The 56,027-nt window shown below is 63.1% G+C and carries 53 protein-coding genes and 2 pseudogenes (1 of these 55 running past the window's edge); 29 read left to right on the forward strand and 26 right to left on the reverse strand.

The window, feature by feature from the left end; all coding sequences use genetic code 11:
• Positions 1-192: 192 nt before the first annotated feature.
• The 3 genes and pseudogenes from glgA to rsmC all read right to left on the reverse strand — a co-directional run bounded on the left by glgA (position 193) and on the right by rsmC (position 4,039).
• Positions 193-1,653, reverse strand: coding sequence for a glycogen synthase GlgA (glgA, locus tag OKC41_RS04785; protein WP_201894610.1), 1,461 nt, complete (start codon positions 1,651-1,653; stop codon positions 193-195).
• Positions 1,643-2,863 (reverse strand): annotated as a pseudogene (gene glgC / locus OKC41_RS04790) (glucose-1-phosphate adenylyltransferase); the annotation flags it as partial. The pseudogene glgC and the gene glgA, both read right to left, overlap by 11 nt.
• 147 nt (positions 2,864-3,010) lie before the next feature.
• Entirely contained in the window at positions 3,011-4,039 is a 1,029-nt protein-coding gene (gene rsmC / locus OKC41_RS04795) for a 16S rRNA (guanine(1207)-N(2))-methyltransferase RsmC (RefSeq protein WP_201894611.1), read from the reverse strand.
• Between the two features lie 278 nt (positions 4,040-4,317).
• Here rsmC and dapA point away from each other — a divergent pair, with 278 nt between their 5' ends.
• From dapA to OKC41_RS04810, 3 genes are all read left to right on the forward strand, one after another.
• Positions 4,318-5,190, forward strand: a complete 873-nt coding sequence (dapA, locus tag OKC41_RS04800) for a 4-hydroxy-tetrahydrodipicolinate synthase (RefSeq protein ID WP_039040606.1) — start codon at positions 4,318-4,320, stop codon at positions 5,188-5,190.
• 95 nt (positions 5,191-5,285) lie between these two features.
• Positions 5,286-6,932 (forward strand): diguanylate cyclase, encoded by a 1,647-nt coding sequence (locus OKC41_RS04805; protein ID WP_041211732.1) that lies wholly within the window; start codon positions 5,286-5,288, stop codon positions 6,930-6,932.
• Between the two features lie 148 nt (positions 6,933-7,080).
• Positions 7,081-7,671 carry an HAD family phosphatase gene (locus OKC41_RS04810; RefSeq protein WP_201894612.1) on the forward strand — a complete coding sequence of 197 codons (591 nt, stop codon included), beginning with the start codon at positions 7,081-7,083 and terminating at the stop codon, positions 7,669-7,671.
• Between the two features lie 136 nt (positions 7,672-7,807).
• Here the strand turns inward: OKC41_RS04810 and hfq are convergent, their stop codons facing one another.
• On the reverse strand, positions 7,808-8,167 hold the full coding sequence (hfq, locus tag OKC41_RS04815) for an RNA chaperone Hfq (protein ID WP_039040603.1): 360 nt from the start codon (positions 8,165-8,167) through the stop codon (positions 7,808-7,810).
• 176 nt (positions 8,168-8,343) lie between these two features.
• On the opposite strand from hfq, the gene OKC41_RS04820 reads away from it, so the two are divergent.
• Genes OKC41_RS04820 through OKC41_RS04830 form a run of 3 tightly spaced genes read left to right on the forward strand, consistent with a single transcriptional unit; the run spans position 8,344 to position 11,823 of the window.
• A complete protein-coding gene (locus tag OKC41_RS04820) occupies positions 8,344-9,615 on the forward strand; it encodes a paraquat-inducible protein A (RefSeq protein ID WP_201894613.1) in 1,272 nt (423 codons plus the stop codon).
• Entirely contained in the window at positions 9,608-11,254 is a 1,647-nt protein-coding gene (gene pqiB / locus OKC41_RS04825) for an intermembrane transport protein PqiB (RefSeq protein WP_069651939.1), read from the forward strand. The genes OKC41_RS04820 and pqiB overlap by 8 nt, the downstream gene beginning before the upstream one ends.
• On the forward strand, positions 11,254-11,823 hold the full coding sequence (locus OKC41_RS04830) for a membrane integrity-associated transporter subunit PqiC (protein WP_010675747.1): 570 nt from the start codon (positions 11,254-11,256) through the stop codon (positions 11,821-11,823). Before pqiB ends, OKC41_RS04830 begins: the two co-directional genes overlap by 1 nt.
• A 55-nt stretch (positions 11,824-11,878) precedes the next feature.
• Here OKC41_RS04830 and ompA read toward each other — a convergent pair whose 3' ends face one another.
• Entirely contained in the window at positions 11,879-12,910 is a 1,032-nt protein-coding gene (ompA, locus tag OKC41_RS04835; RefSeq protein ID WP_010675746.1) for a porin OmpA, read from the reverse strand.
• 278 nt (positions 12,911-13,188) lie between these two features.
• Positions 13,189-14,196, reverse strand: a complete 1,008-nt coding sequence (locus OKC41_RS04840) for an SGNH/GDSL hydrolase family protein (protein WP_201894614.1) — start codon at positions 14,194-14,196, stop codon at positions 13,189-13,191.
• Between the two features lie 236 nt (positions 14,197-14,432).
• Between OKC41_RS04840 and OKC41_RS04845 the strand changes: the two genes are divergently transcribed.
• Positions 14,433-14,813: a YgiW/YdeI family stress tolerance OB fold protein gene (locus tag OKC41_RS04845; protein WP_039040598.1), complete on the forward strand. Its 381-nt coding sequence runs from the start codon at positions 14,433-14,435 to the stop codon at positions 14,811-14,813.
• A 57-nt stretch (positions 14,814-14,870) separates the two neighbouring features.
• Here OKC41_RS04845 and mltC read toward each other — a convergent pair whose 3' ends face one another.
• From mltC to OKC41_RS04870, 5 genes are all read right to left on the reverse strand, one after another.
• Positions 14,871-15,974, reverse strand: coding sequence for a membrane-bound lytic murein transglycosylase MltC (gene mltC / locus OKC41_RS04850; RefSeq protein WP_010675743.1), 1,104 nt, complete (start codon positions 15,972-15,974; stop codon positions 14,871-14,873).
• A gap of 119 nt (positions 15,975-16,093) precedes the next feature.
• On the reverse strand, positions 16,094-16,366 hold the full coding sequence (locus OKC41_RS04855) for an oxidative damage protection protein (protein ID WP_010675742.1): 273 nt from the start codon (positions 16,364-16,366) through the stop codon (positions 16,094-16,096).
• The gene (gene mutY / locus OKC41_RS04860) at positions 16,363-17,448 is read right to left on the reverse strand and encodes an A/G-specific adenine glycosylase (RefSeq protein ID WP_201894615.1); all 1,086 of its coding nucleotides are present in this window, start codon (positions 17,446-17,448) and stop codon (positions 16,363-16,365) included. Before mutY ends, OKC41_RS04855 begins: the two co-directional genes overlap by 4 nt.
• Positions 17,449-17,615: 167 nt before the next feature.
• The gene (exeB, locus tag OKC41_RS04865; protein ID WP_201894616.1) at positions 17,616-18,299 is read right to left on the reverse strand and encodes a GspB family T2SS assembly factor variant ExeB; all 684 of its coding nucleotides are present in this window, start codon (positions 18,297-18,299) and stop codon (positions 17,616-17,618) included.
• Positions 18,299-19,942 carry an ExeA family protein gene (locus OKC41_RS04870; protein WP_053288783.1) on the reverse strand — a complete coding sequence of 548 codons (1,644 nt, stop codon included), beginning with the start codon at positions 19,940-19,942 and terminating at the stop codon, positions 18,299-18,301. Before OKC41_RS04870 ends, exeB begins: the two co-directional genes overlap by 1 nt.
• A gap of 229 nt (positions 19,943-20,171) precedes the next feature.
• Here OKC41_RS04870 and OKC41_RS04875 point away from each other — a divergent pair, with 229 nt between their 5' ends.
• The gene (locus OKC41_RS04875) at positions 20,172-21,410 is read left to right on the forward strand and encodes a multifunctional CCA addition/repair protein (protein ID WP_010675738.1); all 1,239 of its coding nucleotides are present in this window, start codon (positions 20,172-20,174) and stop codon (positions 21,408-21,410) included.
• A gap of 101 nt (positions 21,411-21,511) precedes the next feature.
• On the opposite strand, the gene OKC41_RS04880 is transcribed toward OKC41_RS04875, so the two are convergent.
• Both OKC41_RS04880 and OKC41_RS04885 read right to left on the reverse strand, forming a co-directional pair.
• Positions 21,512-22,777, reverse strand: coding sequence for an inorganic phosphate transporter (locus tag OKC41_RS04880; protein ID WP_010675737.1), 1,266 nt, complete (start codon positions 22,775-22,777; stop codon positions 21,512-21,514).
• Positions 22,778-22,802: 25 nt separating this feature from the next.
• Positions 22,803-23,483 carry a TIGR00153 family protein gene (locus OKC41_RS04885; protein ID WP_010675736.1) on the reverse strand — a complete coding sequence of 227 codons (681 nt, stop codon included), beginning with the start codon at positions 23,481-23,483 and terminating at the stop codon, positions 22,803-22,805.
• 169 nt (positions 23,484-23,652) lie between these two features.
• Here OKC41_RS04885 and OKC41_RS04890 point away from each other — a divergent pair, with 169 nt between their 5' ends.
• On the forward strand, positions 23,653-24,606 hold the full coding sequence (locus OKC41_RS04890; RefSeq protein ID WP_201894617.1) for an inorganic triphosphatase: 954 nt from the start codon (positions 23,653-23,655) through the stop codon (positions 24,604-24,606).
• A gap of 79 nt (positions 24,607-24,685) precedes the next feature.
• Here OKC41_RS04890 and OKC41_RS04895 read toward each other — a convergent pair whose 3' ends face one another.
• The 7 genes from OKC41_RS04895 to hslR form a co-directional block, all read right to left on the reverse strand.
• On the reverse strand, positions 24,686-25,156 hold the full coding sequence (locus OKC41_RS04895; protein ID WP_010675734.1) for a glycine zipper 2TM domain-containing protein: 471 nt from the start codon (positions 25,154-25,156) through the stop codon (positions 24,686-24,688).
• Between the two features lie 131 nt (positions 25,157-25,287).
• Positions 25,288-25,740, reverse strand: a complete 453-nt coding sequence (locus OKC41_RS04900; RefSeq protein WP_010675733.1) for an N-acetyltransferase — start codon at positions 25,738-25,740, stop codon at positions 25,288-25,290.
• A gap of 137 nt (positions 25,741-25,877) precedes the next feature.
• Positions 25,878-27,680, reverse strand: a complete 1,803-nt coding sequence (locus OKC41_RS04905) for an aminopeptidase P family protein (RefSeq protein ID WP_201894618.1) — start codon at positions 27,678-27,680, stop codon at positions 25,878-25,880.
• Between the two features lie 33 nt (positions 27,681-27,713).
• Positions 27,714-28,379, reverse strand: coding sequence for a GntR family transcriptional regulator (locus tag OKC41_RS04910; RefSeq protein ID WP_201894619.1), 666 nt, complete (start codon positions 28,377-28,379; stop codon positions 27,714-27,716).
• Between the two features lie 173 nt (positions 28,380-28,552).
• Positions 28,553-30,178 carry a phosphoenolpyruvate carboxykinase (ATP) gene (gene pckA / locus OKC41_RS04915; protein ID WP_069651932.1) on the reverse strand — a complete coding sequence of 542 codons (1,626 nt, stop codon included), beginning with the start codon at positions 30,176-30,178 and terminating at the stop codon, positions 28,553-28,555.
• A 149-nt stretch (positions 30,179-30,327) separates the two neighbouring features.
• The gene (gene hslO, locus OKC41_RS04920; protein WP_010675729.1) at positions 30,328-31,212 is read right to left on the reverse strand and encodes an Hsp33 family molecular chaperone HslO; all 885 of its coding nucleotides are present in this window, start codon (positions 31,210-31,212) and stop codon (positions 30,328-30,330) included.
• Between the two features lie 104 nt (positions 31,213-31,316).
• Entirely contained in the window at positions 31,317-31,715 is a 399-nt protein-coding gene (gene hslR / locus OKC41_RS04925) for a ribosome-associated heat shock protein Hsp15 (protein WP_010675728.1), read from the reverse strand.
• A 213-nt stretch (positions 31,716-31,928) separates the two neighbouring features.
• Here hslR and exeC point away from each other — a divergent pair, with 213 nt between their 5' ends.
• The 13 genes and pseudogenes from exeC (at position 31,929) to exeN (ending at position 43,503) form a co-directional block, all read left to right on the forward strand.
• On the forward strand, positions 31,929-32,780 hold the full coding sequence (exeC, locus tag OKC41_RS04930) for a GspC family type II secretion system variant ExeC (RefSeq protein WP_279981940.1): 852 nt from the start codon (positions 31,929-31,931) through the stop codon (positions 32,778-32,780).
• Between the two features lie 21 nt (positions 32,781-32,801).
• Positions 32,802-34,856: a GspD family T2SS secretin variant ExeD gene (gene exeD / locus OKC41_RS04935; protein WP_010675726.1), complete on the forward strand. Its 2,055-nt coding sequence runs from the start codon at positions 32,802-32,804 to the stop codon at positions 34,854-34,856.
• On the forward strand, positions 34,856-36,361 hold the full coding sequence (gene exeE, locus OKC41_RS04940) for a GspE family T2SS ATPase variant ExeE (protein ID WP_201888138.1): 1,506 nt from the start codon (positions 34,856-34,858) through the stop codon (positions 36,359-36,361). The genes exeD and exeE overlap by 1 nt, the downstream gene beginning before the upstream one ends.
• A 1-nt stretch (position 36,362) precedes the next feature.
• Positions 36,363-37,583 (forward strand): GspF family T2SS innner membrane protein variant ExeF, encoded by a 1,221-nt coding sequence (exeF, locus tag OKC41_RS04945; RefSeq protein ID WP_039040588.1) that lies wholly within the window; start codon positions 36,363-36,365, stop codon positions 37,581-37,583.
• Between the two features lie 116 nt (positions 37,584-37,699).
• Positions 37,700-38,131 carry a GspG family T2SS major pseudopilin variant ExeG gene (gene exeG / locus OKC41_RS04950; RefSeq protein WP_010675723.1) on the forward strand — a complete coding sequence of 144 codons (432 nt, stop codon included), beginning with the start codon at positions 37,700-37,702 and terminating at the stop codon, positions 38,129-38,131.
• 47 nt (positions 38,132-38,178) lie between these two features.
• Positions 38,179-38,742 carry a GspH family T2SS minor pseudopilin variant ExeH gene (exeH, locus tag OKC41_RS04955; protein ID WP_270671768.1) on the forward strand — a complete coding sequence of 188 codons (564 nt, stop codon included), beginning with the start codon at positions 38,179-38,181 and terminating at the stop codon, positions 38,740-38,742.
• 74 nt (positions 38,743-38,816) lie between these two features.
• Positions 38,817-39,161 carry a GspI family T2SS minor pseudopilin variant ExeI gene (exeI, locus tag OKC41_RS04960; protein ID WP_201894677.1) on the forward strand — a complete coding sequence of 115 codons (345 nt, stop codon included), beginning with the start codon at positions 38,817-38,819 and terminating at the stop codon, positions 39,159-39,161.
• Between the two features lie 44 nt (positions 39,162-39,205).
• Positions 39,206-39,847, forward strand: a complete 642-nt coding sequence (gene exeJ, locus OKC41_RS04965; RefSeq protein WP_045522074.1) for a GspJ family T2SS minor pseudopilin variant ExeJ — start codon at positions 39,206-39,208, stop codon at positions 39,845-39,847.
• A 25-nt stretch (positions 39,848-39,872) separates the two neighbouring features.
• Positions 39,873-39,947: pseudogene (locus tag OKC41_RS04970) on the forward strand (type II secretion system protein GspJ); the annotation flags it as partial.
• Positions 39,937-40,962 (forward strand): GspK family T2SS minor pseudopilin variant ExeK, encoded by a 1,026-nt coding sequence (gene exeK, locus OKC41_RS04975; RefSeq protein ID WP_104452241.1) that lies wholly within the window; start codon positions 39,937-39,939, stop codon positions 40,960-40,962. The pseudogene OKC41_RS04970 and the gene exeK, both read left to right, overlap by 11 nt.
• Positions 40,963-41,075: 113 nt before the next feature.
• The gene (gene exeL / locus OKC41_RS04980) at positions 41,076-42,260 is read left to right on the forward strand and encodes a GspL family type II secretion system protein ExeL (RefSeq protein WP_201894621.1); all 1,185 of its coding nucleotides are present in this window, start codon (positions 41,076-41,078) and stop codon (positions 42,258-42,260) included.
• A complete protein-coding gene (exeM, locus tag OKC41_RS04985) occupies positions 42,257-42,748 on the forward strand; it encodes a GspM family type II secretion system protein ExeM (RefSeq protein WP_010675717.1) in 492 nt (163 codons plus the stop codon). Before exeL ends, exeM begins: the two co-directional genes overlap by 4 nt.
• Positions 42,745-43,503 (forward strand): GspN family type II secretion system protein ExeN, encoded by a 759-nt coding sequence (gene exeN / locus OKC41_RS04990; RefSeq protein ID WP_201894622.1) that lies wholly within the window; start codon positions 42,745-42,747, stop codon positions 43,501-43,503. The genes exeM and exeN overlap by 4 nt, the downstream gene beginning before the upstream one ends.
• A 59-nt stretch (positions 43,504-43,562) precedes the next feature.
• On the opposite strand, the gene OKC41_RS04995 is transcribed toward exeN, so the two are convergent.
• Positions 43,563-44,372, reverse strand: coding sequence for a helix-turn-helix transcriptional regulator (locus tag OKC41_RS04995; protein WP_201894623.1), 810 nt, complete (start codon positions 44,370-44,372; stop codon positions 43,563-43,565).
• 145 nt (positions 44,373-44,517) lie between these two features.
• Between OKC41_RS04995 and tyrS the strand changes: the two genes are divergently transcribed.
• Positions 44,518-45,783, forward strand: coding sequence for a tyrosine--tRNA ligase (gene tyrS / locus OKC41_RS05000; protein WP_201894624.1), 1,266 nt, complete (start codon positions 44,518-44,520; stop codon positions 45,781-45,783).
• On the opposite strand, the gene OKC41_RS05005 is transcribed toward tyrS, so the two are convergent.
• Complete coding sequence (locus OKC41_RS05005) at positions 45,778-46,683, reverse strand: LysR family transcriptional regulator (protein WP_201894625.1); 906 nt, start codon at positions 46,681-46,683, stop codon at positions 45,778-45,780. The genes tyrS and OKC41_RS05005 overlap by 6 nt on opposite strands.
• A 116-nt stretch (positions 46,684-46,799) precedes the next feature.
• On the opposite strand from OKC41_RS05005, the gene OKC41_RS05010 reads away from it, so the two are divergent.
• A complete protein-coding gene (locus tag OKC41_RS05010; protein ID WP_201894626.1) occupies positions 46,800-47,906 on the forward strand; it encodes an NADH:flavin oxidoreductase in 1,107 nt (368 codons plus the stop codon).
• A 79-nt stretch (positions 47,907-47,985) separates the two neighbouring features.
• On the opposite strand, the gene yrfG is transcribed toward OKC41_RS05010, so the two are convergent.
• A complete protein-coding gene (gene yrfG, locus OKC41_RS05015) occupies positions 47,986-48,654 on the reverse strand; it encodes a GMP/IMP nucleotidase (protein ID WP_041211711.1) in 669 nt (222 codons plus the stop codon).
• Between the two features lie 147 nt (positions 48,655-48,801).
• On the opposite strand from yrfG, the gene nudE reads away from it, so the two are divergent.
• The 3 genes from nudE (at position 48,802) to OKC41_RS05030 (ending at position 51,946) form a co-directional block, all read left to right on the forward strand.
• A complete protein-coding gene (gene nudE / locus OKC41_RS05020; RefSeq protein ID WP_201894627.1) occupies positions 48,802-49,410 on the forward strand; it encodes an ADP compounds hydrolase NudE in 609 nt (202 codons plus the stop codon).
• A gap of 44 nt (positions 49,411-49,454) precedes the next feature.
• Complete coding sequence (gene cysQ, locus OKC41_RS05025; protein WP_010675709.1) at positions 49,455-50,267, forward strand: 3'(2'),5'-bisphosphate nucleotidase CysQ; 813 nt, start codon at positions 49,455-49,457, stop codon at positions 50,265-50,267.
• 410 nt (positions 50,268-50,677) lie between these two features.
• Entirely contained in the window at positions 50,678-51,946 is a 1,269-nt protein-coding gene (locus tag OKC41_RS05030; protein WP_270671769.1) for an aromatic amino acid transport family protein, read from the forward strand.
• Between the two features lie 83 nt (positions 51,947-52,029).
• On the opposite strand, the gene OKC41_RS05035 is transcribed toward OKC41_RS05030, so the two are convergent.
• From OKC41_RS05035 to metJ, 3 genes are all read right to left on the reverse strand, one after another.
• Positions 52,030-52,368: a tRNA-binding protein gene (locus tag OKC41_RS05035; protein WP_201894628.1), complete on the reverse strand. Its 339-nt coding sequence runs from the start codon at positions 52,366-52,368 to the stop codon at positions 52,030-52,032.
• Positions 52,369-52,452: 84 nt separating this feature from the next.
• Positions 52,453-53,211 (reverse strand): AraC family transcriptional regulator, encoded by a 759-nt coding sequence (locus OKC41_RS05040; protein WP_201894629.1) that lies wholly within the window; start codon positions 53,209-53,211, stop codon positions 52,453-52,455.
• Positions 53,212-53,246: 35 nt separating this feature from the next.
• On the reverse strand, positions 53,247-53,570 hold the full coding sequence (metJ, locus tag OKC41_RS05045) for a met regulon transcriptional regulator MetJ (RefSeq protein WP_005327165.1): 324 nt from the start codon (positions 53,568-53,570) through the stop codon (positions 53,247-53,249).
• A gap of 223 nt (positions 53,571-53,793) precedes the next feature.
• On the opposite strand from metJ, the gene metB reads away from it, so the two are divergent.
• Positions 53,794-54,972, forward strand: a complete 1,179-nt coding sequence (gene metB / locus OKC41_RS05050) for a cystathionine gamma-synthase (protein WP_201894630.1) — start codon at positions 53,794-53,796, stop codon at positions 54,970-54,972.
• On the forward strand, positions 54,972-56,027 hold the beginning of the coding sequence (locus tag OKC41_RS05055; protein ID WP_113069003.1) for a bifunctional aspartate kinase/homoserine dehydrogenase II. It continues 1,398 nt past the right edge of the window; the window shows 1,056 of its 2,454 coding nt (coding positions 1-1,056); the start codon lies at positions 54,972-54,974; its stop codon lies off the right edge, out of view. The genes metB and OKC41_RS05055 overlap by 1 nt, the downstream gene beginning before the upstream one ends.

A 56,027-nucleotide genomic window follows, 5' to 3' on the forward strand; every position in this document is an offset into this window, starting at 1 on the left:
AGAGGGACTCGAACCCTCACATCCGTGGGACACTAACACCTGAAGCTAGCGCGTCTACCAATTCCGCCACCTTCGCATCACTGCGGTGGGGGATTCTATAGAGTTTTGGGGGGGCGTCAACAGCCAAAGGGGACTTTTTTCGCTGTTGACGGATAAAGGCGTGCCAAGGGCACAAAACTTCAGCAATCGGCGTCAGACGGTGGCCAGCGCATCCTGATACATCTGTTCGTACAGGATGACGGAGTCTGCCCAGTCGAAGCGGGTGTTCATGGCGTGGTGCTGCACACGGGCAAAACGTGCCGGCTCCTGCAGATAATGGAGCAGGCTGCGGCGCATGGCATCGAGCAAGGTGCTTGCAGTGGGATCGTTGAAGCAGAAACCGGTCGCGTGCGTCGGGTCGGCATCCCAGTCCACGACGGTATCTTTCAATCCGCCGACAGCCCTCACCAGGGGCAGGGTGCCATAGGCCAGACTGTACATCTGGTTGAGCCCGCATGGCTCGAACAGAGAAGGCATCAGGAAGAAGTCGGCGCCGGCCTCCACCAGGTGGGCCAGACGGTCGTCATAGGCATTGATGAAGGCAAACTTGTCGGGATGCTGCTGGGCAATGCTTTGCAACTGGGCGGCGAGAGAGGGATCACCGGAGCCCACAATTACCACCTGGACCTGATGCTGCAAGAACTTGTCCAGCGCAGGGATGAGCAGGTGTACTCCTTTCTGCTCGGTCAGTCGACACACCATGCCATAGATGGGGAGGTTGCCAACGGGGAGCCCCGTCTCCTGCTGCAGGATGCGCTTGCAGGTGTGTTTGCCATCCAGGTTGTCGGCATCATAGGTGGCGGGCAACAGAGGATCGAAGGCGGGATCCCAGTCCTGATAGTCACAGCCGTTGAGGATGCCACGCAGGTCAGCTGCCCGCTGCTGGAATACGCTGGCCATGCCGTGAGCGCCCAGGTGTGTCAGCAGCTCGCTGGCGTAGTTGGGGCTGACCGCATTGATCTTGTCTGCGTAGAGCACACCGCACTTGAGCAGATTGATGTGACCATAGTCGTAGTTGATGCGCTGCTCGTAGTCGTGGATTTCCGGCACGGCCCAGAACTGCTGGCGATCGAACACGCCCTGAAAGGCCGCGTTGTGAATGCTGATGACCGACCGGGTGCGCTGGAAGAAGGGGTTGTGGGCATGACGGGTTTTCAGCAGCAGCGGCAGCAGACCGGTGTGCCAGTCGTTGCAGTGGGCGATGTCGGGAGCGAAACCCAGCTGTTCGCACGCATGCAGGGCCGCCGCGGCCAGAAAGGCAAAGCGTTCACCGTTGTCGGGATAGGCCTGGTTGTTTTCGGCATAGAGCTGGGGGCGGTCGAAATAGTGCGGGCAATCGAGCAGATAGACGCAGATCCCGTCCAGTTCCAGCTGATGGATGCGATAGCTGATATCACTGCGATCCTGGGAGGTGGGGAGCCAGCGCGAGGCGAGGAGGGTGGCCTCGTCCCGGCGCTTGATGGTCTTGTAGAAGGGCATAATGATGCGCACATCGTGCCCCTGACGGGCGAGATGCTGCGGCAGGGCCTTGGCCACATCTGCCAGGCCCCCGGTCTTCACCAGCCCCTCAACCTCCGAGGCTACAAACAGGATTTTCAGTGGGTTAATAGCCAACTCTTGCTCCCTTAGGTACCACGACGATACCGCCTTCGGATACGGTAAACCGCTCTCTGTCATGGTCCAGATTCTCACCGATCACGGTGCCGGGTGCAATTTCAACGTTTTTGTCGATGATGGCGCGGCGAATGGAGCAACCTTCGCCGATTTTCACATCCCCCAGCAGCACGGATTCACTGATGTGGCTGCAGGGGCCTATGTTGCAGCGAAATCCCAGTATGGATCGCTGGATCTGGCTGCCCTGAATGAAGCAGCCACCGGAGATCAGGGAGTTGGCGATCTTGACCTTGCAGTCGTCGGTATCGATGAAGGTGGCGGGTGGCAGGGGCGGGTAATGGGTGTGCAGCGGCCACTTGCGATTGTAGAGAGAGAAGGGGGCATCGTCGGCCACCAGGTCCATGTGCGCCTGCCAGTAAGAGTCGAGCGTTCCCACATCGCGCCAGTAGACGTTGGGCTTCTCGCCCGGGATCACGTTGGTGCTGTAGTCGTAGACATAGACGGGGGCACGGGGGAACAGGCTAGGAATGATGTCCTTGCCGAAATCGTGACTGGAGTTCTCCTCGGCGGCATCCCGCTTGAGCTCCCGATAGAGGGCCTCGGTCTCGAAGATGTAGTTGCCCATGGAGACCAGGGCCTGGGTGGGGTCGCCGGGGATGTGTTTCGGGTGACGGGGCTTTTCTTCAAAGCCAATCATGCGCCCTTCCTGATCCACCTCGATCACCCCGAAGGCGCTTGCTTCCTCGATGGGCATGCGCAGTGCCGCGACGGTCAGGGCGGCCGCTTTCTGCTTGTGGAAGCTCACCATCTGGCTCACGTCCATCTTGTAGATGTGATCGGAGCCGAAGATGCAGACGTGCTCGGGGTCGGAGATCTCGATGAAGCGCAGGTTCTGGTAAATGGCGTCTGCGGTGCCGTCATACCAGCGTTTGCCCATTCGCATCTGGGCCGGAATGGGGTCGATGAAGCGATCCGTGATGCCGACGATGTTCCAGCCCTTCTTCATGTGCAGATAAAGGGACTGGGACTTGAACTGGGTGAGTACATAGATGCGCAGGAAGTCGGCGTTGACGAAGTTGTTGAGCACGAAGTCGATCAACCGGTAACTGCCGCCAAAGGGTACGGAGGGTTTGCTGCGGGTGGTGGTCAGCGGTTGCAGTCGGGTACCTTCACCGCCTGCCAGTATCATGGTGAGTATGCCTGCCATCGTCGTTCTCTCCCTGAGATCATGATGTTGAAAAGGTTTTCATGTCGCTGCGAAAAAAACACCCCTAAAGGGGTGGTAAACGTTTTCTTGGTACCTTAACAGATCCCGTCTGGCACTCTCTACTTGTTTTATTACAACCGTTGCACTTCTTTAAGCTTTGCTCAGATACACCTTGAATTTGGCATCACCCGCGATCACCTCGGTCTGTTTGAAGTGCGCATCCAGTATAGGCTGGTATCGCAGGAAGACATTGGCGACTATGGTCAGGGCGCCATTTGCGGTCAGGTACTCAGGTGCCTTTGCCAGGAAGGTTTCGGTGGCGGCGTAGAAGGTCTTGAGCCCGGCATGGAAGGGGGGATTCGAGACAATCTGTTGGAATGTTTCGGCAATGTCGGAATAGACATCGGAGGCATGAACACGTCCGCTCAGACCGTTGACCGCCAGGGTTCGGCGGCTGGACTCCAGTGCTAGGGCATTGATATCCACCATGGTGACGGCCAGGGCCGGGTTGCGCTTGGCCAGCACGGAACCGATGACGCCGGCGCCGCAGCCAAAGTCGAGCAGCTTGCCCGTCACGTGGGGGAGGCTCGCCAGCAGCATCTGGGTGCCGAGATCCAGGCCGTCAGCACTGAAGACCCCGGGCAGGGCCATGACGGTCAGGGTGGTGTCGCCCGCCTGGCACTCATAGCGACTGAACCAGGCGTCCAGCTCGAAGGGGACGACCGGTTTGTCGAGCGTGCCGTGGTAGAGAGAGCAGCGGCGCGCAGAGTCGCGCTTGATCGGTTTCTCGCCATAAGGTGCCAGCAGCTTGTCTGCCCCGTTGATGCCGCCCCGGTTCTCGCCGGCGAGGAACAGGTCGGCCCCGCTTTCGAGCAGCGGCGTCATCATGGCCAGCAGGTATTGCGCCTCGGCCTTGGCCTTGGGCATCAGCAGCAGCAGGGCATCGAATCGGGGGGCGCCACCCAGCTGGTGATCGAACAGGATGGCGTCTCCCAGAACGGCCTGCTGGGTGCGGTAATAGCAGTAATCCGTGGTGAAGACGGTCAGGCTTTGTGCCAGCTCGGCCAGTTGACGAGGATAATCATCCTCCAGGGCACCGCACACCAACAGCCGCTTGCCGACAAAAAGGGCTTGGTTACGTTCCAGCATCTGACTGACGGCACTGACAGGACGGCTCATTGGGTCTCTCCACGCATTTTTGGGCGGCCATTATACATGGCCGCTTTCGCCTTGACATTTATGCCGTGTTCCCGAAATATGCCCAGACGCCTTATTTACCCAGAGATGATGCAATGCGGTCATGCGTATCGAAACGAAAGCATAAACACAGCCTGACAATCGGGCCTGCTGGCGTGCGCGCGTAACCTCTCATCCCTGAGACGATTCAAGCCCCGGTAGCGACTCCCGTACCGGGGCTTTTTATTGACCAATCCATCTGTTTAGGAGAAGGAAATCCCATGTTTCAAGGTTCGATAGTTGCCCTGATCACCCCATTTCGACAGGGCCAGCTGGACGAGGCCGCACTGGCTCGCCTGGTGGAGTGGCACATAGAGCAGGGAACCCATGGCATAGTGCCGGTCGGCACGACCGGGGAGAGCCCGACCCTGACCCACGATGAGCATTGCCGCGTGGTGGAGCTGGTGGTCAAGCTGGTGGCCGGGCGCATTCCCGTGATCGCAGGTGCAGGCTCCAACAACCCGGTTGAAGCCATTGAATACACCCGCTATGCCGAGCAGATGGGGGCGGATGCCACCCTGCATGTGGCCGGTTACTACAACCGCCCCAATCAGGAAGGGCTCTACCACCACTTCAAGGCGGTGCACGACGCCACCACCAAACCCATCATCGTCTACAACATTCCGCCCCGCGCCATCGTTGACGTGCAGCCGGCGACCCTGGCCCGTCTGGCCGAGTTGCCGCGCATTGCCGGCGTGAAGGATGCCACCGGTGATCTGGCCCGCCCCTGGGTTGAACGCCAGCTCATCAAGAAGCCGTTTGCCTGGCTCTCCGGTGAAGACGCCACCGCCGTGGCCTACAACATCGGTGGTGGCCAGGGTTGCATCTCGGTGACGGCCAACGTGGCCCCCAAGCTGGTGGCCGAGGTACAGAACCTGGCGCTGGCCGGTGAGTGGCAAGCTGCCCGCGAATTGCAGGACAAGCTCATTCCGCTGCACCAGGCCATGTTCGCCGAGCCGAGCCCCGCAGGGGCCAAGTATGCGGTCTCCCTGCTGGGTCTGTGCAGCGAAGAGTGCCGTCTGCCGGTGATGCCGCTCTCCGAGGCCACCCGCGAGCGCATCCGCAGTGCCATGCAGGCATTGAATCTGTTGTAAAAACTGGGCTCTGGATCTCGCTTTTGATTGCCCGGTCAATTAATGGCCGGGCTTTGCCGATATACTCGCTTGGATACAACCAAGGATGATTTGGCATGGAAGAATGGGATCCAGAGCACTTCACCAGTTTTGAACATCTCTGTGAAGTGACCTTGTCTGCGGTCAGGGAAAAAACAGAGGCTGAACAGATCTATCTGTGGCTGCGTGCTCCGACGCCCCAGCTCTATCACTATCGCCCGGAACAGGGTCTGCTCTGCCTGAGCGCCGACATCCTCTCTTCCCTCGAATTGCCCATCCTCTTCATCGAACGTTCCCTTGCGCTCGGCCAGTTGCTGGTGGAGCCCATCGCGCCGACCCGTGCCATCTGGGAGCGGGAGAGCGTCGAACCCGAGATCCCGCGCCTGCGCGCGAGCTTCCCCCTCAAGCGTCACAAGGGGCTGGAGGCCGTGGTCTATCTGGAAACCCGCCGTCGTCTCGATCGCCTGCCAAGACGCCAGCAACAGAGCATCCAGCTGCTCATGCATTATCTCGCCGCCGAGCTCGAGAGTCGGCGACTCGCGGGACAGGTGGATCTGGAGCGGGATCAGCGGCTCCACACCCAGGCAGACCTCGTGCGCAGCCAGGCCCTGCAGGACTCTTTCCTCAGCATGCTGCAGGCGCTGCATCAGGTGGGGGTCAAGCTCTCCCGCTGCGAGAGCGAGGATCGTTTGCTGCACGACGCGGTGGCACTGGCCCGCCAGGAGTTGCAGTTCGATCGCATCGCCATCTTCCTGACTGACAGTGAATTCAAGACCATGCACGGTACCTGGGGTACCAACGAGGCGGGTGAGCTCATCGACGAGCGCCATTTCATCAGCCCCATTCCGGATCACCCCACAGTGCAGGAGGCGCTGCGTCGTAAAGACTATGTCCTGGTGCTGGAGGACACGCCTCTCTATTACGAGAAGCAGGAGGTGGGTCGCGGCTGGAACGCCATGGTGTCGCTCTGGGACGGGAGTACCCCCATCGGCTGGATCGCCGCCGACAACCTGCTCTGGCGGCGCCCCCTCAAGGCGTATCAGAGCGAGATCTTCAAGCAGTATGCCGCCGTGCTCTCCCAGTTGCTGATCCGCCAGCGCACCCAGGAGAAGCTTGAGCGCTTCAATCGGGAGCTGGAGCTGAGGGTGCAGGAGCGGACCCGGCAACTGGCCGATACCAACCGGGCGCTGGAGGAGGCCAACCGGCGCCTCTCTCTGCTGTCTCTGGAAGATCCCCTGACTGGCATCGCCAACCGCCGCCAATGGGACATCACCATGGAACGGGAGTGGGAGCGGGCTCGCCGCCATCAGGGCGTGCTGGCGGTGCTGATGATCGATGTGGACGAGTTCAAGTCCTACAACGATCACTTCGGCCACGGCAAGGGGGATCAGTGCCTGCAGCGGGTGGCGGCACTGCTGCAGGACACCGAGCGGCGGCGTACTAACCTGGTGGCCCGCTATGGGGGGGAGGAGTTTGTCATCCTGCTGTGTTCACCGCAGCCGGGAGAGGCGGAGCGGCTGGCGGAGCAGATCCACCACGGCCTTGACGCCTTGCAAATTCCCCATCCGGCCTCCCGGGTGGCGGCGACACTCACCGTCAGCATCGGGTTCAGCTATCTGGTCCCGTCATCGGACAAGGAGTGGCAAACCCTGACCGAGCAGGCGGACCAGGCACTCTATCACGCCAAATCCCAAGGGCGGGCCTGTACCCTGGCCTATCGCTGACACCTGCGTGGGGGCTGCCTGCCCGGCATCAGATCCACGCCGCCCTGTATAAATGAGGTGGCAAGCATTTCTCGCCATCTGGCGCATGGCGATGCGCCCGCGCTCTGGCTAGAATGGGGGCCCATTTTTCACAGACAGATCCTGCACCATGACCCTATCCGGATTTCAAGGCCTGGTTTTCGACCTCGACGGCACTCTGGTGGACTCCATGCCCTTGCACCTGGCCGCCTGGGAGCACACCGCCCGCGAGTTTGGCTTTCGGTTCGACGCCGACTGGTTTTATGAGCTGGGAGGCATGCCCAGCCGCAAGATAGCCCTGCTGGTGGCCGAAGTGCAGCAGATCGCGCTGGATCCCCTGGTGGTGACACGCTGCAAGACCGAACACTATGTCGCCAACCTGCACAAGGCCACCCCCTTCCCGGCCATGCTGGATCTGGTGGAACGCTATCACGGCCGGATCCCCATGGGCATAGGGACAGGCTCCCCCCGTATCAATGCCGAAGCGGTGCTGCGCAACACAGGGCTGGATCGGTATTTCCCCGTGGTGGTTACCGCCGACGACGTGGAGCTGCACAAACCCCATCCAGACACCTTCCTGCTGGTGGCGCGACGCCTGGGGGTCGAGCCCGGTCAATGTCTGGTGTTCGAGGACACGGGCATAGGCGCACAGGCCGGTGAAGCGGCCGGCATGCAGGTCTGCATGGTCAGAGAGGGAAAATCGGTCGGGTTGACCTACTGAGTGACGAAGACGAGCGGGTCAACAACCGGCTCGGGAGAGAAGCCCCACTCTCATACGGGACAGGCGAAACATGAGAGTGGGGAGCAGATGTCACTGGCTGACGCAGCGACACCGTCAGGATGGGCGGGGGCGAGATTTACTGCTCGCTGCCACCACCCTGGTTGTCGTCATAACGGCTGGGGGCGCCATGGGGGCGCGGCGCCATGGAAACCCGTGGCTTGCGGGCCCGCTGGATGCTGACGGCAGGACGGCCGGAGTGCATGGCAATGGTGGAAATCTTGGCCTTGTAGACCAGTTGCTGATTGCCATGGGCATCGGTCAACAGCACGCTGTACTGGTCAAAACCGCTGATGGTCCCCTCCAGCTTGATGCCGCTCACCAGGAAGATGGCGACCTGGCTACGGTTTTTGCGCAACCAGTTGAGGGCAGAATCTTGCCCGTTCCCGAGGGAGAAGGCCTGCTCGATAGTGGAGTAGCTTGGGGATTCAGTTGTCATAAATTATTGTCCCGCGGAAAAAAAGTGGCGTTTGATTGTGCTAAATGGGCACTGCCTTGTCAAAGTCATTCTCACACCCGGGCAGGATGGACAACGACAGGGCTGGTCGGCAGGGGCCGCTGCTGCAATAATTGGCGGCTCTGGCCCCGTGGCGGGCCTCATGCTGGGGTCTTATCTTGCATCCGGTTTCACACCAACATCCACCCACCTATACCCATGACGCGACCGCCTGCGAAGAGTGTGACCTGCTGGTGCCGGCCACCGAGCTGGCCGTGGGGGAGACGAGCAGTTGTCCGCGCTGCGGCCATACCCTGACTCGTCATCTGCCGGAGCAGGAGCGCAGGCCCATCGCCTATGGCTTTGCGGCCATCATCATGTTCGTGCTCTCCAACGCCTTTACCTTCATGTCGTTCTCGGCCAAGGGGGTGGGGCAGGAGATGACCTTCCTGCAGTGCATCACCACCCTGGTGGATCAAGGCTACCTGTTCCTCGGGGCCGTGCTGAGCATTACCCTGATCGGGTTGCCGCTGGTCTATATCGGCTCCATCATGCTGGTGCTGTGGCGCCTGGACAAGGATCTGCACAGCAAGGCCCTGCGCTCCCTTGGCCGCCTGCTGTGCCGGATCAAGCCCTGGCTGATGGTGGACGTCTTCCTCATCGGGGTGCTCATCTCTCTGGTCAAGCTGATGGGGATGGCCGACATCAAGATGGGGCTGTCGTTCTGGGCGTTCGTTGGCTACACCCTGCTGCTCATCAAGATGATCTCCTCCCTGGATCGGATGTGGCTGTGGCAGCGGCTGTTCGGCCCGACGGCGGCGAGGGAGCTGGATCCCGAGGAGAGCGCCCTGTCGTGCGGTCTGGTGGGCTGTCACATCTGCGGCGCCCTGAACGAGCAGGATGCCCATAGTTGCGTTCGCTGCGGGGATCACCTGCACAGCCGCAAGCCGGGTGGTCTGAACCGCACCTGGGCCCTGCTGATCACTTCGGTGATCCTCTATGTCCCAGCCAACCTGTATCCCATCATGGACACCGTGTTCCTGGGGGATGACAGCCCCTCGACCATCATGGGCGGGGTGCTGCTGCTGTGGGCCATGGGCTCCTACCCCATTGCCGCCGTCATCTTCTTCGCGAGCGTGGTGGTGCCGCTGGTGAAGATCCTGGCGCTGCTGTGGCTCTGCTACGTGGTGCAGCGCGGCCAGGGGGCATCTCCCCTCGGCAAGCTCAAACTCTATCGCATGACCGAATTTGTGGGGCGCTGGTCGATGATCGACGTCTTCGTGGTGGCCATCCTGGCCGGTCTCATCCGGCTCGACAATCTGATGACCATCTACCCTGGCCCTGCGGCCGTCGCCTTTGCCGGGGTCGTACTGGTCACCATGGTGGCTGCCATGAGTTTCGATTCCCGCCTGATCTGGGATTTACAACAAGGAGAACGCGAACGTGAGTGAGCGTAAGACAAGGTGGAAACCGGGCTCTGATTTCATGAGTTCGGCTGCCGCTATCTGGATGGTGCCTTTGCTGGCGCTCTTCATCGGCGCCTGGATGCTGTTCCAGCACTGGTATTCACAAGGGCCGAGCTTCACCCTGACGGTGGCGACCGCCGAGGGCATAGTGGCGGGCAAGACGGTGATCCGTTCTCGTGAAGTGGAGGTGGGTCGTATCGAGACGGTGGAGCTCAGCGAGGACTACAGCCATGCCGTGCTCAAGGCTCGCCTGACCAATGCCGCCGCCGGCATGCTCAAGAAAGACAGCCAGTTCTGGGTGGTCAAGCCCAGGGTCGGGCGTGAGGGCGTTTCCGGTCTTGGCACCTTGCTCTCCGGTGCCTATATCGAGCTTTCTCCCGGCAAGAAGGGCAGGGCGCGAAGCGAATACGCCATGCTGGACAGGCCGCCCCTGGCATCCCTGGATGCCAAGGGATTGCGGCTCTCCCTGTCCAGCAGGGATGCCAACGCGCTGGGTGCGGGCTCCCCCATCAGCTATCAGGGATTCACCATCGGCCAGGTCGAAGAGGCCAAGTTCCTGCCCGAGAAGAGCGAGATGCAGTACCAGCTCTTCATCAACGCGCCTTATGACGTCCTGGTGAGCAGCAACTCCCGGTTCTGGCTGACGCCCGGCTTCGAGGTCTCCATGAGCAGCGAGGGGATGAAGGTGAAGATGGACTCGCTGGAGAGCCTGATCAACGGCGGCATCACCATGGGGCTGCCTCCCGGCTGGTTGCCGGGGGAGCCGGTGAAACAGAACGACGAGTTCGTGCTGTTCAAGGACGAGGAGAGCGTGCTGGCCGGTAGCCTGGATCAGTTCATCGACTATGTCTTCCTGTTCGACAATGATGTGGGCGGGCTGCATCCCGGCGCGGCGGTACAGTATCGCGGCATCCGGGTCGGTACCGTCATCTCGGCTCCCTATCTCATCGACGACAAGGGCGTCCAGCTGTTCAAGAGCCGGCAGATCCCGGTGCTGGCGCGCATCGAGGTGCAGCGTCTCTCCCACCGTTATGCCAATGCGGAGAAGGAGCAGTGGCGGGCACTGTTCAACAAGCAGTTCAAGGAAGGGCTGAGGGCCAGCCTCAAGACCGCCAGCCTGCTGACGGGGGGCAAGGTGATCGATCTGAACTTCTATCCGGATGCGCCTGTCTATCAGCCGCTCAAGATGGCGGGCTATCAGGTCTTCCCGACTGCCCAGGCCGGGCTGGATCAGATCGAACGCAAGGTGAATCTCATCCTCGACAAGTTCGTCGACATGGACATGGCCACCACCCTCACTCAGGTCAACAGCACCCTGATGACGCTGGACAAGACGCTCAAGCATGTCAGTGCCGTGAGTGCGAATCTGGAGCAGTTTACCGGTCAGCAGTCGACCCAGCAGTTGCCGGCCTCCCTCAACCAGAGCCTCAAGCAATTGCAGGAGACGTTGCAGACCTATGATGCCGGTTCCCAGACCAATCAGGAGCTGCGCCAGTCGGTGCAATCCCTCAACCAGCTGATGAGCGAGTTGCAACCTCTGGTCCATTCACTGAACGAGCAGCCGAGTTCGCTGATCTTTGACCGCGCTCGTCCGCGGGATCCCGAGCCCAAGCGAGGAAAATGATGAAAAAACGGATGTTGACGCTGGCCTTGCTGGGCCTGCTGGCGGGATGTGGCAGTGCACCGACGACGCTGCATTACTATTCGCTGGATGCCGACACGGCGCCGTCGAGTGTCACCACGGCGCAGCCGCAGCACCAGTTGGTGCTGCGCCCCGTCGCCCTGTCCGGTCAGCTTGACCGGATGAGTCTGGTCTATCAGCTGGAGGGCAAGGAGCTGCACTTTGCCGAGTACCATCGCTGGGCAGGTTCCCTCGATGCCCAGTTGAACCAGTTGACCCTCAATGGCCTCTCCAGCCGCTTGCCTGGCTGGGTGGTGCGTCAGGACGGGGCTCGCAAGGGGCCTGTGCTGAGCATCTCGGTCGAGCGTTTCCAGGGGCGGCACGACGGCCGCGCCCTGCTCAGCGGTCGCTGGCGCCTGCTGACGGAGGAGGGGGTCGTGTTGAGAGATGTTCCCTTCCAGCAGGAGCGGGTGCTGCCTGCCGATGGGTATGGCGCCCTGGTGAACGAGCTGGGACAGGGCTGGCAACTGTTGCTCGATCAGATTGCGGCGGATGTGCGCACGCGCATCTGAGGAAGCATAAAAAAAGACGGGAGGCCATGGCCTCCCGTTTTGTTTAGGGTCGTTGTTATTGCTGTACTTCCGAGACGCCCTGTACCTTGACCTCTACCCGGCGATCCGGGGCCAGGCAGACGATCAGCTCACGCTTGGATTTGCTGGTGCAGCTGTCGCCGGTGACGGGAGACTGCTTGCCACGCCCTTCCACATTGACCTTGCCGGCAGGCAGGCCCTTGCCAATCAGGTAATCGGCCACGGTCCGGGCACGCTGCTCGGACAACTTCTGGTTGTAGGCCTCGGAGCCGATGCGGTCGGTATAGCCGATGACGGTGGCTGACCCGTCTTTGGGCCTGGCCTCTTCAATCTGGCTGTAGAGGGTATCCAGGGCCTGCCCGGCCTGGGGCTTGAGGGTGGCCTTGTTGAAGTCAAACAGCACGTCCGAGCTCAGGGTGAACTGCTTGTCGACCATCACGGGCTCGGGCGCGGGGGCGGGAGCTGCGACCGGCAGAGCCGGTGCAACCTGACCGAAGCGATAGACGGCGGCCAGGGAGAGCAGGCCGTTGTCCATGCGCAGGCCGGTATCGTCACGGCTGCCATACGGGGTGCTGTACTGGTATTCGAGGCGGGCTGCCCAATCCAGGCTCAGGGCATACTCCGCACCGAGCGCGCCGACGAAGGTGAAGCGGCTGTCGTTTTCCAGCTGATCGCTGTCGGTCCAGCCATAGCCGCCCCCGACACGGCCGTAAAGGTCCAGATTGTCCGCAACCGGGAAGCCCAGTTTCAGCGTGAGCTGAGCCAACTGGGCTTGCACGGAGTCATTGAAGGCCGCGCCATTGCGGGTGCCGCTGTACTTGAGCTTGCCAAGGTAGTCATAACCGAGTTCGACACCCAGATTCTGGTTGATCTGGTAACCGGCGAAGGCACCGGCGCCGACTTCATCGTCGTCTTTGTCGGTGATGGCGATGGCGTTGCTTTCATCGACACCGTAGAAGTTGGACCAACCCAGTTTGGCACCGCCATACCAGGTGTTGTCTTGTCCGGCTGCCTGGGCGTTGGCCGCAAGCAAGCCTGAAACCAGCAAGGTAATCAGTGTTTTGTTCATAGATGCCTCTGCAATCTTGTGTGTGGGGAGCGCGAATTCATGTCGCCTCGCCTCGTGGGTTGGGCCTGTGTTCGACCACAACACGTTTAAACGTAGCTCGCTTTTCTCGATCTACAAGCAACTGATATAAAACATATTGTGATATCCATCTGCATCATAGTGGAGACGGAGGGCCGCCGGGGAACCGTGACCCGAATCTGTGATGGGTGTCATATGGACTGCTTGTCCTTGTCGGCAAGAGGGCCGGCGAAGCGCCGGCCCTGGCAGGATGGCCTCCGTTATCGAGGGAGGAATTCGTACTCCTGTTCGATGAAGGCGGCAGCCCGCTCGCTCAGGGCGGCGTGTACCATTGTGGTGGGGTGGACCTGGTCCCAGAACATCTTGCCTTCACAGTTCAGCTCGCCCGCACTGCGGCGCGCCATGGGCGTTGCGACGGCCTGAGCCAGCAGGGGGTTGCCGGCGATGGCAAGGCGCTCCTCGGGATTGAAGGGGGCCAGCCGACTGTCGGTGGCGGCGCTGCGGGAGGCAAACGGCTTCCACACATAGCCGCCGCCATAGCAGGCGTGCTCGGTGTCGCTCAGGCCGAAGTTCTGCGGCTCGCGCAGCATCTCGGCAAACTGCTTGTCGATCTCGAACAATTTCACCATGCCGGTGGGTGCCAGCTGGCGTGCCAGGTTCAGCAGCAGCTGGTTGTGGTAGGCGGAGACATGGCTGGCCGCCTCGACCACCTTCTGGCTGCGGGCCGAGGGGTTCTGGCCCAGATCAGGCAGGTTGAACAGCAGAATCTGCCTGGCACCGTTCAATACCATGCGGTTGGCCGCATCGCTGATGGCATCGCGCACCCGCTTGGCATCCTGCTCGGTGTTCCAGCCATAGGCAAGGTAGTCGTTGGCACCGACCCAGAGGATCACAAGATCGTCGGGCTTGAAGCTGTCCTTTTGCAGGAACTGGGTCACCTCGTAATCCAGGTTGTTGATGACCTGATACTTGGGATTCCAGGAGATCTTGTTGTAGGCCACCGCAGTGGCACCCCCTTCCGCCTCGTTGGCGATGGTGAGCCCCGGGAACTGCTTGGTCAACTGCTCCAGCCAGACCGGCCCGTTGGAGAAGCGGCCCTGATAGTAGGGAGGGCTGGAGGGGAGGTAACCGCGCATCTTGCTGTACATCTTGCCGGTATCGGAGAGGCTGTCGCCAAACATCACGATGCGGGAGAAGGCGGGGCGACTGTCGGCTGCCTGAACTGTCAGCGCGAAGAGTCCCAATAAACACACAAACCATTTCTTCATCTTGTTGTTCTCATTGGTTGGAAGCAGGTGGTTCCTGCAGGCTGTTCCTCGATGGCGGCGGGCTGGGAACCCGCATGGCCAGGTGAGAAGGTATCCACTCGAATACATTTTTGCAGCATGCCGTGGCCATTTAATCGCTTGCGATCACATCACTCCTCCCTGAGTGGGGAGGCTTCACGTTTGTTTCACGCGCCCCCGGGCAAGATGCCCTCATACCGCAAAGACAGGAGCATGAAATGAACAACGCAAAAGCAATCGCCCTGGTGGCCCTGATGTCCGTCTCTTCTTTCGCCATGGCGGCCTACACCGGCCCCAAGGAGCAGAACAAGGTATCGGTCGCCCAGTTGAAAGACGTGGCCGATGATCAGTGGGTGACCCTGGAAGGCAAGCTGGTCAAACACCTGGGTGGCGAAAACTACCTGTTCCGTGACGACAGCGGCGAGGTGGAAGTGGAGGTGGACGGTGACGTGTGGCGCGGTACCGAGGTGGGCCCTGACGATCTGATCCGCGTGCGCGGCGAGGTGGACCACAGCTGGAACAAGACCGAAGTCGAGGTGGAACACCTGGAGAAGGTGGGAGCAGCGCCCCTGAGCAAGGGCGGCTTCATCGCCAAGTAAGCTTTCTGGCCACAGTAAATGGGAAGGGCGCTCCGGGAGCGCCCTTCTTGCATGCCATCAGCCAGCCCGGCTTGCGACGGTTCGCTTGAACCCCTTCTCGGCCTGATTGACCTTGTAGAGATAGCGGCGAGCCTCTGCCTTGGGATGCTGTTCGGTCAGTACCTGATAGACGGCCTCGGGGGAGAGGCGGTTGATCATGCCGGGGGCCGCCTTGCGATCGTTGGAGAAGGTGTTGAGCACCCCTCCCGCACCACCGTTGTAGGCGGAGATCACCGCATAGCGGCGGGACTGGGGATCCTGGATATCCGCCAGATAGACGGTCTGCAGCAGGTGCAGATAGGCGGTCCCCACATCGATGTTGTAGGCCGGATTGAACAGATCTTCCCTGGTCGGCTGGCCATCCTTGCCCTTGACCCTCACATAGACATCCCGCCCAGCGGTAGCCGGGATCACCTGCATCAGGCCATAGGCGTTGGCGTGGCTGACCGCATAGGGGTTGAAGCTGCTCTCGGTCTTGATCACCGCGTAGATGAGACTCTCGGCGACGCCGTACTTGCGGGAGGCATCGCGGATGATGCTGGCGTATTTGTAGCCGCGCCTGTCTTCGTGGTTGGCCACCATGGGAATGTCGATGAAGAAGATGTTGCGGATCCCGAGGGTGCGCTTCTTCATCGCGTTGGCGATCAGATAGTCGGCATAACGCTCTGCACGCCAGCTGGAGCGGATCGCTTGTCCCTGGTTGTCCAGCACCTGGCCATAGAGGAAGGGCTCGCCACCTGGCATGATCTCACGGTCGGAATAGAGGTCGACCTCTGCCGGATCGTCCGGGGTCAGCAGGGTTTCGATGATGGCGCGACGCAGGTGGGCGCGGGGATCCAGACCTGAGACGGTCTCCACCATAATGTGACCGCTGGAGAAATCGATGTGGGCGCGGCTCTTGTACTGATCCGTGTATTTGACGTAGTCAAACTTGCCCGCGAACAGCGCCTCGCGCCCCCATATCTCGTTCACGTTATGGGAGAGCGCACTGATCATGTGTTCAAAACCGCGCACGTCCTTGCCGTTGACCAGATCATCATCGCCACTCCCGCTGGTCTGGGGTGTGGATGAACAGGCAGAGAGAAACAGCAGGGCGCACAGCAGCCCAAAAAAACGACCCATAAGATCCTCAAACCGGGCGGTGGGGCCGCCCGTCACTGACTGGCCTGAGCCAGGATTGGTGTCACCCTGCGGCATATTGACGACTCAGGGGGACGCTGGCCCTTTGACTCGATTCCCGCTCACTGGCTGGGAGGGGTGTAGCCGTCGATCTGGACTTCACCCGCGTCGAACAGATAGCTGACCATCTCTTTTTCCAGCAACTGGCGGTGCTCGAGATTCATCATGTTCAGCTTCTTCTCGTTGATCAGCATGACCTGCTTCTTCTGCCACTCGGTCCAGGCTTCCTTGCTGATGTTGTCGAAGATCCGCTTGCCGAGTTCACCGGGGTAGAGTTGGAAATCGAGACCCGGCGCTTCTTTCTTCAGGCGCAGGCAAAATACGGTACGGCTCATGTTGACCTCTGTGGTTGCAAGTCTGGTTGTAAGTCCGGGTAGGCGAGCAGACGGGCCGTGGCCGCCGCCAATCCCACCTCGGCAGGATGGCGTAAGTTATACCAGAGTCGGGTATCCGCTTCCATGAGCAGGGGGGCGGGCGGAACAGCCATTTCGATCAGCAAAGGGCGGATATCGAGGTGGAAGTGGCTGAAAGTGTGACGAAATCCAGCGAGCTCCTGATAGGCGGCATCCTCCACCCCCAGCTCCCGCAGTCGTCCGGTCACCTCTGTGAGGGATTCCACCTGCGGGAAGCAGTAAAGCCCGCCCCAGATCCCTTGCGGCGGACGCTTCTCCAGCAGCAGCTGATCGCCGTGGCGGATGATCAGCATAATGCCGTTGCGTGCCGGAATGCTCTTCTTCGGCTTGCTGTGAGGGTAGGCGGTGGGGTTGCCCTGCGACAGCCCCTGGCAATCGGCCTGCACCGGGCAGCGCTCGCAGGCGGGCTTGCTGCGGGTGCAGACGGTGGCCCCCATGTCCATCATGGCCTGGTTGTACTGGGCCACCCCGACGCGCGGGGTGAGGCGGGTCGCCAGCTCCCAGAGATCGTGCTCGACCTGCTTCTGGCCCGGCCAGCCCGCCAGCGCCAGCCAGCGGGTGAGTACCCGCTTCACGTTGCCATCCAGGATGGCGTGGGGCTGGCCCAGAGAGAGGGAGAGCACGGCCCCGGCGGTGGAGCGACCGATGCCGGGCAGAGCCATCACCTCTTCCAGTTGTTCCGGAAAGAGGCCGCCGTGCAGATCGCGGATCTGCTGGGCAGCCTTGTGAAGGTTACGGGCGCGCGCGTAGTAGCCAAGCCCGGTCCAGTGATGCAGCACCTCGTCGATGGGGGCGTTGGCCAGGGCCAGCACGTCGGGGAAGCGGGCCATGAACCGCTCGTAATAGGGGATGACAGTGGCAACCTGGGTCTGTTGCAGCATGATCTCGGAGACCCAGACCCGGTAGGGGGTTTTGTTCTGCTGCCAGGGCAGGGTCTTGCGGCCGTGGATATGGTACCAGTCCAGAATGCGGGTGGCGAAGGTGGTGTTGTCTGAATGGCTCACAGTGTGCTCATGTTCTGATGATAAGTCCGCCCGCCATCAGGAGGGCGATCCCCGACCCGGCGCATGGCAAAGGTCGAGTGTAGGTTATTGATTAAAAAGGGGAGCTCTCGGGCTCCCTCAGAATGGGCGGTGACCCTCCCGGGGGAGGGCCACTGGATGCCGGCAGATCAGCCGCGCCAGTCTTGCAGCGCCTTGAGGCTGGCATACTGGCCGCCGACCTGCAGGACGATGTAGTCCTGGGCGATGGCTGCCAGGATGACACCGGGGGCGATCTCATTGCCCTCGCGCCACTCCCGTCCATTGAGCACCACGGCCCGCTTGGCCGGGTCGGAGGAGTAGTTGTGGGCACCATAGGTCAGGGACGGTACCTGCTGTTTCAGGGCCGGGCCCAGGGCGCCGAGGGGGATGGCACTGGTCTGGACCTGAGCCTGGGGCGCACTCTCTTCCACCAGCGGCGTGTTGTTGAGGGCGGCCATCAGCCGTTCTGCCAGACTCTGTCCCCCCTGGTTTGCGGTAGTCGCAGCCGGGGTTGCGGCAGGTCTTGGAGCGACCACGGGCTCCGGCAGGGGGGGCGGCAGCGGCCGGGTGATCATGGGCCTGGGTTCGACCCGCACGAAGGGGGGAGTCACCACTTCCTTCACTTCGACATGCTGTTCAACGGGTTTGAGGTGATAGAGGTGCCAGCCATAGTTGGCTGCGGCGCCCATCACCAGGGCCAGGGGCACCAGGGCCCACCAGATCCAGCGGCGGTTGGGCTCCTCTTCCTGGCTCACGGGCAGACCCATGAGCGGCATATGAGGAGTGAACTGGGGCTGGTCGGCCCGGCGCAGGGCCTTGAGCAGGGTGGACATCAGGAGGCCTCCTCGACCATGGGATCCGTCTCATCATCTGCCACGCTGTCGAGATCGACCGGCGTGCTGGCTCGCAGGGATTCATCCTCCAGCCTGGGCATGGGTTCGCCGGAGGCCACATTCAGCCGCAGCAGGGTGTTGCTGCCGGCGATGCCGTCCGGGGTCAGTCCCTGCTCGCGCTGGAACTGTTGCAGCTTGTTCTTGAGGGTGGCATCGAAGCGGCTCACCTTGCGATCGGGTTGCTGCATGGCGCGGCTAAGGGCGTTGTCCAGCCACTGCACCTGGGCAGCCCCGGCATTGCTCGCTATCAGGGGCACGTTGCCCTTGGGCATGCGCCAGAGCAGGGTGTAGCTGCCGCCCCAGGCGTCGGAGAGCCACTGCCTGTCCACCTGCCAGCTCTGGTTGCCGATGAGCAGGGAAGCCTTGTCCGCCCCCAGGCTGACCAGGGTGGCGTAATAGAGGCCGCCGGTCTCGTCGGTGAGACTGATGAGGGCCGGGTATTGCAGCGCCTGCAATTGTGCCAGGGAGGCTTCTCCCTCCTGGCAGCGCAGGCCCGCACGGGGAGCATTGTCGCAGGTTGCCTCCTCCAGCTCGGCCTGGTAGCCCCATACCTTGTAGAGATTCTGCATGGCGACGTCCGGCTCCAGCGCCTGATTGATGGCGCGGGTCAGCTGGGCTTGCTGCTCCGGCGTGTCATCCACCTTGACCGGTACCTCGACCTTGACCAGGGGGCGGGCTGGGAAGAATCCGAAGAATTGCCAGCCCCACCAGCCGGTGGCGACCAGCAGGGCGCCCACCAGGGCGACCGTGAGGCCGGATTGCCAGCTTCCCTCGTCGCGAATGCCGCTCACCTCATACGCGGACTGGCTGATGTCCCCGTGCACTATCTTGTGGCTGCCACGGGCGAAGGCGGCGATGAGGGCGCGGTCGCAGATGAGGTTGATGAGACGGGGAATGCCTCCGGAGAGGCGATGCAGGGTCTGGATGGCCCTGGGGGTGAAGATGGGCTGGACGCAGCCTGCCACCTGCAACCGGAAGCGGACATAGGCATCCACATCCTGGCGCGAGAGCGGCAGCAGGTGATAGCGGGCGGTGATCCGCTGCGCCAGCTGGCGCAACAGGGGCTGGCGCAGCATCTGTTGCAGCTCGGGCTGGCCGATGAGCACCACCTGCAGCAGTTTCTTCTCGTCTGTCTCCAGATTGGTGAGCAGTCGCAACTGCTCCAGCACGCCGGGCAGCAGGTGCTGGGCTTCATCCACCAGCACCACGCTGCGCTTGCCTGCCGCCAGATTCGCCAGCAGATGATCCCGGATAAGGTCGAACAATTGCTTGAGGCTGGCCTCTTCGCCGTAGGGCAACTGGAATTCGTCGCAGATGGCGGCCAGCAGATCCCGCTCGGTCAGAGAGGGATTGAGGATGTAGGCGATCTCGGTGTCGGCGGGCAATTGCTGCAGCAGGCAGCGGGAGACGGTGGTCTTTCCCGTACCCACTTCCCCGGTCAGCAGCACGAAGCCGCCACCGTCCTGCAACCCGTAGTTGAGGTGGGCGAGGGCCTCCCCGTGACGCTCGCTCATATAGAGGTATTTGGGGTTGGGCGAGATGGAGAACGGGGGCTCCGACAGACCGAAGAACTGTGTGTACATAAGGATCCATTCCATTGTTATGGGCGGCAGGTTAAAGCCTCCCAAAAGGGATGTCAAAGACCCGGATACCATAAGGGGAGCTGGCTCGAACCACGGGCTGAGTCGCCCGGGACGATGGCGGGAAGCAGCCGCCCGGCCGAGTGATGGAGAGCCCGGTGCGACGGGTGCACATCGTCTCTCTTGGCCAAAAGCGGTATCATCGGGGCAAGTTTATCGAGGGAGAGTGCTCGTGCAGATTTATCTGGTCGGAGGGGCGGTGCGGGATCGCCTGTTGGGATTGCCCCAGGGTGACAGGGATCACCTGGTGGTCGGCGCCACGGTGGAGCAGATGCTGGGTCTCGGATTCACCCAGGTGGGCCGAGACTTTCCAGTCTTTCTTCACCCCAAAACCCAGCAGGAGTACGCCCTGGCGCGCACCGAGCGCAAGCAGGGGCAGGGTTACACCGGCTTCGTCTGCCATGCCGCCCCCGAGGTGACGCTGGAGCAGGATCTGCTGCGCCGGGATCTCACCATCAACGCCATCGCCGAAGATGAGGATGGGCAACTGCACGATCCCTACGGCGGCGTGCAGGATCTGGAGGCGCGGTTGCTGCGCCATGTCTCGCCGGCCTTTGCCGAGGATCCTCTGCGCATCCTGCGGGTGGCGCGCTTCGCCGCCCGTTTCCATGCCCAGGGGTTCGTGGTGGCCCCCGAGACGCTGGGGCTGATGCGCGAGATGACGGAGGCTGGAGAGCTGGCCCATCTGACCCCGGAGCGGGTCTGGAAGGAGCTGGAAAAAGTGCTGCTGGGGTCGACACCCCAGATCTTCTTCGAGGTGCTGCGCGAATGCGGCGCACTCAAGGCGCTCTTCCCCGAGCTCGATGCCCTGTTCGGTGTGCCGGCACCTGCCAGATGGCACCCGGAGATCGACACCGGCATCCATACCATGATGGTGCTGGCGCAGGCATGTCGTCTCTCCCCCGAATTGACCGTGCGCTTCGCGTCCCTCTGCCACGACTTTGGCAAGGGGCTGACTCCGCCCGCCTTCTGGCCGAGCCATCACGGCCATGGTCAGAAGGGGTTGCCGCTCATTCGGGATTTTTGCGAGCGCTTCCGGGTGCCGAACGAGTGTCGCGATTTGGCCCTGCTGGTGAGCGACCTGCACACCCATATCCACATTGCCTTCGAGCTCAAGCCCGCGACCCTGCTCAAGGTATTCGACAAGGCCGATGCCTGGCGCAGACCGGAGCGCTTTGCCCAGCTGCTCGATGCCTGTCGCGCCGACTTCCACGGTCGTACCGGCTTCGAAGAGAAGGTCTACAGTCAGCCGGACTATGTCGCCGAGGCCCTGGAGGCGGCGCAGGCTGTGCCGGTCAAGGAGATAGTGGCGGCCGGCTTCAAAGGGGAGGCAATCCGCGAGCAGCTTGCCAAGCGGCGGCTTGATGCCATCAGCCGGGTGCGCGACGAGTGGACCTTCATCGAGGAGTAAACGCCGCAGCCGATCGACGCTCAATCGACGGCGTAATATGGGCGAAGCATAAAAAAGCCCGGGTCAATGACCCGGGCTTTTTGTCGTGCGGCGTGGGCTGCTCAGGAGAAGCAGGCCTGCAGCACGTAGAAGATGGCGATGGCCAGGATGGCGCCCGCGGGCAGGGTGATGACCCAGGAGACCACGATGTTGCGCAGCACGCCCAGGTTCAGGGCCGCGATGCCCCGTGCCAGACCGACGCCCATGACGGCACCGACCAGGGTCTGGGTGGTGGAGATGGGCAGACCGGTGCCGGAGGCGATCACCACTGTGGCGGCGGTGGCCAGCTGGGCGGCGAAGCCACGGCTCGGGGTCAGGTGGGTGATGCCGGTGCCGACGGTCGCCATCACCTTCTCGCCCATGGTGGCCAGACCGATGACGATGCCGATGCCGCCAAGGGGCAGGATCCACCAGGCGATGTGGGAGCTGCCGCCGATCTCGCCGCCGGCCGCCACGATGGAGGCGACTGCAGAGAGCGGACCGATGGCGTTGGCCACGTCGTTGGAGCCGTGGGCGAAGGCCATGGCACAGGCGGTGATGATCATCAGGATGCCGAACACCTTCTCCACGTTGGCGAAGTGCATCTTGCTGTCATCTTTCGGGTTGTACTGCTGGCCGCGGATATAGATCCAGCCGGCAAACGCCACCGCGATGGAGATGGCGACGGAGAGCAGGACGCCCTCGCCATTGCTCAGGTGCAGACCGACGTGGGTCAGCCCCTTCTTGATGGTGACCAGGCAGATGACCAGGGACGTCAGGAACATGTAGAAGGGGACATAGCGCTTGGCGTTGTCCAGGGGGTTGTCCGTGTTGAAGATGAGCTTCTGCACGCTGATGAACATGAAGTAGGCGATGATGCCCGAGATGGCCGGCGTGATGATCCAAGAGCCGACGATGCCGCCAAACTTGTTCCACTGTACCGCTTCCGGACCGATGCTCACCACGGCGAAGCCCACGATGGCGCCGATGATGGAGTGGGTGGTGGAGACGGGCCAGCCGAAATAGGAGGCCAGGATCAGCCACAGACCCGCAGCCAGCAGGGAGGCGATCATGCCGAGCACCAGCAGATCCGGCGTGTCGGCAAAGGCGTTGCTGTCGATGATGCCGCTGCGGATGGTGGCCGTCACTTCGCCACCGGCCAGATAGGCACCGGCGAACTCGAAGATCATGGCGATGATGATCGCCTGACGGATGGTCAGGGACTTGGTGCCGACCGATGTGCCCATGGCGTTGGCGACGTCGTTCGCACCAATGCCCCAGGCCATCAAAAAGCCGAACAAGGCCGCCACGAGCACCAGGGTGGTGCCGTAATTTGCGATAATGTCCATTAGTAGTGTTTACCCAGTCAGTCGATTACGAACGAGCCAGCATCAATTCCAGACGGGCGCCAACGCGCTCTGCCTGATCAGCCAGGTCACCTACCCATTCGAGGATCTTGTAGAGGAACATAACGTCGATCGGATTGTATTTGTGCTCAACGGCTTGCAGCTGTTGGCGCAGTCCGATCTGCATGGTGTCAGTATCGTCCTCGATGAGATCCAGCTGGTGGATCATCTCGGCAACCATTTCAACTTCACGTCCTTTAAAGCCGGTTTCGAGCAGCTCATCGAGTTCTCCGATGGCTTTTTCGGCTTGGGCGGTCGCATCGATACAGCGTTTGAGATAGGCCATGAAATCGGCGCGCATCTCGGTGGGGAATTCCATCTTGCGGCCAAGCATGCGGCCGGAAATATCCTTGGCACGGTTGGCAATCTTGTCCTGCTGGGTCAAGAGCTCCAGCAGATCGGTACGAGCGACCGGCAGGAACAGGCCGCGGGGGAGTTTCAAGCGGATTTCGCGCTTGAGGATATCCGCTTCTTTTTCCAGCTGGGCGATCTGTTGCCGGATCTTCTCGGCATCTTCCCAGCGGTCTTCGGCAACGGCATCAAAGAAGGGAATGAGCTGTTCGCAGCACACGTGAACCTTGACGATATGCTTCTGCAGCGGCTTGATGGGGGACTTGGCAAAAAGACCCAAAATAGTATTTACTGGCATGGCCAAACCTGTGTCGGTGAAAAAACACTCGATACGATTTTATGAGGGGCGCATGGTAACCGAACTGTGCCATCAATAAAACCGTGAATTAATCGTGAACTGTCGTTGGCATTATATCCTCGCGACCCTGAACATGCCCCCCAAAGTTGCCCGCCAGCCCGGAATGACTATGCAAACTGAGATCGAGATAAAGTTTTTCGTCACCAGCAATATTCAAGAATCCCTCTCCAACCTTCTGAATTCACTAGAGATTATCTCTTCCAATCAAGCCGCTCTTGGCAACGTCTATTTCGACACGCCCGATCTGGGTTTGCGTGGGCTCGAGATGGGGTTGCGCATTCGTCGCAGCGATGATTTTTCCGAGCAGACCATCAAGTGCCGGGGGCAGGTCGTGGGCGGATTGCACGCCAGACCCGAGTACAACACCCCGGTAGAGGGAATCATTCCGACCCTGTCTGCCTTTCCTGCCGATATCTGGCCGAGTCTGGCAGTGCGCGATGAACTCCAGAGCCGTCTGGTGGCCCAGTTCAGCACCGATTTCCTGCGCCGCCACTGGCTGATCGCATTCGGAGATGCCGAGATCGAGCTGGCCTGGGATCAGGGGGAGATTGCCGGTGCCCTGGGGCGTACCGGGATCGACGAGCTGGAGCTGGAGCTGAAATCCGGCGATGCCCGCGCCCTGCTCACCCTGGCGAGCAAGCTGGCGGCGCTGGGAGGATTGCGGCTGGGTGCCCAGTCCAAGGCGCAGCGCGGATACAGGCTGGCTGGGCTTGGCAAGCCACAGGCCGTGCAGCCCCTGCAAAGGATTGAGGGCAAAGATCAGAAGGCCAGCATTACCCTGGGTATGCAGCACTGGCAGTATCATGAGCAGCTCTGGCTCGAGAGTGGCGATGCTGGCGAACAACAACGGGCGCTGCATGCCCTGCTCGAGGGGGTATCCCTGGTTGCCGAGGCGGCAGGCACGCTGACGGTGCCCCCCTCCTGGCTGGCCGACCTGCAGGCGCAACAGCGTCTGATGATGCAGGTATCCGGGGATCGTGCATCACTGCATGCCCTGTTCCACCATGCCGACCTGGTGGGCCTGCAGCTGTCCATCGCGGCCTGGCTGCATCTGGGGGCGTGAATCCTCTGTGGTGCAGAGCGCAAAAAGGTGAGCCCGGGCTCACCTTTTTTTATGGCATTTTGCATCTTGAGCGGCGCTATCAGTTCACCACGGCCACGTTGATGGTGCCGTTGCCCTGGGTCATGCGGACCCGGGCACCAGGTACAAAGGTGGGGCTGGCCTTTTGTACTACCACGATGGATTCGCCGTTCTCTTTCTTGATCTCGAGCTCGACCCCGTCAACCTGGTTGAGTTTGTCCCCTGCCGCCTTGCCGGCCGCCGCACCCGCGATGGCGCCACCGGCCGCCGCGATGTCACTGCCACGACCGCCGCCTATGGTGCTGCCGAGCAGGCCGCCGACCACGGCGCCGCCAATGGTGCCGATCAGGGAGTTCTCATCGGCCTGGATCTTGACGGGGCGGGTGGAGAGGATGGTGCCATAGCTGACGGTCTGTACCTGCTTGGCGCGATCCTTGGTGTAGACATCGCCGGAGTAGACGTCGCTGTTGGCACAGCCAGTGATGGCGGTGGTGGCCGCCAGCAGGGTGACGAGAGCAATACGTTTGAACATGATGGGCCTCCTGGGCGGGCATCGGATTAATCTGGTGATGAATTGCACTTTACGCCAACCAGATTGCGCATTAAACCCGCAAAGTGTAACCAATTATGTGGCCGGAAGGCTCCCGTGCCGGTGGCGGATGGTCAGGTCAGGGCTTTTTCCAGCAGCAGGCGATCCTCGCCCGGCCCGAAGTAGCCTCTCTCTTCTGCCAACTGCTGATAACCCAGCCTGAAGTAGAGGCGCTGGGCCGGATTGGCGGGATCAACGGTCAGTCTGACCCGCTCAACTTCCAGTTTCAGCAGTCCCTGCTCCACCTGCAACATCATTTGCTCGGCCAGGCCGAAGCCGCGCGCTTCGGGGCGCACCGCGAGGGAGAGCAGCCAGCCCTGCGACCGATCCTGACCAAGCCCCCCCAGGGCATAGCCCAGCAGCCGGCCTTCCCGCTCCGCGACGACCAGCAGTTCGGGCCACAGATCCATGGCCTGTCGAAAGAAGAAACCGGGGTAGACATCCTCGCCGAAGACATCGGCATCTATCTGCCAGATGGCGTGCATGTCGGTGTGGGTGGCAAGGCGCAATACGGGGGACGAGTGCATCGGGGCTCCTCTGATCGGGTCTCTGCTGCGGGGCAGCCAAAAAGGAGGCACAGGGTAGAAGGGGCGGGGAGTCGATGCAAGGGGGGCATTTGTGGCATGCCGCGGATAAAGAAACAGGGCCCGCAGGCCCTGTGTCATCAGAGGAGGCTGGTCGCCTGCTCCAGCCAGGCGAGATCCTCGCCCTCCAGCAGCGGGCTCAGACGGCGGTAGACCTCCGCATGGTATTCGTTGATCCAGCGGAACTCCGCCGGGCTCAGCAGGCTGCGATCGATGAGGCGGATGTCGAACGGCACATAGGTCAGTCGCTCGAAGCCCAGCATCGGCAGCTCGCCACGGGCCTCCTGTTCGGTCACCACCACCAGGTTTTCACAGCGGATGCCGAAGGCATCTTCCCGGTAGTAGCCCGGCTCGTTGGAGAGCACCATGCCCGGCTGCAGGGCCACCAGGCTGCCCTTGGGGGCGATGCGCTGCGGGCCTTCGTGCACGCTGAGGAAGTGGCCGACCCCGTGTCCGGTGCCATGGTCGTAGTTGTAACCGGCTTGCCACAGGGGCATGCGGGCCAGCACGTCGAGCTGGATGCCGGCAGTGCCACGGGGGAAGCGGGCCTGATCCAGGGCAATATGACCCTGCAGTACCCGGGTAAACATGGCTCTGTGCTCGTCGGTTACCTCACCCACCTTGACGGTGCGGGTGATGTCGGTGGTGCCGTCCAGGTACTGGGCGCCGGAGTCCACCAGATAGATGCTGTCCTGGCCGAAGGCCCGCGGGGTACCGTTGGTGTGGCGGTAGTGGCACATGGCGGCGTTGGGGCCGAGTGCCGAGATGGTGTCGAAGCTCGGCTCCACATAGTGCTCCTGCTCGTGGCGGAAGGCTTCCAGCTGGTCGGCCAGGGTGCCTTCGTCCACACCGTCGAACTCGCCGCTGGCGATCAGGCGATCCAGCCAGGCCAGGAAGCGGGTGACGGCAACGCCGTCGCGCAGGTGGGCGGCACGCATGCCGGCCAGCTCCACGGGGTTCTTGCACGCCTTGGGCAGCATGGTGGGATCCTGGCCGGCCACCAGAATGGCGCCTGCCTCTTCCATCACGAGCTGGGTCCAGGCGTTGGCGGTGTTGGGGTCGGCCAGCACCTTCTGCTGATCCTCGCCGATGCGCTGCAACACGTCACCCAGCTTGTCGATGGGGTAGACGGAGACATCCTGCCCCACGTGCTGACTGAAGGCGAAGCAGTCGATCTTGTCGGTATCGACGAAGAAATCCATGGTGGTGTTGGCGTAGAGCACCGCAAAGCCCAGCACCACCGGCAGGCGTTCCACGTCGCGACCACGCAGGTTGAGCAGCCAGTTGATGGGCTCGGCCTGGGTCAGCAGCACCGCATCCAGCCCGCGCTTGCGCAGATCGCTGGCCAGCATTTCGCGCTTGGCCTGGCTGGACTGGCCCGCCAGCTCCTCGCTGTAGAGGATGACAGGGCTCTTGGTCGGGGCGGGACGATCGCTCCAGTGCAGATCGATGGGGTTCTCGTCGATGCGCACCAGCTCGATGCCGCGCTCGGTCAGCACCGCCTTGGCATTGTGATACCAGGCCAGGCTGTGCAGGCGGGCATCGAAACCGACCCGGGAGCCTGAGGGCAACTGCTCCGCCAGCCACTGCACGTGGGGGTCTTCATTGAGGTGGAGAAACTCGAACAGCTCGGCCGGCGCCTGCATGCGCGCCTGCACGGTATAACGACCGTCGATGAACAGGGCCGCCCGATGCGCCATGATGATGGCGAGCCCGGCGGAGCCGTTGAAACCCGTGATCCAGTCCAGCCGCTCGGCATAGGCGGGAATGTACTCCCCCAGATGCTCGTCGTCGTGGGGAACGATGAAGGCGTCCAGCTCCAGCGTGGCCAGTGTAGCCCTGACCTGGGCGACGCGGGTTTCAATAATCTCGAAATGGTTCATGTCGTTATTGCCAGCTTGTGGTGATGTGAGTGTTCATTGATGGTGGCCGCCTGCCAGGATCTGTCTGATCGATTGGCCTGCCGCCTCGATGTGTTGCTTGAGCAGTACCACTGCCTCGTGCTTGCGCCGGGCGCGGCACAGTTCAAGGAGTCGGGCGTGCTCCCGCTCGGCCTTGTCCACGCCGCCCTGGGCGAACAGCAGTTCGAAACGCACATAACGGTCGCAGCTCAGATTGATCTGGGCGATCAGTTCCAGTGCCTGGGGGCGATTGGCTGCCTGGTAGAGGGTGGCGTGAAAGCGGTGATTCAACTCGGCCCAGTGTTCGATCTGGGTACCAGACTCCAGCGCCAGAGCAAACTGGGCGAGGATGGCTTGCGCCTGGGCGAAGGTTTCCTCCGTCATCAGGTCGACGGCGTGGAACAGGGTATCGGCTTCGAGCAGTGCCCGCAAATAAAAGAGCTCCTCGATGGCCGAGGCATCCAGCATGGTCACCACGGCGCCGCGATGGGCCTCGAACTTCACCAGCCCCTGGGCTTCCAGTTGCATCAGGGCTTCCCGCACCGGGATGCGGCTCACCGCCAGCTCCTTGGCGATGGCGTCCTGGCGCAGGGGGGCGCCCGCTGCAAACTCGCCACGCAATATCCGGCCGCGGAGGTTCTCCATCACCATCTGGGTTCGGGTCTTGTAAGGTGGGGTCATGCTGGGGTCACGGGCAGGTTGCAAAATTGTATATTGTATAAAGTTTGGCTGAATCTAACGCGCAAGGGCCGTCAAGGCAAGGCTTGGCGGGAGCCATATGCCGCGCATCGGCCAAAAAAATACCGGCCAGCAGGGCTGACCGGTACGGGATTGCGAGACGCGAGGCGCGTTTCTTACAACTGCGGGCCCGCCGCGACCAGGCGTTTGCCTTCGTCGTTGTCGGTGAAGCGCTCGAAGTTCTTGATGAAGCGCCCGGCCAGATCGGCCGCCTTGGCATCCCACTCGGCCTGGTCGGCGTAAGTGTCTCGCGGATCCAGGATGGCGGGGTTGACGCCCGGCAGCTCGGTCGGCACTTCCAGGTTGAACACCGGCAGTACCTTGGTCGGCGCCTTCTCGATGGAACCATCCAGGATGGCGTCGATGATGCCACGGGTATCCTTGATGGAGATCCGCTTGCCGGTGCCGTTCCAGCCGGTGTTGACCAGATAGGCTTCAGCCCCTGCCGCTTCCATCCGTTTCACCAGCTCCTGGCCGTACTTGGTCGGGTGCAGGCTGAGGAAAGCCGCGCCGAAGCAGGAGGAGAAGGTCGGGGTCGGCTCTGTGATGCCGCGCTCGGTACCGGCCAGCTTGGCGGTAAAGCCGGACAGGAAGTGGTACTTGGTCTGCTCCTTGGTCAGCTTGGCGACCGGGGGCAGCACACCGAAGGCGTCTGCGGTCAGGAAGATCACCTTGGTGGCGTGACCCGCCTTGGAGACCGGCTTGACGATGTTGTCGATGTGATAGATGGGGTAGGAGACCCGGGTATTCTCGGTGCGGGAACCGTCGTCGAAGTCGATGGTGCCATCGGCGGCCACGGTCACGTTTTCCAGCAGCGCATCGCGGCGGATGGCGTGGTAGATGTCCGGCTCGGCCTCTTCGGAGAGCTTGATGGTCTTGGCGTAGCAGCCCCCTTCGAAGTTGAACACGCCGTGATCATCCCAGCCGTGCTCGTCATCGCCGATCAGCTGACGCTTGGGATCGGTGGAGAGGGTGGTCTTGCCGGTGCCGGAGAGGCCGAAGAAGATGGCCACGTCCCCATCCTTGCCCACGTTGGCGGAGCAGTGCATGGAGGCGATGCCGCGCAGGGGCAGGAAGTAGTTCATCATGGAGAACATGCCCTTCTTCATCTCGCCACCGTACCAGGTGCCGCCGATGAGTTGCATCTTCTCTGTCATGTTGAAGGCGACGAAGTTCTCGGAGTTGAGACCCTGCTCCTTCCAGTTCGGGTTGGTGCACTTGGCACCGTTCATCACCACGAAGTCCGGTTTGAAGGTCTTCAGCTCCTCTTCGCTCGGGCGGATGAACATGTTCTTCACGAAGTGCGCCTGCCAGGCCACCTCGGTGATGATGCGCACTGCCAGGCGGGTGTCCGGGTTGGCGCCGCAGAAGCCGTCCACCACGAACAGACGCTTGCCGGAGAGCTGTTTGGTGACCAGCCCTTTCAGATGTGACCATACTTCCGGGGTGATCGGCTTGTTATCGTTTTTACCCTGGTCAGACCACCAGACAGTATCCTGGGTAGTGGCATCTTTGACGATATATTTATCTTTAGGGGAGCGGCCGGTGAAGATGCCGGTGTTGACGTTGACGGCGCCAAGCTCGGTGACGACGCCACGTTCGAAGCCCTCAAGGTCTGAGCGGGTCTCTTCAGCGAAAAGCTGCTCATAGGAGGGGTTGCGAACGATTTCCTGGCTGTTTTTGATACCGTATTGGTCCAGCTTCAGTTGTTGGGCCAGGGTGGGTTCTACCACGATTGTCATTGTATTCTCCTGGGTTCAGAGGTGTGTAGGGTTCTATCTGACGTTCATGCTACCACCTAGGTGGTAGTTTTTAGCGATCGCCATCAAACTTTATAAAATAGGGTATTTTTTTGTTATTTAAGTTAAAGGCGGGTTTTGCCCGCCTTTGATTAGTGTAACTGGTTTGCATCATTACCGGGAGCCCTGCTGAACAGGGTTTCGATGTCTATCCCGTCGAATTCGTAGTGGGCGCCGCAGTAATCGCAGTGCATGTCGATCTTGCCGAGCTCCTGCACCATGGATACCGCTTCCTCCTTGTCTATCTGCAGCAAAGCCCCTTCGCAACGGGCGCGGGAGCAGGTGCAGCGGAACTCGATGGCCTGGGGATCGAACACCCGTACCTTGTCCTGGTGGTAGAGGCGGTAGAGGATCTCTTCCGCGTCCAGACCGAACAGCTCTTCGTCCTTGATGGTGGTGGTGAGCTGGACCAGGTGGTCGAAATCTTCGCTGTGATCCTCGCTCTGGGCCGGCAGCTCCTGCAGCAGGATGCCCGCAGCACGGGGCTCGCCCTCGTGGTGGCCGGTGCGGATCCAGAGGCGGGTGGCCAGTTGTTCGGACTGGGCGAAGTAGTGCTCCAGACAGGCCGCCAGGGTGTCGGCCTCCAGGGCGATGATGCCCTGATAGCGCTCTCCCTGATCCGGAGTGATGGTGATGACCAGATGGCCGTTGCCGATCAGGCTTTGCAGCTTGCCGTCCGTCGGCAATTCCCCTTCATAGCGTGCCACGCCGCGCAATTGCTGGTTGTTGTCGCCGTTGATGACGGCCAGACGCACCGGACCGTCCCCCTGCAGCTGCACCGTGATGGAGCCTTCGAACTTGAGGGTGGCGGTCAGCAGGCTGGTGGCAACCAGCAGCTCGCCCAGCAGGTGCTGCACCTGTACCGGGTAGTTCTGAGCGTCGATGATGTGGCGGTAGGTACGATCCAGCTGGACCAGCTCCCCACGCACTTCGTACTCTTCGAACAGATAGCGATACAGGAGGTCTTGGTTACTCATCATGGTTTCCTAGGATGTTCTTGGGGAAAAATAAACACATTGTTAAACAGGTGGTTAGGAACTAATTCCTCCACCTGTCGTCATAAAGGGGCCACAGACGCGGATTAGGATTGCTTGACCCGGATAAGCTGGCGTCGCTCCTGCTTGTCGGGTCGGCGCTCCGGGCTTGGGGCAAACTGGCTGTTGAAGCGGCGGGCTTCGCTGTTTTCGGCCCGTTTCTTCAGGCTGGCCTCTGTCTCTTCATAGAGTTGCTGGGCCAGCGGGGCGGATTTGCGCTGCTCGCTCACCTCGAGCACCCGCACCTCCCGCTCGTCCTGGCCTTGCCAGAATCGAACCAGGGCGCCGACCTCGACCGCCTTGCCCGGCTTGGTGCGCTGGCCGTTGTAGTGCACCTTGCCGCCGTCGATCTGATCCCGCGCCAGACTGCGGGTCTTGTAAAAGCGGGCGGCCCACAGCCACTTGTCGAGACGGACCTGAGTGCTGCTTTGTGCTGGATTCGACATGGATCGGCTCCGGAATGGCTGAAAAGGTGCCTGATTATACCAGAGGCGGGCCCCGGGATAGAAACAGGGGGCATCCGGGTGTGACGGAAACTGAATTTTCACCCCTTGGTCCCATCCGGTCGGTTGTCTCTGGGTCCATTGCCGTACACAATAGCCAACCGACTTGGATGCCAGACAATTTTGAGAAAGATGACGCTACCGTTCAGGGATGATTTGTTGACTTCCCTTCTGGCTCGCTGCAAGGCCATGCCACTCTCCCGTTTCAGCCAGCCCCTGTTCTGGCTTCTGCTGCTGTTGCTGGCCCAGCAGTGTGCCGTGCTCACCTGGCGCCTGTACGAACTGGCCCAGCCCGCTCCCCTGACCCCCTGGCAACCCTCGGTCCCCTCGGTGCAGGGGAGTGGTGGCGATCGCCTCGATCTTGGCAACCTCAGCCGCCTCTCTCTCTTTGGCAAGGCGCTGCAACCCCAGGCGGACAAGGCGGCAGAGACGGTGGCGGCGGATGCCCCGAAAACCCAGCTCAACGCCCAGCTCAACGGGGTGCTGGCAAGCTCGGATCCCGCCAAGTCCATCGCCATCATCGCCCACAACGGGACACAGAACTCTTACGGCATCGGGGACTACATCGACGGTACCCAGGCCAGGATACGCCAGGTGTTTGCCGATCGGGTCATCATCGCCCGGGACGGCCGTGACGAGACCCTGATGCTGGACGGGGAAGAGTATGGCAAGCCCCTGCCCAAACCGGCCCGCCAGGAGGGGCTCTCCTCCGTGCGCAGCGAACTGCTGGGCAACCCGGGCAAGATCACCGATTACCTCAATATTTCTCCGGTCCGGGTGGACGGTCGCATGACCGGCTATCGCCTCAACCCGGGTCGCAATCCGGAACTGTTCAATCAACTCGGACTGGTCGCCAACGATCTGGCGGTCAGCATCAACGGCCTGGATCTGCGTGACAACGCCCAGGCCATGCAGGCGATGCAGCAGGTGGCGGGCGCCACGGAAATGACCGTCACCGTCGAGCGGCAAGGACAGCTCTACGACGTCTATGTCGGCTTGTCAGAATAATGAATTGGAGTAGCACCAAGAATGACAAATAAAGGGAAGGGCTGGCGTCTGGCCACCATGGCGGCAGCCTTGATGATGGCCGGTTCTGCCTGGGCCACCGAGTATTCCGCCAGTTTCAAGAACGCCGACATCGAGGAGTTCATCAACACGGTCGGCAAGAACCTGAACAAAACCATCATCATAGAGCCATCGGTACGCGGCAAGATCAACGTGCGCAGCTATGACCTGCTCAACGAGGATCAGTACTACCAGTTCTTCCTGAGCGTGCTCGACGTTTACGGCTTTGCCGTGGTGCCCATGAACAACGGCGTGCTCAAGGTGGTGCGCTCCAAGGATGCCAAGACCTCGGCCATCCCCGTGGTGGATGACACCAACCCCGGCGTGGGTGACGAGATGGTGACCCGGGTGGTACCGGTGCGCAATGTCTCGGTCCGTGAACTGGCCCCCCTGCTGCGTCAGCTCAACGACAACGCCGGCGGCGGCAACGTGGTCCACTACGAGCCCTCCAACGTGCTGCTCATCACCGGCCGCGCCGCCGTGGTCAACCGCCTGGTGGAGGTGGTTCGCCGGGTGGACAAGGCGGGGGATCAGGACATGGACGTCATCAAGCTCAAGTTCGCCTCCGCCGGCGAGATGGTGCGGCTGGTGACCAACCTCAACAAGGATGGCAGCAATCAGGGAGCCAACGCCTCGCTGCTGCTCTCCCCCAAGGTGGTGGCCGACGAGCGCACCAACTCAGTGGTCATCAGCGGCGAGCCCAAGGCCCGTGCCCGCATCATCCAGATGGTGCGCCAGCTCGACCGGGATCTGCAGAGCCAGGGCAACACCCGGGTCTTCTACCTGAAATATGGCAAGGCCAAGGATCTGGTGGACGTCCTCAAGGGGGTCAGCTCCAGCATCGCCGCCGACAAGAAGGGCGGGGCGGCGGCCACGGCCACGGGCGGCGCCAGCATCGGCGGCGGCCAGCTCGCCATCTCCGCCGACGAGACCACCAATGCCCTGGTGATCACCGCCCAGCCGGACGTGATGGCCGAGCTGGAGCAGGTCATCGCCAAGCTCGACATTCGCCGTGCCCAGGTGCTGGTGGAGGCCATCATCGTCGAGATATCGGATGGTGACGGCATGAACCTCGGGGTGCAGTGGGCCAACACCAATGGCGGCGGCACCCAGTTCACCGACACCGGTCTGCCCATCGGCTCCCTGGCCATCGCCGCCAAGGATTACAAAGACAACGGCAACACCGACGGCCTGTCATCCCTGGCGGGCAGCTTCAGCGGCATGGCGGCAGGCTTCTATCACGGGGACTGGGCGGCGCTGGTGACGGCGCTCTCCACCAACAGCAAGAACGACATCCTCTCCACCCCGAGCATCGTCACCATGGACAACAAGGAGGCCTCCTTCAACGTCGGTCAGGAAGTGCCGGTGCAGAGCGGCTCCCAGAGCTCCACCACCAGCGATCAGGTGTTCAACACCATAGAGCGCAAGACGGTGGGGACCAAGCTGGTGGTGACGCCCCAGATCAACGAAGGAGATTCCGTACTGCTCAACATCGAGCAGGAGGTCTCCAGCGTGGCACAGAAGCAGGCGACCGGGACCGCCAACCTGGGCCCCACCTTCGATACCCGTACCGTGAAGAACGCCGTGCTGGTCAAGAGCGGCGAGACAGTGGTGCTGGGCGGCCTGATGGACGAACAGACCCAGGAGCAGATCTCCAAGGTGCCCCTGCTCGGGGACATTCCGGTGCTGGGCTACCTGTTCCGTTCCTCCAAGACCTCCACCGCCAAGCGCAACCTGATGGTCTTCATCCGCCCGACCATATTGCGTGACGCCAATGTCTACTCCGGGGTCTCCAGCAACAAGTACACCCTGTTCAGGGCCGAACAGCTGAGCCGGGCTGCGGAAGAGGGCTATGCCACCTCGCCGGCTCGCCAGGTGCTGCCCGCCTATGGCCAGGACGTGATGATGTCCCCCGAGGTGCAGCAGCAGATCCAGAGAATGCAGGCCCAGCAGCAGGCGACCGCCACCGGCGTGCGCGCCCAGGTGCAGGAGCAGCCCTTCGTGCAGAGCAAGCCCTGATGGCCGCCTACCAGCTCGATGGCAGCGAGCTGCCGGCTCCCCTGCCGGAACTGCCGTTCGCGTTTGCCCGCAACTTCGGGGCCATCCTGACCGAGCGCCAGGGTGCCCCGGTACTGCTCTGTCGTCAGGGGATCTCCCCCCAGACCCTGCTGGAGGTGCGACGGGTGGCGGGCTGTGCCTTCGCGGTGGAGCAGCTTGGCAACGACGAGTTCGAAACGCTCCTGATGGCCCACTATCAGCGTGACTCCTCCGAGGCGCGTCAGTTGATGGAGGATCTCGGCAACGAGATGGACTTCTTTGCCCTGGCCGAAGAGCTGCCTCAGAGCGAGGATCTGCTGGACGCCGACGACGACGCCCCCATCATTCGCCTCATCAATGCCATGTTGAGCGAGGCGATAAAAGAAGAGGCGTCCGACATCCACATCGAGACCTTCGAGCGGGCCCTGGTGATCCGTTTTCGCATCGATGGGGTGCTGCGGGAGATCCTGCGCCCCCATCGCAAACTCGCCTCCTTGCTGGTGTCGCGCATCAAGGTCATGTCGCGCATGGACATCGCCGAGAAGCGGGTGCCCCAGGATGGCCGCATCTCACTGCGCATCGGCGGCCGGGCGGTGGACGTGCGGGTCTCCACCATGCCCTCCAGCTACGGCGAACGGGTGGTATTGCGACTGCTCGACAAGAACAACGTGCGCCTCGAGCTCAAGCAGCTCGGCATGACGCTGGCCAACCGCAACATCATCAGCGAACTCATTCGCAAGCCCCACGGCATCATCCTGGTGACGGGCCCGACCGGTTCGGGCAAGTCCACCACCCTTTATGCGGCCCTCTCGGAGATCAACTCCCGGGATCGCAACATCCTGACCGTCGAAGACCCCATCGAATATGACCTCGAAGGGGTGGGCCAGACCCAGGTCAACAGCAAGGTGGACATGACCTTCGCCCGGGGCCTGCGCGCCATTCTGCGCCAGGATCCGGACGTGGTGATGGTGGGGGAAATCCGTGACCTCGAGACCGCCCAGATCGCGGTGCAGGCATCCCTCACCGGTCACCTGGTGATGTCGACCCTGCACACCAACACCGCCATCGGCGCCATCACCCGGATGCGGGACATGGGGATCGAGCCCTTCCTGCTCTCCTCGTCGCTCCTGGCGGTACTGGCCCAGCGGCTGGTGCGCACCCTCTGCCCGGATTGCCGCGCACCGCACCCTGCCACCGAGCAGGAGCGTGTTGCCATGGGCATCGAGCTTGCGCCGGATCAGCAGATCTGGCGTCCGGTGGGCTGCGAGCAGTGCAACCATACCGGCTATCGCGGCCGGACCGGCATCCACGAGCTGGTGGTGGTGGACGAGGCGGTGCGCGAGGCGATCCACAGCGCCAGCGGCGAGCTCGCCATCGAGCGGCTGATCCGGGGTCACACCCCCAGCATCCGCCGCGACGGCATCGACAAGGTGCTCAAGGGGCAGACCAGCCTCGAAGAGGTGCTGCGCGTGACCCGGGAAGACTGAAATGGCGGCATTTGAATACAAGGCTCTCGACGGCAAGGGGCGCAACAAGAGCGGCGTGCTGGAAGGGGATTCCGCCCGCCAGGTGCGCCAGCTGCTGCGCGAGCAGGGGCTGACCCCCCTCGAGGTGAATGAGACCACCGAGAAGGCCAAGCGGGAGGCGAACCGCTTCGTGCTGTTTCGCCGTGGTGCCTCCACCGCAGAACTGGCCCTCATCACCCGCCAGCTGGCGACCCTGGTGGGGGCCGGTCTCACCATCGAAGAGGCCCTCAAGGCGGTCGCCGAGCAGTGCGAGAAGGCCCACCTGCGCAGCCTGGTGGCGACGGTGCGCAGCAAGGTGGTGGAGGGGTATTCCCTGGCCGACTCGCTGGGGGCCTTCCCCCATGTGTTCGACCAGCTGTTCCGCTCCATGGTGGCGGCCGGCGAGAAGTCCGGTCACCTGGAGAAGGTGCTCAACCGTCTCGCCGATTACACCGAGCAGCGCCAGCACATGCGCACCAAGCTGCTGCAGGCGATGATCTATCCCATCGTCCTCACCCTGGTGGCGGTGGGGGTCATCTCCATACTGCTCACCGCCGTGGTGCCCAAGGTGGTGGCCCAGTTCGAACACATGGGCCAGCAACTGCCGGGTACCACCCGTTTCCTCATCGGCACCAGCGAGCTGTTGCAGCACTACGGCCTCTGGTTCCTGCTGCTCCTTGGCATTGGCGGCCTGATCTGGCGCTGGTGGCTGACCGACGACAAGCGTCGCCGTCGCTGGCACCAGGTGATACTGCGCCTGCCGGTGATCGGTCGGGTCAGCCGTGGTCTCAACACCGCCCGCTTTGCCCGCACCCTGAGCATCCTCAACGCCAGCGCCGTGCCCCTGCTGGAGGGAATGAAGATCGCCGGCGAAGTGCTCTCCAACGACTATGCCCGCATGCGCATCGGTGAGGCCACCGAGCGGGTGCGGGAGGGCACCAGCCTGCGCAAGTCGCTGGATGAAACCAGAATTTTTCCGCCCATGATGCTGCACATGATCGCCTCGGGCGAGCAGAGCGGCGAGCTCGACAGCATGCTGGAGCGGGCGGCGGACAACCAGGACAGGGAGTTCGAAACCCAGGTGAACATCGCCCTCGGGGTGTTCGAACCCATGCTGGTGGTCTCCATGGCAGGGGTGGTGCTGTTTATCGTGATGTCGATCCTGCAGCCGATCCTGGAGCTCAACAACATGGTGAATCTGTAAGGGTCGGGTGCCCGAATAGGCTTCGCCATTCGAACCTGCAAATTCAATCGAACGATCGTGGTTTAACAGTTAATCGTTGATGGCTAATGCCATCTCATTTCGTGAGGGAGTCAGTCATGCAAAAGCGTCGTCAATCGGGTTTTACCCTGCTGGAAGTGATGGTGGTCATCGTGATCCTGGGGATCCTGGCCAGCCTGGTGGTGCCCAACCTGATGGGCAACAAGGAGAAGGCGGATCAGCAAAAAGCGGTCTCCGACATAGTGGCGCTGGAAAACGCCCTCGACATGTACAAGCTGGACAACAACCGCTACCCGACCACCGAGCAGGGGCTGGATGCCCTGGTCAACAAGCCGACCGCATCCCCTGAGCCGCGCAGCTACCGTGAAGGGGGCTACATCAAGCGCCTGCCGCAGGATCCTTGGGGCAACCAGTACCAGCTGCTGAGCCCGGGCCAGTTCGGCAAGATCGACATCTTCTCCATGGGGATGGACGGCGAAGCCGGGACCGATGACGACATCGGCAACTGGAACCTGAAGGACTTCCAATAAGTGATTCCGCCGCGTCGTGCTCACCGGGCCACCCCGGGGCTGCCTGAATGAAGGTGGCCTCTTCGGCCCGTCACCAGGCCGGTTTTACCCTGCTGGAAGTGTTGCTGGTGGCCATGTTGATGGGACTGGTGGCGACCGCCGTCACCCTCAGCATGGGGGGCGCCAGGGGGGATCGGGAGCTCGACAAGCAGGCGCGCCGCTTCATGGCGACCCTGCAGCAGGCCCAGGAGTATTCGGTCATGGATGGCAGGCTGCTGGGGCTGCGGGTCGAGGAGAACGGCTGGCAGTTTATGTCCCGGGATCCCAAGGATCGCAAGTGGCGCGCACTGACCGGTGACAAGTTGCTGGGGCCGGTGACGTTGCCGGAGGGGATGACCCTGGCGGTGGAGCTGGAAGGTTTCAACTGGCGTACTGCGTCGGACGAACGCCAGGAGCAGGGTCGGGACGAGCGCGAGCGGACACCCCAGATCCTGGTCTTTCCGGGGGGAGAGCTCTCTCCCTTCGTGCTGACCCTGGGCCAGCAGGACGAGGATCTGCACTACCTGCGCACCGTCAGGGGGGACGAGTTCGGTCGTCTCTCCCTGCTGCAGGATGAAGAGGAAGAAGAATGAAGAGCGCCAGGCCCGCAGGGGGCGCTCTAGCGCGTCGCACCGCTCTGTCGGGCGGCCCCGCCCGGGGGCGCGGCATGACGCTGCTGGAGGTCATGGTGGCCCTGGCGGTGTTTGCCATCGCCGGGCTGGCGGTGATGAAGACCGCGAGCGAACACCTGGCCGGCCTCAATTATCTGGAGCAGAAGACCCTGGCGACCTGGGTGGTGGAGAATCAGCTGGTGCAGCAGAAGCTCGAAGGCAAGTGGCCGGGAGACAGCTGGGTGGAAGGGGACGAGGAGATGGCCGGGCAGACCTGGTACTGGCGCTATCGCGGCGTCGCCACGGCGGACAACAACTTCAGGGCGCTGGACATGGAAGTGCGCACCGCGCCCAAGGCCGACAGTCCGGTGGCCATGATCCGGACCTATCTCAGCCGATGAACATTCATCAACGTGCGTCCATGATCCGGAGCCGGTGTCAGCCGATGATCCAGAGCAACACCCACCCATCGTGCCACCGCGGCTTCACCCTGCTTGAGATGCTGGTGGCCATCGCCATCTTTGCCACCCTGAGCCTGGGGGCCTATCAGGTGCTGCAAGGGGTGCTGACCAGCGACGAGGTGGCCAAGCGCAAGGAGGCCCGCCTTTCGGAACTGCAGCTCGCCTTCAGCCTGCTGGAGCGGGACGTCACCCAGATGGTGCCGCGCAGCGGTCGCATCGACGGCGAGAACAACAAGGTGCTGCTGGCGGCGTCTCGCTTCGGCCAGCAAAGCGACGACTGGGGCATGGCCTTCATTCGCGGCGGCTGGCTTAATCCGGACGGCATACTGCCGCGCTCCGGCCTGCAACGGGTGGGTTGGCGTCTCAAGGGGCAGACCCTGGAGCGGTTGAGCTACCTCTATCCGGATCCGGCCATTGGCACCGAGCCGCGCATTCAGCCCGTGCTGACCGGCGTGACGGCGCTGCGCCTCTATTTCTACGACAAGGGACAGTGGAAGGAGGAGTGGACCCAGCGCGACCTGCTGCCCTACGGGCTGGCGGTGGAGCTGGAGCTTGAAGACTACGGCACCATCCGCCGCCAGTTCCTGATCGGAGCCGGTGGTCAGAGGGCAGAGAATGGTAACTGATCGTCGTTCTCCCCTGTCCGTCACGGAGGATGACGGCACTATTCGACGTCGCCAGTTCCTGATCGGTGCTGGTGGCCAGAGGGCGGACAATGGCAATTAAGCGCGGCCGGGGCCGATCCCGCACTACACTGGGCCGCCAGGGGGGCATGGCGCTGCTGGTGGTGCTGCTCATCCTCGCGGTGATGGTGATCGTCGCCAGCAACATGAGTGGCCGCCTGCAACTGGAGCTGCGCCGCACCGCCAACCTCACCCTGGGCAAGCAGGCCTGGTGGTATGCCATGTCGGCGGAGGCCCTGGTGATCAAGGTGCTGAACCAGGACTTCAAGGATGACCCGGATCGGGTGAGTCTGGGACAGAACTGGGCGCGGGAGGACGGGGTCTTCCCGGTGGAGGATGGCACTCTCTCGGGCCGGGTACGGGATCTGCAATCCTGCTTCAACCTCAACAGCCTGAGCGTGCCCCTCAAGGAGGGGGAGAACGGCGACGATCTCGAGGCCCAACCTTATCAGTTCAAGGTGTTCCGGGCCCTGCTCGCCCAGCTCGAGGTGGATGATTACGAAGCGGTGCAGCTGACGGACGCCATCCGTGACTGGACCGACAAGGATACCCAGCTGGTCTCGAGCAACGGGGCCGAGGATGCCTACTACGAGGGACTCAATCCCCCCTACCTGGTGGCTAACCAGCGGATGCTGGGCACCGACGAATTGCGGGCAGTGCGCGGGGTGAGCGCCAGCCTGTACGCCCGGTTGGCCCCCTATGTGTGCTCCCTGCCCAATGACAAGCTGGTGGTGAACATCAACACCATCCGGCCGGAGCAGGCGGCCCTGCTGGTGGGGCTCTACCAGGGGAAGATCGGGCTGGACGATGCCAAGCGGGTGCTGACCAGCCGCCCCAAGAAGGGGTGGAAGAACAAGCAGGAGATGACGGAGCAGTTGCAGGTTCAGCCGGGTGCCATCACCGGGCTGGATGGCGCCCTGGACATCAAGAGCAGCTTCTTCGAGGCCCGCCTGCTGGCGGAGGTGGGGGAGACCCGCGCCAGGCTTGAGACCGTCTTCCAGCGTGGCAAGGACAACAAGCTGGTGATGCTGCGTCGCCTGAGCGGCGGCGCCGAATAACAAGGGGGCGTGGGGCGGTTTCAGCTGCCCTGCGCATCCCCCGATTGGACTGCAACCCATGGCTGTGCGCCCGCCCCCCTGAGGGAGGAGCGGGCATGGCAGGAGAGACATTAGTGAGCGAGAGTCTGGTCATCCGTCTGGGGACCAATGCGCAGCAGCCAGTGCACTGGCTGGTCTGGTCGGCGCAGGAGCAGGAGATCATCGCCTCCGGCATCCTGGCCTCGGCGCACGCCCTCGGCGAGCTGCAGGAGCGTGCCGGTGGTCGCCCCGTGGTGACCCTGGTGCCCGGCAGCGATCTTATCTTCCGGCGGGTCAATCTGCCGGGCAAATACAGCCGCCAGAGTGCGGCGGCCCTGCCCTATCTGCTGGAGGAGCAGATCGCCTCAGACGTGGACGATCTGCACCTGGTGGTGCTCGGCCATCAGGGCCGAGAGGTGGATCTGATGGCGGTGGACAAGGGGAAGATGCACTCCTGGCTCGGCTGGCTGGAGCAGGCAGGGCTCAAGACCCTGCACCTGCTGCCCGACGTGCTGGCGCTGCCGCTCGCCGCCGATGGCTGGTCAGCCCTGCAACTGGGGGAGGAGTGGCTGGTCCGCCAGGGCTCCCGCCAGGGCATAGTGGCGGAGGAGTCCCTGCTGGCCATGCTGCTGGCAGCGCAGACCGAACCCGTCACCCTTCACTGCCATACTCCCATCCCCGCCATGGCGGCGGGCAACTGGCAGGGGGCTGACCCGGAACTGCCCATGCTGTTGCTGGCGAAAGGGGCGCTGACCTGCCAGGCCAACCTGTTGCAGGGGCCCTATCGTCCCCAGACCGAATACGCCCGCTACTGGTTGCAGTGGCGCAAGGTGGCGGTGCTGGCAGGCGTATTGTTGCTGGTGGCCCTGGTGCAGCGCGGCGTGCATCTGCACCAGCTGGCGGAACAGGACAAGGCCCTCAAGGCGGAGATCCGGCAGGTCTACACCCGGATCTTCCCGGGGGAGACGCGCATCGTCAACGTGCGCAGCCAGATGACCCAGCACCTCCAGCAGTTGGGACAGGCTCCGCAGGATGGCGTCCTGTTGCTCCTGACCGAGCTGGCCCCGGTGTTTGCCGAGGTGCCCGGCCTCAAGCCCGAGGTGCTGCGCTTCGATGCAGCCCGGGGCGAGCTGAGGTTGCAGGTGACGGCCCCCGGCTTCACCGAGATCGAGCGTTTCCGCGAGCTGGCGGGCAAGCGTTTCGAGGTGCAGCAGGGTGAGGTGCGAAGCACCGAAGGCAAGGTCGAAGGGGCGCTGGTGCTCAAGGGGAGGTCGTCATGATGGACAAACTGCAGAGCTGGTGGCGCGGCATCAGTGCCCGCGAGCAGCGGCTGGTGGCGGTGGGGGGCAGCGTGCTGCTCATCGGGCTCTTCTACTGGGCGATCTGGCAGCCGGTGGCAAATCGCATTGCCGAGCGCGAGCGGCAGGTGGTGAACCAGCAGCAGACCCTGGCCTGGCTCAAGGAGAAGGGACAGGAGGTGCTGGCGATGCAGGGGGGACAGGGGCGCCAGATCGATACCGGCGGTACCCTGGACGGTGTGGTGAACCGCACCGCCTTCAACCAGAAGATCAAGATTGCCCGCTTGCAGCCCCAGGGTCAGGAACTGCAGGTATGGATAGACACGGTGCCGTTCGATGATCTGCTGATCTGGCTTGCGACCCTCTCGGATCAATACGGCGTCCAGGTGCAGATCATCGAGCTGGCCCGCGAGGGGCTGGCCCCCGGGCTGGTCAAGGTCAGACGTTTGCAGTTGAGTCGTTCCCAATGAAGCGAAAAATAGTGATCGCCAGTCTCTTCCTGCTGGCCTATCTCGGTTTCCTGCTGGCCCAGTTGCCAGCATCCCTGGTGGTGCGCCATCTGCCGCTGCCCCCCAATCTGGTGCGGTTGGAGGGGGTGAGCGGCACCCTCTGGAGCGGTCAGGCCGCCCGGGTGCAATATGCCAGCGAGTCCCTCACCCAGTTGCGCTGGGATCTCGATGGCTGGTCTCTGCTGCGGCTGGCGCCCGAGGTGTCGGTGCGCTTTGGCGAGCGCAGCGGACTCAACGGGCAGGGGATCCTGGGTTGGAACGGTGCCGCTTTCGGGCGCGACATCACCCTGAATGCGCCTGCCCCCTGGGTGCTGGAGCGGGTGCCGATGAGACCCCCCTTCCCGCTGACGGCGGCGGGCCAGTTGCAGCTCAAGATCGACCAGTTTGCCCAGGGCACTCCCTGGTGCGACAACCTTTACGGGGAGCTTCACTGGTATGACGCACAGGCGGACACCCCGGCGGGCAAGCTGGCCCTGGGGGATCCCGAGATCACGCTCACCTGTCTCGACTCCCGGCTGGTGGCCGAGATCAAGCAGGGCTCGGAGGCGGTGCAGGTGCTGGGCAAGCTGGAGTTGCAGGCCAATCGCCAGTACCTGTTCCAGGGCACCCTGAAACCGGGTCCCGAGCTGCCGGACCAGATGAAACAGGGGCTCCCCTTCCTCGGCCAGCCCGATGGGCAGGGGCGCTTCCCGCTGCGTTATCAGGGCCGCATCTGACGGCGTTGCCCATGATTTGACAGGCACAGACACCACCCTGCCCCGGCGGGGTGGTGTCGTTATGGGGGCGCGCCGGCTGGCGCCGTGATGAGGTGATTGAGGAAGAAGCTGAACAGCTCGGCCCGGGAGTGCAGGTTCAACTTGGCGTAGAGGTGCTTGCGGTGATTCTTCACCGTGCCGCTGCCGATGCCGAGCGCACCGGCAATGGCCTCGGTATCCAGCCCCTGCAACAGCAAACCCGCCACCTGGCGCTCCCGCCGGGTTAGTTGATCTCCCCCCACACTGGCGATAGCCTGCTCCACCGCCCCCTTGAGGTCAGTGCCATCTGACCTGACCGGGCTGCGGGCCAGGCGGGGTGTCTCTTCCCGCCAGTGCTGGCGACACAGCGAATGCACCAGCGGGAACAGTGCCTCCAGCCTGGCCAGCTCGTCACGGCTGAGGGAGCTGCGCTTGTCGAGGCGGCCCAGAAACAGCATCAGGGTGAGGCCGCCGCGCACCGGCAGGATCAGCCCCACCTCCTCCTGCCAGCCGGTGGCCTGATAGAAGTGGTGGCGATACTCGGGGTCGAGCCGCCCCCGCGACACCTGCGCCAGGGTCCAGACCCCGGCCCCCAGGCCCTGTTCCAGCGCCTGCATGAAGGGATCCTGACTGAAGTGGCGGGTGAGGTAGCGGTCGAACAATAGGGCCCGCTGATGATGCAGGTTGTCGTAGAGGTAGACGGGGCGCAGCCCCACCCCGAGCAGCAGGGCACAGTCGAATGCCACCTGTTGCTGGATGAGGCGCACCAGGGCTGCCGGGAAGCCGCTGCCGTGCAGGGCATCGACGGCGGCGGTCAGGCTCAGGGTATCCGTGGCAGGAGACGGGGGCATGGCGATGGGCTCCGAGTCTGGGAATGGTTTCCCCACGATGGCAGGATGCTAGCACGGGAGTGGCAAAACTGTCCCCTGGGGGACATATCTGCCAGCACCGCAAACGGCGAGGATGGCCCTCTTTCTCTTGCTGTTGGAGCCCTCCATGACAAATCCTCACCTGCTCGATGAGCTGACCCAGCGCGGCCTGGTGGCCCAGAATTCCGACCCGGTGGCGCTGGCTGACCACCTCGCCACCCCGCGCACCGTCTACTGCGGGTTCGATCCCACCGCCGGCAGCCTGCACATCGGCCATCTGGTGCCACTGTTGATGCTGCGCCGCTTCCAGTTGGCGGGCCACACCCCGGTGGCGCTGGTGGGCGGGGCCACCGGCCTTATCGGCGATCCCAGCTTCAAGGCAAGCGAGCGCACCCTCAACAGCGCCGAGACGGTGCAGGGCTGGGTCGCCAGCCTGTCGGCCCAGATAAGCGCCCTGCTGCCAGCGAGCGACGGGCTGGCGGCGCCGCTGCTGGTCAACAACGCCGACTGGATGGGGCAGATGTCCGCCCTCGATTTTCTGCGGGACATCGGCAAGCACTTCTCGGTCAACGCCATGCTGGCCCGCGAATCGGTGCGCCAGCGCCTGGCCCGTCCGGATCAGGGCATCTCGTTCACCGAGTTCTCCTACACCCTGCTGCAATCCCAGGACTTCGCCGTGCTCAACCAACGCCTCGGCTGCACCCTGCAGATCGGCGGCAACGACCAGTGGGGCAACATCACCAGCGGCATGGACCTCACTAGGCGGCTGCATCAGACACAGGTCTATGGCATGACGCTGCCGCTCATCACCAAGGCCGATGGCACCAAGTTCGGCAAGACCGAGGGGGGCGCTATCTGGCTCGACCCGGCGCTCACCTCCCCTTACGCCTTCTACCAGTTCTGGCTCGGTACCGCAGACGAGGATGTCTACCGCTTCCTGCGCTACTACAGCTTTATGCCGCTGGCCGAGATTGAGACGCTGGAGGCGGAGGATGCGAAGCGGCAGGGGCGCAAGCTGGCCCAGCAGGTGCTGGCGGACGAGCTGACCGAACTGGTACACGGCAAGGGGGCGCTGGCGGCGGCGCAGCGCATCAGCGAATCGTTGTTCAGTGGCGAGGTAGCCCGCCTTGGGGAGAGCGATCTGGCCCAGCTGGCGCAAGATGGCATGCCAAGCAGCTGCATCGAGGGGGAAACGGATCTGGTGACCCTGCTGGTGGAGTGCGGCCTGGCCAACTCGAAGCGGATAGCCCGCGAGCTGCTGGCGGCGGGGGCCGTCAGCGTCAACGGTGCGATCCGCCGGGATGAGCCGCTCACCGCCGACGATCGGCTGTTCGGCCGCTACCTGATGCTGCGCCGGGGCAAGAAGCAGTACCACCTGGTGATCTGCTCATGAAGGGGTGAGCGCCTCGATGACGTAGTCGAGGAAGTGGCCGACCAGGGCCGACTCGGCCCGGCGCTGGGTATAGAGGGCGTAGAAATGGGCCCCCTTGGGGCGATAGTCCGGCAGCACTTCGCGCACCACCCCCTCGGCCAGCTCGGCCGCCACCAGGTAGCGCGGCAGGCGGGCTATCCCCAGTCCCTGGCGCATCCCTTGGTGAATCGCCTTCTTGCTGCTGAAGGCCAGTTCGCCCGCTACCTCGAGAGGGATCTCGCGCCCCTGGGCAAGCAGGGGCCAGCGCTCGTGGCGGCCGTACTCCTGGCTGCGGGTGATGAGGCTGTGCTGGTGTAGATCCTGCGGTGTGGTGAGGGGCGGGTGGCGGTCCAGGTAGTCGGCGCTGGCGCAGAGCACCAGATCGTCCACCGCGATGGGGCGCGCCAGGTAGGGCTGGGTGCCGAGCTCAGTGCTGCGAAACGCCACGTGCAGATTGTCGCGCAGCAGGTCGGCCGGGGTATTGCTGAAGTCGGCGATGATCCGAACCTCCGGGTGGTCGGCGCGAAAGCGCAGCAGCACCGGAGTCAGCACCACTTCTCCCCAGAGATCCGGCGCCGTGATGCGCAGCTCCCCGCACAGTGCCGAGCGGCGGCGCTGCAGGCCTTCCAGCAACTGCTCGTGGAGGGCGATCATCTGGTCGGCCTGGCGGTAGGCGAGCTCTCCTGCGTCGGTCAGTTGCACCCGGCGGGTGGTGCGGCTCAGGAGCACGCTGCCGAGGCTCTGCTCCAGGTGGCGCAGATCTTTTGACGCCTTGCTCGGGGTGATGCCGAGCTGGGCCGCCGCCGCGGCGAAGGATCCACAGCGGACGATGGCGACCAGCAGGCGCATCAGGTAGAGGGTGTCGAGCTTGTGGTGACGCATGAGGGGTGGCCTATTGTGTCTTGCTGGGAATGAATCTCTTGCTTGTGCGCCTGATTATATCCTGGTGGCCCGGGTTTATAGTGGCCGCCATGCCATTGCGATCCCGGGAGAGGACGATGAACAAGACATTGGGCGACAGCTTCCACTTCGAGCGAGCCGGATTGCGGCTCAAGAACCGGGCCGTGCTGGCCCCTTTGACCCACAACATGAGCGGCGCAGGCGGTGATCCCGGCCAGGCCGAGCTCGACTGGCTGGCGCGCTGCGCCCGTGGCGGCTTCGGCCTGCTCATCGCCGCCGCCACCCAGGTGCAGCCCGGCGGGCGCTGCTGGGCGGGGCAGCCTGCCCTGATGACGGACGCTCAGCAGCAGGCCTTCACTGCCCTGGCCGACAGTGCGCGGCAGGCCGGGGCGCTGGCGGTGGTGCAACTGCATCACGGCGGGATGCGGGCTCTGCCAGAGCTGAACGACGGGGCGCCGGTCGGCCCGTGCGCGCTGGCGCCGGGCGGGCGTTACCCCCTCGGGGTCAAGGGGCTGAGCGAGGAGGAGATTCTGACGCTCATTGACGCCTTTGTGATCGCTGCCGAGCGGGCCCATGGCGCCGGCCTGCACGGGGTCGAGCTGCACGCAGCCCACCACTTCCTGCTCTGCAACTTCCTCAACCCCCTGCACAACCGGCGCACCGACCGCTGGGGGGGCAGCCTCGCGAACCGGGCGCGGATCCTGGTGGAGATAGTGCGCGGCATTCGCGCCCGTCTACCCCGGGGTTTCCTGGTCGGGGTGCGTCTTTCCCCCGAGAGCTATGCCCATATCCAGGGCATCGAACTGGCCCATCAGCTGGCGGTGGCGCGCCTGCTGGCGGAGGAGGGGATCGACTACCTGCACTTCTCCATGGGGGACAGCTTCAAGGCGGTGGCGGGGGATCCCGACGGCGGCGCCCTGCTGGAGGCGGTAAGAGTCGGGTTGGCCGGGCAGGTGCCGCTCATGGTGGCGGGCAAGATTAGCGACGCAGATTCGGCGGAGCGGGCTCTGGCCGGCGGCGCCGATCTGGTGGCGGTGGGCACGGCGGCCCTTGGCAATCCGGACTGGATGGAACGGGTGAGCCGCGGCCTGCCTCTGCATGCAGCCCCTTTCACGGCGGCGCACCTCACGGAGGTTGGCTTCACCCCAAGCGCCCTCGACTACCTGGCCGGCATGGGGGTGCTGGCCCCGCGCGATGCGGCCTGAGGGCTTTCATGAACGGGATGCGCTCGGCAGGCTGTTGAGCTTATGTGACAAGGCCCTCGTGAAGAGGGCCTTGTGCGTGTCAGGCGCCGAGAGGGAGCAGGTCGGCGTAGTCGTCGAGCGCCGGGAAGTGCTGGAAGGTGAGCGGCGGCATCTGGCTGTCGGGGTGACGGATGCCGAGCTGGTGGGCAATGCCGAACTCGGCCGAGGCGGCCAGGATCCGCTCGCTGTCATCCACGAAGAGGGTGCGGGCCGGGTCGAACGCCAGCCGCTCGGCCAGTGCCTGCCAGCAGTGCTGGCTCTCCTTCGACCACCCGAGCTCATGGGTGCTCACCATCAGGTCGAGGTGCTGGGCGAGGCCGAGGCGTGCATCCTTCACCGACAGGCTGGCGGGATGGGCATTGGTGAAGAGCACTACCTGCTTGCCGGCGGCCTTGAGTGCGGCAAGGAAGGGAATGACGTTGGGGCGCCACTGGATCTTCTCCAGGATCTCCTGTTTGAGGGCGCGGATGTCGAGCCCGAGCGTCCGGGTCCAGTAATCCACGCAGTACCAGTCGAGGGTGCCGTTGACCGCATGATAGTGGGTGTCTATCTGCGCCTTCGCCTCGGCCAGCGGCAGGCCGAGTCGCTCGGCGTAGCGCGCCGGCACCAGGGTTTGCCAAAGATGGCTGTCAAAATGGAGATCGATCAGGGTGCCATCCATGTCGAGCAACACGGTATCAATCTGGTGCCAGGGCAGGGGAGTCGACATGGGGCCTCGCGATGTCTGTGATGATGGGAAAAACGGGGCGCATTATAACGGATTTTTCAGACATCTTTCCCCTCTTTGCCCCGTGGTGTTCGGCAGGGGAGTCGTTTACTCTTGAAACACGATTTTTTAACGAGCAGTCAGCCCCCGATGAGCTATCCCCACAAGCGCAATCCCGTCCACCTCAGTGTCGAGACCATGGCCCATGACAAGAGCAAGCCGGAGATCCTCAAGGCCGAGATCGTGGCCGAGAGCCGGCTGTTCAAGGTGGAGTCCCTTCACCTGAAATTCTCCAACGGCGAGGAGCGGGTCTACGAGCGGATGCGCGGCGGCAACCGGGGTGCCGTCATGGTGGTGCCCCTGTTCGATGCCCACACCCTGCTGCTAGTGCGCGAGTACGCGGCGGGCACCCACTCCTACGAGCTGGGTTTCCCCAAGGGATTGATAGACCCCGGTGAAAATGCCTTCGAGGCGGGCAACCGGGAGCTGATGGAGGAGGCGGGCTTCGGGGCGAGCAGCCTGACCCTGCTCAAGCAGGTGTCGCTGGCGCCGGGGTATTTCTCCAGCCGGATGGACATCTTGCTGGCGCGGGATCTCTACCCCGAGCAGCGGGTCGGTGACGAGCCCGAGCCTCTCGAGGTGATCCCCTGGCCCCTCAACCGGATCGACGAGTTGCTGGCACGACCGGACTTCACCGAGTCGCGCAGCATCAGTGCCCTGCTGCTGGCCAGCAAATGGCTGGCGGAGCAGGGAAATTAGCCCGCAGAGGGTCTGTTTGGCAATCAGAGGCAGAGGTAAGCACCATGCAGGAGTTGTTGGCCTGGATACCCGAGGTCAAGGAGATCGCCCGTGAGGCGGGCAGGATCCTTCACGAGATCTATCGCGGCGGTCAGTTCGAACGCCAGTTGAAGGAGGATGCGACCCCGGTCACCAGTGCCGATCTTGCTGCCGATGCCTACCTCAAACAGGCGCTGGCAGCGCTCACTCCCCATGTCCCCGTGCTGACCGAAGAGGCGGCCGACATCCCCTTCAGCCAGCGTGCGAACTGGCGCCAGTACTGGCTGGTGGACCCGCTGGACGGCACTGGCGAGTTCATCGCAGGCAGCGGCGACTTCGCTACCCTGATCGCCCTGGTGCGGGACAATGTCCCGGTGCTCGGGGTCATCTATGCCCCCGAATCCGATCTGCTCTACTGGGCGGTGCGTGGTCACGGCGCCTTCAAGGAGGCGAACGGCGAGAGCCGTCCCATCAGCGCCATCCATCATGAACACGATCAGCCTGACTCCCTGGTGGTGGCCATCAGCCGCCGCCAGAAACTGGAGAACCTGACCCGTCGCCTCAACCCGGCCATCCACTACGAGCTGATCCCGCTCGGCTCCAGCTCCCTCAAGTCCTGCCTGGTGGCGGAAGGCGTGGCGGATTGCTACGTGCGCCTGGGCCCCACTGGGGAGTGGGATACCGCTGCCGCCCAGTGCATCGTGGAGGCGGCAGGGGGGCGCATCCTCAGCCTGGCGCTGCAACCGCTGAGCTACAACGAGACGGAGTCGCTGGAGAACCCGGACTTCATCGTGATGGGGGACCCGGATCTCGCCTGGGGTCGCATTCTGGCCCACTGACGGGTCGACCAGCTCGCAGGGAATGCAATCAGGCGACCACAGGGTCGCCTGATTGCATTGGTGTGATCCACTGGCTGGTTGCGGGGATTTTAGGGAGATTCGCTAGTGATGGCGATAACGGCAGTGGATCATCACATCCAATCTGGCTGCACTGGCATAAATTTCATTTAATTCTGAAAACATGCATTTCATCGAAACAAAAAATCGACGTCGGTTTTAATTTTGGTTTTATATTCCTAACTTTTGGTTAATGTCAGGATTAATTGAATAATCCGGGGTGAAATTTCCTCCCAATCTCACTGGTGGAACAGGGCTTTGCCAGTGAGATCTGCCAGTCTCCCTTTTTGAGAATTAAATGCTAAAGGAGCACAATATTTTTAGATTTTAATACTACGAAAAGTGATTTATCGATGAGTTTATCTGCAGACGTCTCACGGGAGCTGTCCGGTTCCCCCTCCACCATGACCAGCACCGGCTGGCGTCGCCACGACACCCATTGGGTCATCAGCCTGTTCGGCACCGCCGTCGGCGCCGGCATTCTGTTCCTGCCCATCAACCTGGGTCTGGGGGGGATCTGGCCCCTCATCATTGTCGCCGTGCTGGCCGGTCCCATGACCTTCCTCGCCCACCGCGGGCTGGCGCGTTTCGTGCTCTCGTCGTCGCGCCCCCAGGCCGACTTCACCGAGGTGGCCGAGGAGCACTTCGGCAAGATGGCCGGGCGCCTCATCTCGGCGCTCTATTTCCTCTCCATCTTCCCGATCCTGCTCATCTACGGCGTCGGGCTGACCAACACGGTGGAGAGCTTCATGGTCAACCAGCTCGGCCTGGCCTCCCCGGATCGGGTGATGCTCTCCGGCGTGCTGGTGTTCGCCATGATCGCCGTGATGCTGGCCGGCGAGAAGGCGATGCTGCGGGCCTTCGCCGTCATGGTCTACCCGCTGGCGGCGATCCTGCTGGCCCTCTCCTGCTACCTCATTCCCCAGTGGCAGTGGCCGGAAGTGACCGCCTTTGAAGGCACGAGCTTCCTCAACACCGTCTGGCTGGCGCTGCCGGTCACCGTGTTTGCCTTCAGCCACGCCGCCGCCATCTCGGGCTTTGCCAACGTGCAGCGCCGGGAATACGGGGAGCAGGCCGAAACCAAGAGCGGCCTGATCCTGCGCAACACCACCGTCATGCTGGTGGGCTTCGTGCTCTTCTTCGTCTTCTCCTGCGTGCTGAGCCTCTCCCCGGCCCAGCTGGCCGAGGCCAAGGCCCAGAACGTCTCCGTGCTCTCCTATCTCGCCAACATCACCGACAACCCGGTGATCGTGACCCTGGGGCCGCTCATCGCCTTCATCGCCATCAGCTCCTCCTTCCTCGGCCACTTCCTCGGTGCCCGCGAGAGCCTGAAAAGCCTGATCGCCAAGCCCACCGGCCTGCCGCTGGCGAAGGCGGACAAGCTCGGCATCGCCCTGATGTTCTTCGCCATCTGGGGCGCCGCCATCATCAACCCGGGCATTCTGGGGTTGATGGAGACCCTCTCCGGCCCCGTCATCGCCATGATCCTCTTCATCATGCCGGTGGTGGCCATCTACAAGGTGGAGGCGCTGGCCCGCTTCCGTCACCGTTGGGTCAACGGCTTCATCCTGCTGACCGGTGCCCTGGCGGTCTCGGCCCTGCTGTTCAGCCTGCTGAAATAAGCCAGGCCGTCAGCATCAAACAAGAGAGGCGACCCCGGGGGTCGCCTCTCTTGTTTCTGCTCTCTGGTTGCCTTGCCGTCGTCTCACCCCAGCTTGGCGCCGTTCTCCACCGTCTGCTCGGGGATGGCGATCACCACGGCGCCATCCGGGCGATAGAAGCCGCTCAGCAGAAACTCCGACTGGATGGGGCCTATCTGCTTGGGGGGAAAGTTCACCACGGCGACGATCTGGCGGCCCACCAGATCCTCCGGTCGATAGAGGTCGGTGATCTGGGCGCTGCTCTTGCGCACCCCGAGCTCGGGGCCGAAATCCGCCCACACCTTGTAGGCGGGGCGGCGCGCCTCGGGGAAGGGCTCGACCCGCACCAGGGTGCCCACCCTGAGCTCCACCATCTCGAAATCCTGCCAGCTTATGGTCTGCATCTTGGCTCCTCGTTGCCCATACCTTGCATGAGCCTCAGCATGCCTCGAATGCCCGGGGATTGTCTTCGGCAAAGAGCCGACCGATTACGGCAGGCGGCCGTTTTGCCGGCGCCAGAGGGAAGGGGTCAGTCCGGTCTCGGCCAGGAAACGCTCGGCAAAGGCTCCCTGGTTCTGGTAGCCGCAGCGGCTGGCCACTTCACCGACGGGCAGCCGGGTGCGGGCGAGCAGGCTGCGGGCCAGCGCCATGCGCCGCATCCTGAGGTAGTGGGAGACGCTCGTGCCCACCTGCTGGCGAAAGGCGTGTTTGAACTGGCTCAGGCCGAGGCAGGCGATGGCGGCGAGTTCCTCGTTGGTAAGGGGGTCTGCGAGGTGGGCATCCATATGACGCTGCACCTTGGCGATACGAGGGGCTATGCGGGGAGCGACGGCGGGGCCCATGCCGCGTCCCTCGGTCAGCAGCCCGAGCCACACCTGATCCATGCCGGCCACGTGGCGCCCCTCGGCCACCATGCGGTGCAGGAAGGCGAGGTAGTGGCGCTGGGCCTCATCCAGCTCGACGAAGGGGTGGTCCCCCAGGGCTGCCGGCAGCCAGTGGCTCTCCTGCACCAGAAACACGTGCGCCGGGTCGGCGGCGTAGTCGTGGCGAAGGCCAGGGGCGATGATGCAGGCAAAGCCGGGCGCAAGCCGCCGCCCCAGGCCCTGCACCTCGATCTCGAGGGGGCCGACGAGGGGGATCACCAGCTGGGCGTGGTCATGACTGTGGCTCTGCATGTCGCTCTGGTAGTGACGCAGGCTGAAGGGGGAGGCGGCAGATAAGCATGACGCGGCACCGGGCCGCGTCATTGAAAGGGATGCATCGTTTGCCATGGGCAGCCGCATTACTCGGCGTCGAAGTCTTCGATCTCTTTGCCAAGGGCTTCCATGATGGCGCGGGCCTCGGCGGGGACGCTGTCCGGGTGATCCTTGCGCAGGTCGTCGTCACAGGGCAGCGGCTGGCCGGTGAAGGCGTGCAGGAAGGCTTCGCAGAGCAGCTCGCTGTTGGTCGCATGACGCAGGTTGTTCACCTGGCGACGGGTGCGCTCATCGGTCAACACCTTCAGCACCTTGAGCGGGATCGAGACGGTTATCTTCTTGACCTGTTCGCTCTTCTTGCCGTGCTCTGCATAGGGGCTGACGTAGTCGCCGTTCCACTCTGTACCCATGTTCCACCTGTAGTCGTTTGGCCGTGAGCGCGGATTTTAACCCTTAAGGAATTCAATGGCAATCCAACAGCAAAGCCATTTAGACGTCTAGAAGTGTTGACGGCTTTTTTAAGGTGGCGTAGTGTGGTGCACCATGGGCCGGCAGTCCGGCCAGCGAAAATGAGAGCGGGGCTGGACGACCCACGAGGCGGACCGGCTCCGGCAACCCATCAAGGAGAGTGACATGACCCACAAGGCCACCCTGGCGGTACGCACCGGGATTGAGACAGACACGCAGCACGGTGCCGTGGTGCCCCCCATCTACCTCTCCAGCAACTACACCTTTGCCGACTTTGGCGAGCCCCGTCAATACGACTATGCCCGTTCCGGCAACCCGACCCGCACCAATCTGGCGGACGCCCTGGCTGCCCTGGAAGGGGGAGCCGGCGCCGTGGTGACCGGCACCGGCATGGGGGCCGTTCACCTGGTGACCACGGCTCTGCTCAAGGCGGGGGATCTGCTGATCGCCCCCCACGACTGCTACGGCGGTACCTGGCGTCTGTTCGAGTATCTGGCGGCCAAGGGCCACTACCAGGTGCAGTTCGTGGATCAGGGAGACGAGGGGGCGCTGGCCGCCGCGCTGGCCCAGAAACCCGCACTGGTGTGGGTGGAGACCCCCTCCAACCCGCTGCTGCGGGTGGTGGACATCGCCGCCATCGCCGAGGCCTCCCACGGGGTGGGGGCCCAGGTGGTGGTGGACAACACCTTCCTCTCCCCCTTGCTGCAACAGCCCCTGGCCCTTGGTGCCGACGTGGTGGTCCACTCCACCACCAAGTACATCAACGGCCACTCCGACGTGGTAGGGGGTGTGGCGATCGCCAAGGATCAGGCTCTGGCCGACTCCCTGGTGTGGTGGGCCAACTGCCTGGGGCTCACTTCCGGTGCCTTTGACTCCTACCTCACCCTGCGGGGCCTGCGCACCCTGGCCCCGCGCCTGCGCACCCATCAGGAGAACACGGATCGCATCCTCGCTTTCTTGCAGCAGCAGCCGCTGGTCAAGCGGATCTATCATCCCAGCCTGCCGAGCCATCCGGGCCACGACATTGCGCGCCGTCAACAGTCCGGCTTTGGCGCCATGCTAAGTTTTGAGCTCGATTGCAACGAGACGGGGCTGCGCGCCTTCCTCGCGGGGCTGCGCCTCTTCTCGGTGGCGGAGTCCCTCGGCGGGGTGGAGAGTCTGGTGGCCCATCCGGCCAGCATGACCCACAGGGCCATGACCCCGGCGGCCCAGCAGGCGGCGGGCATCAGTGCCCAGTTGCTGCGCCTGTCGGTGGGGATCGAACACGGTGAGGATCTGGTGGCCGATCTGGCCCAGGGGCTTGAACAGGCGCAGTTGGCACAACAGGCAGAGCAGGTGAAGTAATGGAACAACAACAAGGAGAGTGTGTGGTGGCAACAGAGGCAGTCTTCAAGCGGCGCCATGTACACAAGTTCGGCGGCAGCAGCCTGGCGGATCCGGTCTGTTATCGCCGGGTCGCCAGCATTGTCGAGCAACAGGTGGGGGGCAACGAGCTGGTGGTTGTCTCCGCCGCGGGCAAGACCACCAACCGGCTGATCCAGCTGGTGGAGCTGGCGGAAGCGGGGGATGAGGCCGCAGGCGAAGCCATCACCGCCCTGCACGCCTATCAGCAGAGCCTGATCGACGGCCTGCTGGAAGGGGATCTTCACCTCGATCTGAGCCAGCAACTGACGGACGACATGCAGCTGATCGCCAAGACCCTGGAGGGGCAGTTTGACCGCTTCGAGCGCAACGGCCTGCTCGCCTTTGGCGAGGTGTGGTCCGCCCGTCTGCTGGCTGCCCTGCTCACCAGCCGGGGTGAGGCGGCCGCCTGGCTCGATGCCCGCAGCTTCCTGCGCGCAGAAGACGGCGCCCTCATCAAGGTGGATACCGCCCTCTCCAGCGAGCTGCTCAAGGCCCGCCTGGCCGAGCACGCCGGTCGCATTGTGGTGACCGGCTTCATCGCCGCCGACATGGAGGGGCGTTCCCTGCTGCTGGGGCGCAACGGCTCCGACTACAGTGCCAGCCTCCTGGCGGCGCTGGCGGACGGGGAGTCGACCACCATCTGGAGCGACGTGGCCGGGGTCTACAGTGCCGACCCGCGCCGGGTGAAAGAGGCGCGTCTGCTGGAGCGCCTGAGCCTGGCCGAGGCCAACGAGCTGGCGCGCCTGGGCTCCTCGGTGCTGCATTCGCGTACCCTGCAGCCGGTGGCCGACAGCCGTCAGCGCCTCACCCTGCGCTGCAGCTACAATCCGGACGAAGGCTGTACCCACATCCTGCGCCGTGCACCCCGCTCCGGCGGTGCCCGCATCGTCTCCTCGGTGGATCAGATAGCCCTCATCGAGCTCAAGGTGCTGCCGCAGACTGACTTTGAGCAGACAGTGGCGGCCATTGAGGCCCATCTGGCCCGCCATCGCCTC

The sequence above is a fragment of the Aeromonas sp. QDB17 genome (genome assembly GCF_027705305.1).
In the GTDB taxonomy this organism is placed as follows: domain Bacteria; phylum Pseudomonadota; class Gammaproteobacteria; order Enterobacterales; family Aeromonadaceae; genus Aeromonas; species Aeromonas caviae.

Coding starts and splice junctions, on each gene's coding strand:
- hslR (WP_010675728.1), bottom strand. CDS start 31,715: ATGTCGAATCCAGCACAAAGCAGCACTCAGGTCCGTCTCGACAAGTGG.
- OKC41_RS04890 (WP_201894617.1), top strand. CDS start 23,653: ATGCAAACTGAGATCGAGATAAAGTTTTTCGTCACCAGCAATATTCAA.
- exeI (WP_201894677.1), top strand. CDS start 38,817: ATGACGCTGCTGGAGGTCATGGTGGCCCTGGCGGTGTTTGCCATCGCC.
- OKC41_RS05035 (WP_201894628.1), bottom strand. CDS start 52,368: ATGCAGACCATAAGCTGGCAGGATTTCGAGATGGTGGAGCTCAGGGTG.
- metJ (WP_005327165.1), bottom strand. CDS start 53,570: ATGGGTACAGAGTGGAACGGCGACTACGTCAGCCCCTATGCAGAGCAC.
- OKC41_RS05010 (WP_201894626.1), top strand. CDS start 46,800: ATGAACAAGACATTGGGCGACAGCTTCCACTTCGAGCGAGCCGGATTG.
- OKC41_RS05040 (WP_201894629.1), bottom strand. CDS start 53,211: ATGACGCGGCCCGGTGCCGCGTCATGCTTATCTGCCGCCTCCCCCTTC.
- OKC41_RS04880 (WP_010675737.1), bottom strand. CDS start 22,777: ATGGACATTATCGCAAATTACGGCACCACCCTGGTGCTCGTGGCGGCC.
- OKC41_RS04855 (WP_010675742.1), bottom strand. CDS start 16,366: ATGAGCCGTACCGTATTTTGCCTGCGCCTGAAGAAAGAAGCGCCGGGT.
- exeJ (WP_045522074.1), top strand. CDS start 39,206: ATGATCCAGAGCAACACCCACCCATCGTGCCACCGCGGCTTCACCCTG.
- yrfG (WP_041211711.1), bottom strand. CDS start 48,654: ATGTCGACTCCCCTGCCCTGGCACCAGATTGATACCGTGTTGCTCGAC.
- OKC41_RS05005 (WP_201894625.1), bottom strand. CDS start 46,683: ATGCGTCACCACAAGCTCGACACCCTCTACCTGATGCGCCTGCTGGTC.
- OKC41_RS05030 (WP_270671769.1), top strand. CDS start 50,678: ATGAGTTTATCTGCAGACGTCTCACGGGAGCTGTCCGGTTCCCCCTCC.
- OKC41_RS04810 (WP_201894612.1), top strand. CDS start 7,081: ATGACCCTATCCGGATTTCAAGGCCTGGTTTTCGACCTCGACGGCACT.
- OKC41_RS04885 (WP_010675736.1), bottom strand. CDS start 23,483: ATGCCAGTAAATACTATTTTGGGTCTTTTTGCCAAGTCCCCCATCAAG.
- OKC41_RS04870 (WP_053288783.1), bottom strand. CDS start 19,942: ATGTACACACAGTTCTTCGGTCTGTCGGAGCCCCCGTTCTCCATCTCG.
- OKC41_RS04900 (WP_010675733.1), bottom strand. CDS start 25,740: ATGCACTCGTCCCCCGTATTGCGCCTTGCCACCCACACCGACATGCAC.
- OKC41_RS04845 (WP_039040598.1), top strand. CDS start 14,433: ATGAACAACGCAAAAGCAATCGCCCTGGTGGCCCTGATGTCCGTCTCT.
- OKC41_RS04910 (WP_201894619.1), bottom strand. CDS start 28,379: ATGACCCCACCTTACAAGACCCGAACCCAGATGGTGATGGAGAACCTC.
- cysQ (WP_010675709.1), top strand. CDS start 49,455: ATGCAGGAGTTGTTGGCCTGGATACCCGAGGTCAAGGAGATCGCCCGT.
- exeD (WP_010675726.1), top strand. CDS start 32,802: ATGACAAATAAAGGGAAGGGCTGGCGTCTGGCCACCATGGCGGCAGCC.
- OKC41_RS04895 (WP_010675734.1), bottom strand. CDS start 25,156: ATGTTCAAACGTATTGCTCTCGTCACCCTGCTGGCGGCCACCACCGCC.
- OKC41_RS04840 (WP_201894614.1), bottom strand. CDS start 14,196: ATGAAGAAATGGTTTGTGTGTTTATTGGGACTCTTCGCGCTGACAGTT.
- OKC41_RS04805 (WP_041211732.1), top strand. CDS start 5,286: ATGGAAGAATGGGATCCAGAGCACTTCACCAGTTTTGAACATCTCTGT.
- hslO (WP_010675729.1), bottom strand. CDS start 31,212: ATGAGTAACCAAGACCTCCTGTATCGCTATCTGTTCGAAGAGTACGAA.
- hfq (WP_039040603.1), bottom strand. CDS start 8,167: ATGACAACTGAATCCCCAAGCTACTCCACTATCGAGCAGGCCTTCTCC.
- metB (WP_201894630.1), top strand. CDS start 53,794: ATGACCCACAAGGCCACCCTGGCGGTACGCACCGGGATTGAGACAGAC.
- rsmC (WP_201894611.1), bottom strand. CDS start 4,039: ATGAGCCGTCCTGTCAGTGCCGTCAGTCAGATGCTGGAACGTAACCAA.
- exeE (WP_201888138.1), top strand. CDS start 34,856: ATGGCCGCCTACCAGCTCGATGGCAGCGAGCTGCCGGCTCCCCTGCCG.
- exeM (WP_010675717.1), top strand. CDS start 42,257: ATGATGGACAAACTGCAGAGCTGGTGGCGCGGCATCAGTGCCCGCGAG.
- exeH (WP_270671768.1), top strand. CDS start 38,179: ATGAAGGTGGCCTCTTCGGCCCGTCACCAGGCCGGTTTTACCCTGCTG.
- OKC41_RS04905 (WP_201894618.1), bottom strand. CDS start 27,680: ATGAACCATTTCGAGATTATTGAAACCCGCGTCGCCCAGGTCAGGGCT.
- tyrS (WP_201894624.1), top strand. CDS start 44,518: ATGACAAATCCTCACCTGCTCGATGAGCTGACCCAGCGCGGCCTGGTG.
- OKC41_RS04995 (WP_201894623.1), bottom strand. CDS start 44,372: ATGCCCCCGTCTCCTGCCACGGATACCCTGAGCCTGACCGCCGCCGTC.
- exeK (WP_104452241.1), top strand. CDS start 39,937: ATGGCAATTAAGCGCGGCCGGGGCCGATCCCGCACTACACTGGGCCGC.
- exeB (WP_201894616.1), bottom strand. CDS start 18,299: ATGTCCACCCTGCTCAAGGCCCTGCGCCGGGCCGACCAGCCCCAGTTC.
- OKC41_RS04830 (WP_010675747.1), top strand. CDS start 11,254: ATGAAAAAACGGATGTTGACGCTGGCCTTGCTGGGCCTGCTGGCGGGA.
- exeF (WP_039040588.1), top strand. CDS start 36,363: ATGGCGGCATTTGAATACAAGGCTCTCGACGGCAAGGGGCGCAACAAG.
- nudE (WP_201894627.1), top strand. CDS start 48,802: ATGAGCTATCCCCACAAGCGCAATCCCGTCCACCTCAGTGTCGAGACC.
- mltC (WP_010675743.1), bottom strand. CDS start 15,974: ATGGGTCGTTTTTTTGGGCTGCTGTGCGCCCTGCTGTTTCTCTCTGCC.
- ompA (WP_010675746.1), bottom strand. CDS start 12,910: ATGAACAAAACACTGATTACCTTGCTGGTTTCAGGCTTGCTTGCGGCC.
- exeN (WP_201894622.1), top strand. CDS start 42,745: ATGAAGCGAAAAATAGTGATCGCCAGTCTCTTCCTGCTGGCCTATCTC.
- pckA (WP_069651932.1), bottom strand. CDS start 30,178: ATGACAATCGTGGTAGAACCCACCCTGGCCCAACAACTGAAGCTGGAC.
- exeG (WP_010675723.1), top strand. CDS start 37,700: ATGCAAAAGCGTCGTCAATCGGGTTTTACCCTGCTGGAAGTGATGGTG.
- dapA (WP_039040606.1), top strand. CDS start 4,318: ATGTTTCAAGGTTCGATAGTTGCCCTGATCACCCCATTTCGACAGGGC.